Here is a 55403-nt window from a genome sequence, read left to right as displayed (position 1 = left end):
CTCTCACACATCCACGCAGCGCCGGGACGTACGCCAGGTCTCTGCGGACGTTGTGGCGTGAGCGCGGTGTACAGACGTTGCCCGAGGTCATCGCTCGTTGTTCCTTGATCCCCGCGCGGATCCTGGAGGACGCGGCGCCCGCCATGTGCCGCAAGGGACGGCTGAAGGCGGGCGGCGACGCGGACGTGCTCGTGTTCGACCCGAACCGGATCACCGACCAGGCCACCTATGTGGACGGTGTCCGGCCGTCGATCGGTGTGGTTCACTTGTTGGTTAACGGCTCCTTCGTGGTACGCGACTCGGCACTGGTGTTGGACTCGTTGCCGGGCAGGCCGGTGCGCGGCTCGATGTCGCGCAGCGCGCCGAACGCGTAGAGCGCGGCCAGCAGACATCCGCCGCCCATGATCACCAGCACCAGCCCGGCGCTGCTGCTCTCGAGCAGGGCACCGACCACCGCGACGCCGATCGGACCCGCGACGAGGGCGAGCGACGAGACGCTGCCGATCACCCTGCCACGCAGGCGTTCCGGCGTGCGTTCCTGGATGAGGACGGCCGTGATCGGGTTGATGGGCGCGGCGGCCACACCGACGAGGCCCGCGAGCACGGCCATGGGGATCCCGGACGGGAACAGCATGATCCCGACACCGGTGATCACCAGGCCCCACACCAGGACCGGCCTGCGACGCAGCTTCTGTGCGACGGCGCCGTACACGATCGCCCCGACGATGCCGCCGATCGCGAACGCGGACATGACCAGGCCGAGCAGCCCGGGGTTGCCGATGCTCTGCGCCTGCGCGGTGAGCACGATGGTGATCGGTGCGACGAACAGGACGAGCAGCATCGCGGTCAGTCCGGCGCCACGCAGCATCGGCTGGCGCCAGACGTAGGTCAAACCCTCGGCCACGGATCGGAGGTAGTGGTCCGGGGCTGCGGTACGGCGCACGTCACGTGGGATCGTCACCCAGGTCAGCACTACGGCGCCGAAGAACATGCCGACGGTGACCCACAGCGTGTTCGTTGCGCCCGTGGTGGCGATGAGCAACGCCGCCAGACCCGGCGCGACGAGGTTGCCGAGCCCTTCCAACGCCTCACCCCAGGCGTTCACCCGTTCCAGCGGCACCTTCGCGTGCTGTGCCACGTCGGGCCGCAGGGCCTCGCGGGCGGCCATGCCGGGCCCGTCGAACAACGCCCCCAAGGCCACCAGGACGGCGATCAGCGCCGTGTTGAGCCCGAGTGTGCTGTCCAGAACCGGCAGCGCGGCGACGGCGAGCGCGCTGAGGATGTCGGCGATGATGCTGAGCCTGCGGCGGCCCCACCGGTCGATCAGCGCACCACCGAACAAAGTGGACAGTGCGAGCGGGCCGAGCGCCGCGGCGGCCATCAACCCGGCGAGACCGGGGCTGCCGGTGCGTTCGAGCACCAGCCACGGGACGGCGATACCCGTGATGGCGTTGCCCGCGACGGACAGTCCGGTCGCCCCGAGCAACCCGATGACGGCGATCATGTCCCGATGCCTCGCATCACGGTCTTCATGACGAGCGCGGGCGCGTCGAGCGGGGCGAGTCGGCCGACGGAGATGGCCTCCCACGCGGAGTAGAAGGAAGCGTCCAAGGTGGACACGATCCACCAGTCCGGCATGTCCGACCGGATGATCCCGGCCTCCTGGCCCCGGCGGACGAGCCGCAGCAGCGGCTCGCCGGTCTGCTCGTAGCGGGCGACGAGGTCGGGCACGTCGTCCAGCCCGATCTGCCGGTACATGAACTCGATCCGCGGCCCGATCGGGATGAGCCCGGCGATGGCCCGTTCCAGGGCGGCCTCGACCTCCGAGCCGGGAACATCGAGCTGCGCGTCGGTCATCGCCTTCTCGACGCGGTCGTACGCGTCATGCGAGAGAGCGACGAGCAGGTCGTGCCGCGTGGCGTACCGTTTGTGCAGGGTAGTGCGGCTGACCCCGGCGGCCTTGGCCACGTCCCCCAGCGAGGCGCTCGGCTTGGCCAGGAGCACCTCGGTCGCGACATCCAAGATCGACTGAACACTCATGTTCAGAACTGTACACCATTGTTCACGGGTGTGCCGGGATTCCTGGTTTCGGGACCGCGACCTGCGATTGTGACGCGCTGTGACGGTATCGACACGCCTGCCGTTCCTGCGTCGGGAGACTCGGCGCCAAACCACGACGGATGCGCGAAGGATCGGGGCTGACCTTGGGAGAGGCGGCGGCCAAGAAGCCGTGGTACCGGACCTACGACGTGAAAGACATGCAGCTTCAGCGGTGGCGAGAACAACGACAACTGGGTTGAAGTGGCCCATCAGGAACCGGATTCGCGGTCCGTGACTCCAAGAATCCGGCATCAGGCATGCTTACCTCCCCCGGCACGACCTGGCAGAGCTTCTGTGGGCAACTGAGCGTTCCTGAACTTCGCACCGCTGTTCTGTCGGCGACCCCCGCCAGGCTGGGCATCGGGGCCCGGAGGCTACCCCCACGCAGGCGGCGTCGATCCCGCCGAGTTCCGCGACACGTTGATCCACCGTCGCTTTCCCGACATCTGGACTTGCCAGGCTGCGGCCGTGCACACCACCGCGGCGCAGGAGCGGGGCCGCAGATTCAACTCCGTCATGGCCACGATCGCGTCCAGGCTGCCGTTCGGGCTCAACCGCATCGTGCCGCCGAGCCTGCTCGGCTTCGCTGTCATCAACAGCTTCACCTTCGGCGTCGACCTCGCGCTGCTCAGCATCCTGCACGGTGTGCTCGACGTCGTGCTGTGGCTGAGCATCACGATCGCCTACGCGTGCGCGTTCGCCCTCAGCTTCGTGCTCAACCGGGCGTTCAACTTCCGCTCACACGCTCCCGTCGGCTCCCAGTTCGGCGTCTACGTCGTCGTGGTGATCGTCAACTACCTCGCCTGGATCCTCGGTGTGGGCAGCGGCCTCGCCGCGCTCGGTGTCGACTACCGGATCGCGCGGCTGGCCGCCGGGGCGTGCGAGGCGGTGTACATGTACGCGGCCATGCGGTGGGTCGTGTTCCGCAAGTAACCGTCCTCAGTGGAGGAACTTGAGGCCCGCGACTCCGGCCACGATCAGCACGAGACACGTGATTCGGCTCACCGACACGGGATCGCCCATCGCGAGCATGCCGTACACGGCCGTGCCGGTGGCGCCGATACCGACCCACACGGCATAGCCCGTACCAACTGGCACGGTCCGCAACGCGTAGCCCAGACCGGCCATGCTGACCACGAGCGCGATCACGAACACGATGCTGGGCAAGGGTTTCGACAGTCCGCGCGACGCGCTCAGCGCCGCGGCCCACACTGTCTCGAACAGTCCTGATATGACAAGCGCCAACCACGCCATGACTACCTCCGCAGTAATGCAACGTCTCCATCACTGCGCCGTCTTCGCGTAACCGGGTACGACGCGCTCGTCCGGGCCGTGCAACCACGGCGATTCCTAAGTTAGCACGGGTAGCGACACCAGGGACCGCAGAATCGGGTTCACCTCCCACTGCAACTCCTCGACCGGCACGGCCAGGCGCAGGCCGGCGAACCACGTCACCAGGCTGCCGATCGCGACCCGCGTTTCCATCCGGGCCAGCGCCGCGCCGACGCAGAAGTGCACGCCGTGCCCGAAACCCAAGTGCTGGTTGTCGGTGCGTGTGATGCCCAGCCGCTCCGGGTCCACGAACCTCGACGCGTCACGGTTGGCCGCCGCGACGACAACGTGCACCATGCTCCCGGCGGGAATGGTGGTGTTCGCCACCTCCACGTCCGCCACGGTGATCCGGGGCAACGAGACCTGCAGCGGGCCGTCGTGCCTGAGCAACTCCTCGACCGCCTTTCGCGGTGCGTCGCACCCTGACGAACGACCTCGCCGAGCACCTCCGGCCGCACTTGTCGCCCGAGGACGTCGACCTGGTCGCCGCGTTCGTGTTCCGCGAGGTGGCCTCGGTGGTGGGCTGGCGGCTGGGTACCAAGTCACCGTTGACCGCGGACCAGGCCTACGAGCGCTTCCGCAGCCGGGTCATACTTTCCTGGTGAACTGTGCCGGTCGTGTCAACAGTGCTTGGCCGCGATCCAGAGTTCCTGCATCGTCTCCAGGTAGACCTCGGGATCGAGGGCACGCAGCCGGGCGGCCATGGTGATCTCCACCGGATGGGTGTGGATCAGGAACCGCTCCTCGGCCATCCCGAGGAGCGCGATGTCCGCGACCTCGCTCGGGTCGAGCGCGTGATCGGCCAGGCCGATGCGGACCGCGCGGCCGACGGGACCGTCGTCCACCTGCCCCATCAGCGGCGTCTCGACCAGGCCTGGGCACAGGCACGAGAAACGCACCCCGGTGTGGCTGTACATCACTGCATACGACTCCGCGAGCGCCAAGGCGGCGTGTGTGGTCACGGTGTACGGCACCGCGCCCGGCGTCATGATCAGCCCGGACGCGGACGCGGTGTTGACCAGGTACCCCTCGCCGCGGTCGATCATGGCTGGCAGCAGTGCGCGCATCGCCCAGACGTGGGACATCACGTGCACGTGCCACTGCTGCTGCCAGCCGTCGTCGGCGACTTCGACACCGCCTGTGGGCAGCGGGATCCCCGCGTTGGAGAAGTACACGTCGACCGGTCCGAACTCGCGCTCCGCCTCGGCGATGAGCCGGTGGATCGCGGGCTCGCTGCTCACGTCGGCGTGCACCGCCAGACCGTCCACTCGCGACGCCGTCGCCCGCGCGCCGTCGAGGTCCCTGTCCGCGACGGTGATGCCGCGGGGGCCCTCCTTGGCGAACCGCTCCGCCAGCGCGGCGCCGATCCCGCTGGCGGCACCGGTGATCAGGACATGTCTGCCGCCGAACTCCATGAGGGTGATTTTAGTGACGTCAACTTGCCGTTGATGCGTCAACTTTCTGCCATTCAGCCGAAGGCCTCGGCCAGCCACCAGGATCCGCCGTCCGACGCGATCCGCGCGTCGACCACCAGCGGCCGGTCTCTCGGCCCGGCCAGCCAGTCCGCGACACCGTCGAGGTCCTCGCCGGTCCGCACGGTCACCGCCGAGCAGCCGAAACCCGTCGCGATCCGGGCGATTCCGGGGTCGGGGAAGGTCACAGTGGACAGATCGGCGTCCGGCCCGAAGTGGTGGATCTCGGCGCCGTACGCGCTGTCGTTGTAGACGACGACCACCAGCGGCAGCCGTAGCCGGACAGCCGTTTCCAGGTCGGCGATGCCCATCATGAAGCCACCGTCGCCGACCGCCGCGACTGGTAGCCTGCCCGGTTGGGCCAGTGCGGCGCCGATCGCGGTGAACAGTCCGAGCCCGATGGACTGGAACGCCTGGGTGAAGCAGAACCCGAACTCGTCCGGCACGGACAGGTACCCGCTGGGGTAGCCCATGAAGTTGCCGGAGTCCACCGCCACGACCCGGTCACGCGGCAGCAGGGCGTCCAGCCGGGTGGTCAGCTCCCGGGGGTCGATGTGCTCGTCGGTGGACAGGTCGGGCGTCGGCCAGCCCGGACCGGCGGCGATCCTGGCATCGACAGCTGGCGTCCGGTAGCCCTCGCGTTTGGTGACCAGTGCGGTGACGTCCGCTGCCGTCTGACCCGCGTCGCCGTGCACGGACAGGTCGACGGGCTGGTGTGGCGTGCCGCCGATGTCGACGTGGGCGACCTTGCCGGTGAGCAGCTTGCCGCGTTGGGTCGTCCACTTGGTGAACGCGCAACCCCAGCCCACCACGAGGTCCGCGTCCGCGATGAGGTCGACGGCCAGGGGAGAGGCGAACCCGCCGGAGATTCCCAACGCCCACGGATCGTCGTGGAACAGGCCGTTGGCCACCGCCGTCGTGGCCAGCAGCGCGCCTGTCCGCGCGGCCAGCTCCCGGATCCGCGGCGCGGCACCGCGGGCACCCCGTCCGGCGATGAAGACCGGCCGGGCCGCCTGGTCGATCATGGCGGCGAGCGACTCGGCCGACTCGTGGTTCGGCCGCACCGGCAGCGGTGGCCGGACGGCGGGGACCGGGGTCTGCGCGGCTTCGAGGTTCTGGACGTCCAACGGCAGGTTGAGCACGACAGTCCGGCGCTCGTGCACTGCGGTCCGGTACGCCCTGACGGTGTCGGCGACGGCCGTTTCGGCGCTGTGCACGCGTTCCGGGGTCGCGCCGAGCGCGGTGACGGCCGCGTCCTGGTCGATCCGGAAGTTGGCCAGCACCGCCGAGCCCGGCGTGTCCGCGGTGAGCACGATCATCGGCGTGCGGCTCTTGGCGGCTTCGGCGATCCCGGTCAGCGCGTTCGTCAGACCGCAGCCCTGGTGCACGGACACCAGCGCGACCCGGCCGCTCATCCTGCCGTACGCGTCCGCCATGGTCGCCGCGCCCGCTTCGTGCCGGGTCGCGACGAACGGCACCCCGTACGCCCGCAACGCGTTCGTCACCGTGAAGTTGCCACTGCCGATGACTCCGAACGCCTGCGCCACACCGAGTTCGGCCAGGGTCCGGCCGACGGCCTCGAAGACCTTCACCGCTCCACCAGCGCGAGGACCCGGGCCGGGCTGCCCGAACCGCCGACGATCGGCAACGGCGACACCACCAGGACCGTCCCGACCGGCGGCAGCGCCTCCAGGTTGCGCAACTGCGTCAACCCGTGCTTGCCCGCGCCGAGCATGTAGTTGTGACAAGGGAAGGGCGGATCGAAGCCGTGCGCCGCCCCGGCATCGGTGCCGACCGTCTCGACGCCGACGCCCGTCAGGACGGTTTCCTCCGCGAGCCACCGCGCGCACTCGGCGGACATACCGGGGCTGTGCGACTCGTTGAGGAAGCTCGCCGCGTCGTCGGAGCGTACCGACCACCCGGTGCGCACGAGCAGCCAGCCGCCGTCGGGGAGCTGTCCGTGCTCGGCCTCCCAGCTCCTGACGTCGTCGATCTGGAGCAGGAAGTCGGGATCGCCCGCGACCCGCGCCGACACGTCGATCACCGCGGCGGGAGCGACGAGTGTCCTCAGCGGAACCTGGGACACGTCATGGCCGTCCTTGCCCGACACCCAGTGCACGGGCACGTCCAGGTGGGTGCCGGTGTGCTCGCCGGTGTGGATGTTGTTCCAGTACCAGGCGGGCCCCCGGTCGTCGTACCGGCTGATCTCCTCCAGCCGGAACGGGATCGTGTTCGAGAACGGTTCGGGCAGCTGGAGGATGGGCGTGCCGGAGGTCAGCGGGGCGGTGAGGTCGATGATCTCGATGCCACCGGTCGTGATCGCGGCGCGTAGCTGGTCAAGCAGACCCATCGTCGTTCCCTTCGTCGGTGCGCAGCCTGGAGTGCACATGCGCGTCATGCAGGCCGTCCGTGTGCAGCATCGCGGCGCGCAACGTGCCTTCGGGCACGTACCCGGCGGTGGTCGCGACGCGGCACGAAGCCATGTTCTCGGTCGAGTGCTTCAAGAACAACCGGTGAAAACCGACGGTGTCGAAGCACCACCTCGTCATCGGCCGCACGGCACGGGCGGCCAACCCGGCTCCGCGCGCCTCAGGCAGCACCCAGTAGGACAGCTCCGCCACGGCCGACACCAGGCTGACGTCCCGCAGACCGATCTGCCCGACGGCCCGGTCGTTGTCGGCGATCGCCCAGCTCGTCCCGGTTTCGTCCCGCCATTCCCGGTCCCACCGGGAAATCCACTCCCCGGCCTCCTCGTCGGAGTCCATCCGGCGGGGATGCCAGCGCTGGATCCGCGGGCAGTCGAACGCCTCCCGTACGACGGGTGCGTCCTGCGCCCGCCACGGCCGCAGGGTGAAGCGGTCGTCGATCGCCAGCACCGGTTGGCGCAACGCGTTCAGCGTGCCTGCGGCCAGGACCGCCGTGAAGAGGACGGGCATTCTTCATGATCGCATGACAGCCGGGGCGGTGACCCTGAACGTGCGCAAGCGACCTGCCGTTGCCGTTGGTCACGGTGTGAGGCCCAGCTTTCGCGCTTGGGCCGCAGCGGCGGCGCGGGTGCGGACACCGAGTTTGCGCAGTATGCGGCTGACGTGGGTTTTCACGGTCTCCTCGCCGAGCACCAGCTGACCGGCGATCTCGCGGTTCGTCGCGCCGCTGGTGAGCAGGCGCAGCACTTCGACTTCGCGGGCAGTGAGCTTCTCCGTCGCTCCCGGCACTGCGACCGGCCTTGGTACGTCGATGTCCTGGAGCCGGCGCAGCAATGTGGCCGCGAAGGGGGAGCGTCGCGCGGCGAGGTGGAGCACGGGTATGGCGGCCTTGCCCTCGACGAGGATCCGGCCGGCGAGCCCACTGCGTTCGCAGTCGGCGAGGGCGGGCGCGGCGACGCGCAGCGCTTCGTCCTGGCGTCCGCGTTCGACATGCAGATACGCCAGACGGATGCGGGCACTCCCGTAGATGTTGACCAAGCGGAGCCTGTCCTCTGCTTCGACGGCCGCACGGAGCAGGTCTTCGGCATGGCGATGGTTGCCTTCGGCGGCCGCGATCAGGCCGTCGAGGGACAGCGTGTTGACCGTGATCACCGTCGCCGAACCTGGTGGTGCGTCGTCCTGTGTTCCCATCCGAGCCAGGGCCTGGCGTGCTTCAGCGAGTTGGCCGCGCAACCACCGCGCGCGACCGATCATGAACCACGCGTTGGGGTACATGAAGGACGCTCGCGTCAGCAGGCCGGCGTAGTGCAGCAGGTCGTCGACGGTGGGTTCCAGGCTGGTCATCGACGCTCCCGACCCGAGAAGGCGGATCGCGACCAGTGAGTATCCGAGAAGCGGCGGCGCGTCACCGAAGCGTTCGTAGCCGCGGAGCACTCGTTGCGCGCTGTTCGTTGCCTGGTCCAATCGGCCCCGGAGCAGGTCCACGGTGGCGGCTATCCCGTCGACCTGCAAACCCGGCAGGCCGGTCGGCAACACCGGGCGTGCCAGTTCTGCGAAGCGCTCGAGGTTGTCGATCCCGCCACGGATGAGGGCGAGAGTCGGCGACATGTGTGCGGCGGCGGTCATGATGGCCGACTTGTCGACGGCCGCGTCCACGGCGGCGCCCAGCGCTTGTTCGGCGACCTCGAACCGGCCTCGGATCTGCGCCAGCCGCGCCCGCATGAGCAACAGTCGCACGTGCAACGTCGTGTCCAGCGAGCCGGTCAACGCCTGCTCGATGAGGTCGTCGCTGGCCGCCACCTCACCCTGCAGGACCAGGCAGTCCGCCAGGCGGGCGGCCACCGCCCCGACGGGCCCGGCGCGTTCGAACGCGCACCGGGCGGCGCCGAGGTCACCGGCTGCGAAGGCGAGGTCACCGGAGAGCACGAGCAGTCCTGGCCGGTCGCGCTGTTGTTCGGGCAGCGAGTCGAGCAGTTCGCGGACGGAGGCGACGCGGCCGAGCCGCAGCAGTTCGGCACCGGCCGACTCCAGCAGTTCGGCGGCGGCTCGCGGATCGCCCGAAGCCAGCAGGTGGCGTGTGGCGGCCACGGGGTCCTCTTCGGCGAGCGCGGCCCGCCGGTGCAGCGCGAACCGTTCGGTGGACGGCCACCTGGCGAGTTGGCGGTGCAGGAACTCCACGAACAGGTCGTGGTAGCGGTAGACATCGGGCCCGCCCTGCTCAGTCAGGAACAGCCCGCGCTCGGCGAGTCCCGCAAGCACGTCGACTGCGTCGTCCCGGCCGGTCACCGTCGCACACGCCGCGGCGGACACGGTGGACAGCACGGACGTTTCGACGAGGAATCGCCGGATCTCGGGCGGTTGCCGGTCGAATACCTCCTCGGCGAGGAACGCGAAGACGTGGGCGTCACCGGCTCGGGGCGGTAGCGCGGCCCGGTCGGCTCCCCACGACGCGCCCAGCAGCCGCAGGCCCGCAGCCCAGCCGTCGGTTCGGTTGTGCACCTGTGCGACCGTTTCGGCCGGGAGACCGAGCCGGAAGGAGCCGTTGAGCAGGGCGTCCGCCTCGGATTCGGTGAAGCGCAGATCGTGCGGGCCGCGTTCGGCCAGCAATCCCCGTGCTCGCAGGCGAGCCAGCCCGAGCGGTGGATCCTGCCGTGTGGTGATCACGAAATGCAGGGGCTCCGGCGCCCATTCGACCAGGAACTCGAGCTGCGCCTGCACTGCGGGGTCGGTGATGACCTCCCATTCGTCGAGCACCACAACGATGCTCGTCGGTGATTCCGTGACGGCGTTCAGCAACGCGGTGGCCGCACGTCGCACAACGTCCTGGCCGCCGTTGTCGGCCAGGACAGCCGTGGACGTGGCGGCGAGGTCCGGGCCGAGAGCCGTGCCGAGTCCGGTGAGGAACCGCCGCGGATCGTTGTCATCCGCGTCCATCGCCAGCCACCGGCAGGTGACGATCCGCGGGCTCATGGCCACCATGGCCGCCAACGTCGTCTTGCCGTATCCGGCAGGTGCGCTCACCACTGTCAGGGGTACCGACAGGACGTCGTGGACCAACGCCGTGACCAGGCCCGCACGATCGACAGCACCGGCCCGCAGCCGCGGGACCACGAACTTCGTGGCGGGGAAGGCCATCTCCCGAGCCTAGATCCCCCGCCGATCCCCCGGATCGGGGACGCCACGCACGGCACCGGAGCCAGATGCTCGGATCATGACCACGGACAACCTCACCACTGTGGAACGAATCTACGACGCGTTCGCTCGCCGGGACATGGACACCATCATGGCGGCGATGGACCACTCGGTCGTCATCGTGCAGGACGCGCCACTGCCGTGGGCAGGCCGCTACACCGGGCACGCCGGTCTGGCGGAGTTCCTCGGCAGGCTGCTGTCGCATGTCGAACTGCGGCTGGACGTCGGAGAGCTCATCACCGCGGGCGATCACATCGTCCAGATCGGACACACCAACGGCCGGGTGCTGAGCAACGGCAAGGAGTTCCACGTGCGGGAGGTGCACGTCTGGAGATTCAGGGGCGGCCTCGTCACCTCGTACGAAGTCCACCTCGATGTCCCGCGCATGCTCAAGGCACTGTCATGATCCCGACCGGGTACTACAAACGCCTTGTGCTCGAACTGTGCCACGCGTGCAACGACAGGCGCGGCCCGGCGCTCGACAAGTTCCTGACACCGGACTTCGTCGACGCGGGAATCCCCGCGCTGCGGCAGGGTTTCATGGGAGCCATCGTGGAAATACTCGGACTTGTCGGCGAGGGGAACACCGTCGTGCTGCGGGCGCGCCTTGCCGGAATCGAGCAGGTGCAGTTCTTCGAAGGACGCGATCGACGCATCGCCACCCGGTATTGCGTCCCCCGCCACATCGATCTCGTCCGTTGACACACACCGGTCGGTGAACGTATGTTCATGAACAGGCGTTCACAGGGGGTGTGATGACAGTCGTCAACACCGCGCAGTCGGAAGCGTGGAACGGGTACGAAGGCAGGCACTGGGCAACGAACGACGGTCGCTACGACGCCATGAACGGCGGCTTCAACGAGTTCGTGCTGCGGCTGATCACGCCGGCGGATCGGGTGCTGGACATCGGGTGCGGCAATGGTCAGCTGACTCGGCTGGCAGCGCGGGCGGGCAGGTCGGCAACCGGGGTCGACCTGTCCGGGCCGATGCTGGCGACGGCCCGGCTGCGGGCGTCCGACGTTCCGGGTGCGGAGTTCGTCCAGGGTGACGCACAGGTGCATCCGTTCGACGCCGGTGCTTACGACATCGCGATCAGCCGGTTCGGAGTGATGTTCTTCGCCGATCCGGTCGCCGCGTTCGGCAACGTCCGCCGGGCCCTCGCACCTGGCGGGAGGTTGGCTTTCCTGTGCATGACGGCATTGCAGGGGACCGATCTCGGCACGGTGTTCGACGCGATGGCCGAGTACCTGCCGTGGCCGACGGGTGCGGACGGCACCGGGCCGACGGCCTTCGCCGATCCCGAGCGGACCGAGTCCGTGCTGACCGCCGCCGGGTTCACGGATTTCGCGTGCACCAGGGTGGCGGCCGACCAGGTGTGGGGCAGTGACGTCGCCGACGCGGCCGAGTTCATCGCTGACTGGGGGCCGGTGCGGTACCACATGGGTCTCGCCGGTCCGGACAACGCCGCGAAGGCCCGGCAGGCGCTGGTCGAAGTGCTGGCGCGGTTCGCGGCACCGGGTGCGGTGACACTCCGCGGCCAGGCGTGGCTGGTTCAGGCGAACGCCTGATGCCGCCGCGGAAAACCTTCGCGGACGGCCGAAACCTCCGTGAACACCTGATCGCCACCGCGGCCGCGCTGATCGCCGAACAGGGCACCGCCGGGCTGACCGTGCGGGCGATCGCCAAACAAGCCGGTGTCGCCGATGGCCTGCTGTACAACCACTTCGCCGACAAGGAGGAGTTGCTCGCGGAAGCGTTGCGTGCGCATGTGCGTACGGTCGAGAGCGGCCTGGGGCCGTTGCCCGAGCCGGGAACCGGCACGATCGAGCACAACCTGGCGGCGCAGTTGACCTACGGCCTCGCCCTGCACAAGGCGATCCTCCCGGCCTTCGCCGGGCTGATCGGCCAGCCCGCTGTCGTCGAACGGCTTTCGCGGACCGAAGACGACAGTTGGCGCGACCGGCTGACCAGGTACCTCGACGCCGAACGGGACCGCGGGCGGTTGCGGCCGGACGCGGACACCGACGCCGCGACCGCGTTGATAGTCGGCATCTGCCACGAGACTGTGCTGTCGAGCCTCCTGCCCTACACGCCCACGACGCTTCCCCCGTCAGTGGACGCGATCGTGGCAACGGTACTGAGCGGAATCGCGTGATCACAGTGTCCGCGAGGGGCCGTATGGCACGTCCATGGCGCCTCGCGCCGGATCAACCTGTACCGATGGGGATGCCCCTGGAGAATCCTCCAGTGAACGCGGCGATCGATGGAGGATCCTCCATAGGCTTCCAGTTCAATGCCTATCGGCCGCCCGTCACCGCGAGCCATTCGGCGTAGAACAAGCCGAGCCCGATCAGGCAGCTGACGCCGCCGAGGATCCAGAGCCGGATGCTCACGCTGGTCTCGGCCCACCCGCCGAGTTCGAAGTGGTGGTGGAACGGCGCCATGCGGAACAGACGGCGCCGCGAGGTGCGGAACACGGCGATCTGCAGCACGACCGACAGCATCTCCACCACGAACAGCCCACCGAGGACCACCATCAGCAGTTCGGTGTGCGTGGTGATGGACAGGCCCGCGACCAGCCCACCGAGCGCCAACGACCCGGTGTCACCCATGATGATCCTCGCCGGTGCCGCGTTCCACCAGAGGAAACCGACACACGCGCCCGTCGCGGCGGCGGCCACCACCGCGAGATCCAGCGGGTCACGCACGTCGTAGCACCCGGCAGTGGCTGTCGGGGACGCGCAGGTGTAGCGGAACTGCCAGAAGCAGATCAACACGTAACTGGCCAGCACCATGCCCGCGGTGCCGCCCGCGAGACCGTCGAGTCCATCGGTGAAGTTGACCGCGTTGGACCAGCACGCGACCACGATGTAGCAGACCACCACGAACCCGATGACACCGAACGACACCTCGGTGATGTCCCTGATGAAGGACAGGTTGACCGACGCCGGCGTCAGGCCGCGCCTGTCCGGGAAACCCAGTACCAGCACAGCGAACGAGATCGTGGCGGCGAACTGGCCGACCAGCTTGGCGGTCTTGGTCAGGCCGAGGTTGCGCCGCCTGCGGATCTTGATGAAGTCGTCGGCGAAACCAACGACACCGAGCGCACTGGTCAGCAGGAGCACGAGAACCGCGGAGGCCGAAGGGCCGTCGCTGCTGACCGCGAGGTGTACGGCACCGTAGCCTGTCCACGTGGCGGCCAGGATCGCCACGCCGCCCATGGTCGGCGTGCCCCGTTTCCGCTGGTGCCCCTGGGGGCCTTCCTCCCGGATCTCCTGGCCGAACCCCAGACTGCCGAACACCTTGACCAGGTAAGGCGTCAGCAGGATCGACACCAGCAACGCGGTGCTCGCCGCGACAAGGATGCTGATCACGCCGTGGTTCCCTCCCGACCGGACGCGTCTCCCCCTTTCTCTGGACGCCTGGGGTCATGATCGGTTCATCGCGGGTGTGCGCCGTCTTGCGCCGTGACCGTCGGTGGCCTGGGTTCCCGCTGACCACACGGAAAGAAGGTCCAAGCACACCCCCGTGGTGCTTGGACCTCCTCACCGCGACACTCAGCGGGAAACCCCGGACTCGACCTGCTCATCAGGCACGCGGGTGCGTGCACCCTGGCTCTGTGGCAACGCCGGTCGACATGCCTAGCGCCGGGACGACTTGATCCGCTTCTGGCCGCTCCAGCCGATCGACGCGATCACGAGGCCGAGCACACCGATCGCGATGCCCGCGACCGGCTGCCATTCCAGCGCCCACCGCATCAGCGCCCAGTTGCCGCCCCAGACCTGGGTGACCAGGGCGGAGCCGAAGCCCTGCACCATCCCGATGATGCCGACGACCTCGAAGGCGATGAACAGTCCCATGTGGATTCCTCCCCGGTTGGATCTTGCCGATGAGCCGACGCTAACACCGGCGAACGGCCGGAAAGCCGTTTGTCGTACCAAGGGATGACCCCGAATCGTCCCTCGGCGGAGTTCAGGGTCGACCGGGGGATCCGCCGGAGGTGCCAGGGCCGGTGATCATGGTCCGATGGTGCCGTTCACGACACTCTTGGGGGAACGGATGCGCCTTCGCGGCCAAGTGTCCACAGTGGTCTTTACCGTCGCGGTGGCCTGTGCGCTCGTCGTGCCGTCGAGCGCACAGGCGGCGACTCTGGAATGGGGCGAGTGCCGGCAACCGGCCACTGCGGGTGTGCAGTGCGCGCGGTTGCGGGTGCCGGTCGACTGGGCGACCGGCCGTGGCGGCTTCGAACTGGCTCTCGCCCGCCGCCAGGCACCGGCTGGCCAGCGGATCGGCACGGTCGTCTACCTGCCCGGCGGCCCGGGTGACTCCGGCGTCGACCAGTTGCGCGGCGGCACCAAGGTTTCCCCCGCAGTCGCTGCCCGGTTCGACGTGGTGACCTTGGATCCCCGGGGTACCACGGGCAGCAGTCCGGTGCGCTGCGACCCGGCGCTGGTGTCCGCGCCGCCGAACGTCAACCCGGACACCGGCGGGCGGTTGACGCAGGTCGTCGAGTACAGCCGGAAACTCGCGGCGAGCTGTCGTGCGGGCACCGGTGACGTGCTCGACCACATCGACAGCTCGGACGTGGCACGGGACGTCGAAGCGGTCCGGGCCGCGATAGGGGCGCGGCAAGTGTCGCTGTACAGCCGTTCCTACGGCACATTGGTGGCACAGACGTATGCCCGGATGTACCCGCACCGGGTCAGGGCGATGGTGCTGGACAGCGTGTTCGACCACAGCCTGTCCGGTGTGAAGTTCCTGGAGACGACCACACGCGGCGTGGAGGACTCGTTCAACGCGTTCGCCGCTTGGTGCGTGGGTGCCACGGAGTGCGCGCTGCACAGCCACGACGTCGGCGCCGTGTTCGACGGCCTCTACCTGCGGGCCGAGCGGGGTGACCTGACCGAGCCGAGCGACCCGGATCGGCGCATCAGCCCGACCGACCTGTCCTGGCAGACCATGCGGGGCTGGTTGTACCGCCCGGACTGGCCAGGGCTCGCGGACCGGCTGGCCAGGCTCGCCAGGTTCCTCCCGGCAGGCACCGCGCCACCCCAACTGCCTGCCACGGCGTCGTTCCCGATGGCGGCGTTCTGCGCGGACCACCGGTTCACCTTCCGCGACGAGCACGACTGGCAACGGCAGTGGGCGAAGCTCAAGACCGTGGCGCCCCACATGCGCACCCACCTGGTGTGGCAGGTCGCGTCGATCTGCTCGGGCTGGCCGCTTCCAGTGACCAACCCGCAGGCCGAGCCGCGTGTGTGGGTGCCCGCGTTGCTGCTCAACAACCGATACGACCCGGCGACGCCATGGGCCGGAGCGGCACACGTGAACAGGACGATCCCGCGCAGCGTCCTGCTCACGCGCGAAAGCGGCGGGCACGGCGTGTATGTCAGCGCCCGCAACGCGTGCGCCGACCAGGCCACGGACCGGTATTTCGTCGACCTGGAACTACCGGCGCCCGGCACGAGCTGTCACTAGGTCCGGCCCGGCCAGCAAAAGCTCGTGAGTGGTTAGCGGGGTTCCAGCCCTGGTAACCACTCACGAGGTTGCCTGTAGAGAGCCCCTTGGGGACGCCCGATGAGCGGCGGACATAGGGTGGCGCCATGTCGAAGAGCCACAAGGTGCGCGGTGGGCGCTGTGACGTGCGCTTCGGCATGGCCGAGCTGATCAGGGACCTCGACCGGCCGGACGGCTGGCTGCTGAGCGTCGACGGGGTCGCCCAGTCGTACGTCGACCTGGACGACCCGACCCACCTGGAGTTCGACTACGTCCGCCAGATCGGCGACGTGATCGACCTGCTACCCGCCGGGCCGCTGACGACAGTGCACATCGGCGGCGGCGCGTGCACGCTGCCCCGCTACATCGCGGCGACCAGGCCGGGGTCGCGGCAGCTCGTGTTCGACCCGGACGAGCAGCTGATCGAGTTCGTCAGGGACCGGCTGGACCTGCGAGCCGTTCCCGCGTTGCGCGTGCGGATCGCCGAGGGCCGGGAAGGCATCACCACCCGTGGCGACGACTCGGCCGATCTGATCGTGCTGGACGCGTTCGTGTCCGCGTCGATGCCGGGCGGGCTGGCGACTGTCGAGTTCGCGCGTGAGATCAGGCGAGTCCTGCGTTCCGGTGGGACGTACATCATGAACGTCTCGGACGGGCCGGGACTGCGGTTCGTGCGCCGGGTGGTCGCGGCCGTGACCGACGTGTTCGAGGATGTCCTGATGCTCGGCGAACCCGGGGTGTTGCGTGGCCGCCGGTTCGGCAATCTGGTTGTGGCCGCCGCCACGTCGGGCTTGCCGACGGAGGAACTGGCGTCCCGTGCCGCGTCCGCGGTGTTCCCGTCCCGGTTGACCGCAGGGGACAGTCTGCGCGAGTTCCACCGCGGTGCCAAGCCGCTCACCGACGCCGATCAGGTGGCCGGACCGACTCCGCCGGAGACGGCGTTCACATAGCCCGGCCAGCTGAGTCCGATGTGGACGGAGTAGTCGCGGTGGGCCGGGAGTTTCCGCCGGTTCCGCACACCTGGCTACGCGGCCACGTCCACTCAATCCGGGACTACGTCCGCTGTGGATTGACAAGTGACGAAAATGCGCGAGAAGAGACACCGGGATCGACGAAAACCGGTCACCGGATGTGTGCCAATGCGGACAGTGGGTACCTGAATGGTACTGGCTAACGCGACCTACTAGGGGTGATAACGATGCGAGCACGTCGGTTGGCGACGGCTGCCGCGAGTGTCCCACTTGGACTGGCGCTCATGGTCGGTGCGGCTGTCGTGATGCCACAGCAAGCTCACGCCGCGACCGCGCCGTGCGCGGCGACCGCGCGGGCATGTCTTGACCTGTCGGACAATCAGGCGTGGCTGATGGACAACGGGAACGTCATCTACGGCCCGGTGCCCGTCACGCACGGCAAACCGGGTTGGCTGACGCCGCCCGGAACGTTCAAGGTGCAGCGGAAGTATCGTCATTACCGCAGCAAGCAGTTCAACGCGCCGATGCCGTACTCGGTGTTCTTCAACGGTGGCATAGCCTTCCACCAAGGAAGCCTGACGCAGAAGTCGCATGGTTGCGTGCACCTGTCCAAGGAAGCCGCCTCGACGTTCTTCCACACCTTGAGGATCGGCGATCAGGTGCAGGTGGTTCCGTAACCGAGGAGCCTTGACCTCTCCTGTCGATCATCGTGATGGCCTCGTCCGTGGCCCGTTCGAGCACGGACGAGGCCTTCGTCTGTTCCGGGTTGTTCGCGTATGACCCCGGCACCGTTGGAGATCCGGCTGCCGTTGCCCGTCGCGGGATCACGCTCGCGGTCGGGGTCGTCGCTTGGCGTGGTGCCCGGTCGATCCGGTGGCGGGTCCGATGTGGATGGCGCACGTCGCACGCTTACACTCCCTCTGATTTAGGCTTGGCTTTCCTAATAGCGAGGTGGCGGTGGGCGGACGACGGCGTGTGCTGGTGCTCGTCGGCGCGGCTGTACTGGCGATCCTCGCGGTCGGGGCCAGTCTCGCGGTCGGCAATCTCGGCATCCCGATCGGTGATGTGTGGCGGGCCCTGATCAGTCCGGACGACACAGCCAACAGCCTCATAGTCCAGTCGCAGCGGATACCGCGGACGGTCCTCGGTGTCGCGGCCGGAGCGGCGCTCGCGGTCGCGGGTGTGCTGATGCAGTCACTGACCCGCAATCCACTCGCCGACCCACGGATCATGGGCGTGAGCTCGGGGGCCTCACTGGGTGTGGTCATCGCGATCACGCTGTTCGGCATCGACACACTGCCCGGCTATGTCTGGTTCGGCATCCTGGGTGCGTTCGCGACCGGCATGCTCGTGTACACACTGGCCGCGCGGACCCGCAGCGGCTCGAGCCCGGTGACACTGGCGCTGGTCGGCGCGGCACTGGACGCGTCGTTCGGGGCGATCGTGGTCGCGGTGCTGACGCTGGACGCCCAGACGTTCGAGCAGTACCGGTTCTGGGTGATCGGCTCCTTGGCCGGACGGCCCGCCGACGTCACGTTCACCGTGCTGCCGTTCATCCTCGCGGGAGTGGTGCTGGCCGTGATCTCGGCGCGCGGGTTGGACGCGTTGGCGCTCGGCGAGGACGTCGCGGTCGGACTCGGCAACCGGATCGCGGTGACGAGGTTCACCGCGGCCGCCGGATCCGTGCTGCTCACCGGTGCGGCGGTGGCCGCCGCCGGGCCGATCGGCTTCGTCGGCTTGGCCGTGCCGCACTTCGCGCGGGCACTGGTCGGCAGCGACCACCGGTGGCTGCTCGCGGTGAGCGTGCCGCTGGGGATCGCGTTCCTGCTCGGCGCCGACGTGGTCGGACGGGTGATCCTGCTGCCGGACGAGGTGCGGGCCGGGGTGATCACCGCCGTGTTCGGCGCACCGATCCTGCTGTTCCTGGTCCGCCGACCGAGGCTGGTGACGGCATGACCCGGCTGGTGGTGCGGCCCGCCGCGAAGGTGTCGTTCACGCTGCACAAGCGCGGTGTTGTCACGGGCGCCGGGTTGCTGGTCGCGTTGGTGCTCGCGGTGGTTGCCTCCTTGGGCATCGGGTCGACGTTCGTGGAGCCCGGTGATGTCCTTCGGGCCCTGTTCGACGTTCCGACCTGGGCTGACAGGCTCGTCGAGTCGAGGGTTCCCCGGATCGTGCTGGCCATGGTGGTCGGTGCCGCGTTGGGCCTTGCGGGCGCGTTGCTGCAAGGTGTCAGCCGCAATCCGCTGGCGAGCCCGGATGTCATCGGTGTTTCCCAAGGCGCTGGGCTCGCCGCCAGCATCGTGATCGTGTCCGGTGCGCCGATCGCCGTGCTGCCTCCGTTGGCGTTGCTCGGTGGGCTCGGTGCCGCCGCGGTGGTCCTGCTGTTCGGCTCGGTGCGGGGCAACCGGTTCGTGCTCGCCGGGATCGCGGTGGCGGTGGCGTTGCGGGCGTTGACCGAGATCGTGATCGTCGGCGCCGCGCCGATCGACGGGCAGCGGGCGCAGATCTGGATCGTGGGGACGCTCGCGGGCTGGGGTTACGACGAGGCGCTGGTCATCGCGGTTGTGATCGCGGTGCTGACGCCCGTGCTGTTCTGGGCTGGGCGCGCGTTGGACACCTCGGCCTTGTCCGACGACGTCGCCGTGGCGATCGGTGTGCGTGTCGGGCCGCGGCGGCTGGTGATGGCGTTGTCCGGGGTGGTCCTCGCGGCGTTCGCGACGTCTCAGGTGGGCGCGGTGGACTTCGTCGCGCTGGCCGCACCGCAGATCGCCCGGCGGCTGGCCAGGGCCGAGCGGCCACCGCTGTTCTGTGCCGCGCTGACCGGTGCGTTGTTGACCGTCGCCGCCGACACCGCCGCGCGAACCCTGTTCGCCCCCAATCAACTGCCCGTCGGCGTGATGACCGCCGCGTTCGGCGGCGTGTACCTGATCTGGTTGCTGGTGCGCCGAAAGCGCTGACGGAAAGGAACATCCATGCGGAGGATCGCGACGCTGCTCGCCGCCGCGCTCGTGCTGAGCGCGTGCGGGACGGGCACGACCCCACCTGGCGGCGACCAGGCGCCCGCGACCGGTGAGATCCGCGCGGTCGAACACGCGATGGGTGAGACCAAGGTGCCCGCGTCGCCGAAGCGGGTCGTCGTCCTGGACACAGACAAACTGGACACCATGTTCAGCCTCGGCATGACGCCCGTCGGCGCCGCGCAGGCCTCGCAGAACACCAAGATCCCGACCTACCTCGGCCAGGGATTCGCCTCGGTCAAGGCGGTCGGCACGACGCAGGAGCCGGATCTCGACGCGATCAGGGCGCTGCGGCCGGACCTGATCCTCGGCTCGAAGTTCCGCCAGGAGAAGTTCTACGACGAGCTGACCTCGATCGCGCCGACCGTGTACACCGACAAGGTCGGGATCACCTGGAAGGAGAACTTCCTGCTCGACGCGGACGCGTTGGGCAAGAAGACCGAGGCGCAGGGCCTGCTGGACGAGTACACGCAGCGGGCGTCGAGCTTGAAGAAGACCACGCAGAAGGTCTCGATCGTCCGGTTCATGCCCGACGAGATCCGCGTTTACGGCCCCGAGTCGTTCTCCGGGATCGTGCTGAAGGACGCGGGCGTGCCGCGCACCGCACGCCAGGAATTGGCGGACAAATCGGACAAGCGGTTCGACAAGGTGTCGCCGGAGCGCGTCCAGGAAGTCGACGGCGACGTCATCTTCGTGTCCGCGTACGGCGAGAAAGCCGCGCAGCGCCAGGCGGAGGTGACCGCGGGGCCGTTGTGGGGCAAGTTGTCCGCGGTGGCCGCGGGCCGCTCGTACGTGGTCGACGACGAGGTGTGGATGCTCGGCATCGGCGTCACCGCCGCCGGCAAGATCCTCGACGACCTGCAGAAACACCTGGCCTGACAGCAGACGAAGGGGCCGCACCCCGGTGGCGCGGCCCCTCTCGCTGTGCCGTCTTCAGGCCGTGCTGACCTAGAAGGCGGCGTCGATCAGGACCACGTCGCTGCTCTGCTGCTGGGCAGTGCCCGCGTAGTTCCGCTCAACCCTGGACTTCTCGCTGGCGTTCGGGTTGACGCTGGTGCAGTTCACACCGCCGGTCGAGCCGGACATCAGCGACGAGCACGGGCCGGGCTTGACGTCCGGCAGGCCGAGGCTGTGGCCCATCTCGTGCGCCGCGATCCGGACCGTGTGATAGCCCTGCTGGACGGCCTGGCGACCCATCCAGATGGTGACCTGGCCGCTCGGGCGGACCGGGCCGAGGGTGGCGCGCGGCCAACCGTTGTCCGCGACGATCCGGATGTTCGCGCGCTGGCCGGGCTGGGCCTTCACGATCCGGACGTTCTGCACATTGGTGTTCCACACGTTGGCGCCGTCCGCGACCGCCTGCTTGAACTCCGCGGCCTGGCTGTCGTCATAGGTGAGGGTGGTGGCCAGCACCGCCGGTGCCGCCGCCGGGGCGGCAGTGGCTGTGGTGGCCGTGAGCGGCAGGACCAGCGCGGTACCAGCCACAACACCGATGAGTGTGCGTCGAAGCACGATCTACTCCTCTGGTTGCATGTTTGCAGGGGTTGAGAGCAACCGTGGCGCCGGGGGTTCATGCCGACGCCATAGCTCGATGTTATGAGGCTGTTCGGTGTGTGCGTAACCCGCCGATAGTTGCGCGATAATCCGGTAGCACCAGGCAGGCACCATCGTGCCCCGTGGCTCGCGCGGTCCCCTGGGGTCAGTTCGTCGACGCGACGGGGCTGATGACGGTCATTCCGGAGTGGACCGCGCGGACGGCCGACGCCAGTTCCGAACCAGTCGAGTCCTTGAGCACGAACCCCGACGCGCCGAGGCCCAGCGCGGCGAGGATGTCCCTGTCCCGGCCGACACCGGTCATCACCAGCGCCCGGGTCGCCGAGTTGATCCCGCGCAACACCGCGAGACCGTCCGTCCCCGGCATGTACAGGTCGAGCAGCATGACGTCGATCGCGCTCAGATCCAGCCCGAACACCTCGTCGCCGGACGCGCACTTCGCGACAACGGAGATGTCCGACTGGGCATTCAGGACGAACGCCAGTCCATCCCGGACAACAGCTTTGTCGTCGACGATCGCCACCCGGATCATCGCAACACCTTAGCCCACGATCGGCGATGGGTGTGCGTTGCCGCGCGATTGGCATGGGGCGGTTGTGTTTGGGCCAATGGGCTGACCATTTTTCCAGTGACGGCCGGGTACCAAGTTTGTTGGATCCTACTTTCCTTGATACGTCAGCAGTTCCCGGACAGTGACGAACCGGTACCCGTCCGCCGTCAACCGGTCGACGATCGGTCCGACCGCGCGCCGGGTCTGCTCCCGGCCCGCGTACATGCCGTGCAACAGGATGATCGAGCCGGGGCGGGTGTCGGCCACGGTGCGGTCGACGATCCGCGCGGTGCTGGCGTCCACGTCCGGGTCGGTGTTCGGCTCGACGTCCCACATGATCGTCCTGCGGTGGTGCTCGGCCAGGTAATGCGGCAACGCCAACAGCTTCTTGCCGTTCGGCGGCCGGAAGGTGATCTCACCCCGGTAACCGGCGTTCCTGATCAGCTTGTCGGTCCGCTCGACCTCGTCGGCGACGAAACCCGGTGACACGAACACCATCCGCTCGTGCGAGTACGTGTGGTTGCCGATCTCGTGCCCCGCCGCCACGATCGCCTTCGCCAGGTCCGGGTGTGCCGCCATGTCCCGGCCGATCAGGTAGAACGTGGCGGGAACCCGGGCGCGGGCCAGGTCGTCGAGCAGCGGCCGCGTGCCTGCCGGGTCGGGCCCGTCGTCGAACGTCAACGCCACCACCTTGGCCGACGTGTCGACCCGGTCGGTGAGCTCGCCGAAGAACTGGAACGACCTCGCACTGGTCACCGCCTGCAACCCGACCACGCCACCGACCAGGACCAACACCGTGACCAGTCCGGCGATCACCCAACGGCGGGCGCGGCGGGACGAGGGAAGAACTCGCACGCGGACACTCTGGCAGGCCGGGTCCAACTGTGTGACACGGGTTGGGCACCGGTGGCCGGGCTATGTTCGAGCTTGCGCCCGGACACGGAAGGAACGCCTTCGATGGACAACACCCGGTACGAGTACTGGCCGTTGATCGACCGCCCGAGACTGGACCTGCCCCACGGTGCCCGGCTGGCGTTCTGGATCGGGTACAACGTCGAGCACTTCGAGATGGGCAAACCGTCGACCAGCATCTTCGACGGCACCGCGATGCTCCGGCCGGATCCGCTGAACCACGGGTGGCGCGAATACGGCGTGCGCGTCGGCGTGTGGCGCATGATGGAGTTGCTGAGCGAGTACGGCATCCGGGCCAGCGTGACCCTCAACTCCGACGTGTGCGCCCACTACCCGCGGATCGTCGAGGAAGGCACCAAGCTCGACTGGACCTGGATCGCGCACGGCAGGAACAACTCGATCTTCCAGACCGGCATGTCACCGGAGGACGAACGCGCCTACCTGACCGACGTGATCACGACCATCGAGGGCAGCACCGGACGGCGACCGAGGGGCTGGCTCGGGCCCGCGCTGACCGAAACCTTCGCGACACCGGACATCCTGGCCGAACTCGGCGTGGACTACGTGCTGGACTGGTGCAACGACGACCAGCCGTACCCGATGAAGGTCACCGGCGGCCGGATGATCAGCGTGCCGTACTCCATCGAGGTCAACGACATCCCGCTGTTCCTCGGCAGGGGATACACCGGCGAACAGTTCTACCAGGCCGTGATCGACCAGTTCGACCAGCTCTACGCGGAAGGGGAACGAACCGGCCGGGTGATGGGCCTCGCGCTGCACCCGTTCCTGGTCAACCAGCCCTTCCGGCACAAATACCTGGCCAAGGCGCTGCGGTACATCACCGGTCACGACGACGTCTGGCTCACCACCAGCGACGAGATCGCCGACTGGTACTACCGCGAGTACTACGACCAGGTGACCAGCTGAGCCAGCGGGACTTCACCGGACCTGCGCAGTGAGCGCAGCCGTGGATCTGGCCTGTTCAGCCGGAACGAGCTCGACCAGCGACGGTAGACCACCCGGCGGTGGCCGTGGTCGAGCAGGTGCCGGGTCAGCAGGTACGCGCTCTGCTCGTTCTCGGTGTTGATCACGTCCGTGCCTGCCACCTGCGGCCTGCCGAGCAGGACCACCGGGACAGGCTGTTCTGAATTGTCACTGCTGGTGATGGGCCAGTGACTCAGGAAACTGTTCGCTGGTCGTACGCCTAGCAGTTCAGCGCCGCGGTGAGGCGTTCGGTGGCGTTGGACGGCAGTTTCCCACCGGCGTTCAGCGTCTCGTTCACCACGGCGCGGAACGCCTCGGCGAACCGGACGTAACAGGGGGAGACCGGCCGGAGCTTCGCGCGGTTGATGGTGTCACGCAGGGCTTCCGCGTACGGGCGCCGATGACGCACCTCGGCGTCCTCGTAGACGACGTCACGCGTGGCGGCGAACCCGCCGCGTTCGAAGAGGATCTGTTGGCTGCGCGGGCCGGTCAGGAACTCGATCAACGCGCGAGCCGCCCGCGGCCGTTCGGACTTGCTGGACACGGCCAGGTTCTGCCCGCCGAGCACACTGGGCCCCGGCAGCGGCACGACTTTGAAGAACGCCGTCTGGTTGGCGTCGTCCGAGGTCAGGCTGTCCAGGTTGCGGTAGGCCACCGGCCAGTTGCGCATGAACGCGACTTTGCCTTCGGCGAAGGCGTTCATGCTGGCCGTCTCGTCCTGATCCCGTGCCTCCTGCATAATCACGCGCGGGTTGGCGTCGGACCGCAGCCCGTCGGCGAGCCTGAGCAATCCGGCCCGCGCCTGGGGCGAGTCGATCACGACCTTCCCGTTCTCGTCGACCACCTCGCCGCCCTCGTCCCAGATCGCCTCGAAGCCGTTGACGACCAGCCCCTCGTAGTCCGCCAGTTGCGCGGTGTACCCCGCCACCAACCGGCTGTCGTGCGGACCGCCCATCAGCCGCCGGGTCTCGTTGACGATGTCCTTCCACGTGGACGGCGCCTTCACGTCAGGGTGCCGGTGGTACAGCAGGCCCGCGTCGGTGTTGAACGGCAACGCCCACAGTTTGCCTTCGTGCCAACAGGTGCGCAGCGGGTTGGCCATGAAGCCCGATGTGTCGGCTGCGGGCTCGTCCAGTTCGGCGATGTAGTCGCGCTCGGCGAACTCCGCGGTCCACGCCGCGTCCAGGTTGTAGATGTCAGGTTTGCGGGCGGGGCCCTGCGCGCGTGCGACCATCTCGCTGTACTGGTCGTCGGCGCCGAGCGCGAGTTCCTCGATCCGGGCGGGGTGGTCCGGGTGCGTCTTGTTCCACTGGTTGACCAGTTCCTGGCGCTGCCCGCCGTTGCTCTGGTCCTTGCCGGAGATGATGACCAACGGGCCCTTCTCCAGCCCTGGCGCCCCGGACTCCCACGGCCGGACCACCCCGGCCGCGACCAGCGCGCCGACCACCAAGGTCGCCACCGCGCCCAACCCGAACGACGACCACTTCACCTTCATCGATGACCCTCCCCAGTCCCATCGCGCCCAGTCACATCCAGCCCAGTCACATCCAGCCCACTCACATCGCGCCCGGTCAGACCGAACGCAGCAGTTCGGCCAGGTCCGCCTGCAGCGTGGTCACGCCCACCTGGCGGCAGGAACCGCCGCTGTGCCCGGTCACGTCGATCAGCACCTGGGTGCCGCAACTGGCCTCGCCGAACGCCAGCACCAGCACCCGCGCACCGGCCAGGTCGGCCAACTGCTGCGGCGACACGTCGTCGACGTTGTTGCTGCCGTCGGTCAACAGGACCAGGACGCCGTCTTGCCCGGCCGCCCGCGCACCGTCCAGGATCGCCCGGTGCTGCGGGGTGTTGCCCACGGGCCGCACCCGGCCGATCGAGTCCTTGTCGACCGGCAGCACGCCCAGCGTCGCCGAGAAGACGTGCAACGACACCTGAGCCCGTTTGGCCAGGTTGTCCTGCTCGGCGAGGATCGCCTTCACCGCCAGGCTGTACCGGGTCTCACCGCCGACGCGTTGCCGCATGGACCCCGAGGCGTCCAAGGAGACGACCACCCGGCCGGTCCTGCGGACCGTGTCCTTGATCCCGGTCATCTCCTCGGCCACGCCGGGCCCGGGACTGGCCTGCCCGGAGACGTAGTTCGGCGGCCCGCCGGGGACCACGCCGTTGGCCATCGACACCGGCTCCTGCAACGGGGTGCCGGGCGGCGGGCGAAGCCGTTGCAGCACAGCCGCCTCGGCACCCGCCGCGCTGGTCAGCCAGGTCCGGAACGCGACGGCGGCGTCGCGTTGACTGGCGCTCCGCGGCGCTTCCGACCACGTCAGCAGCGCCAACGGCCGGTCGAAGCTGTACGTGTCCGACGGGTACAGCGCCCGCATGCACGCCGGCGGTCCATTCGGGACATCGCAGCCCCTGCCGCTTCGGTCCCGCACCGACTGGTTGTACCGGATCAGGTCCGGCTCCGCGAGCACGAGCGCCGCGCCCGCCGTGCCGAGCTCACGTTGCTTGCGCAGCAACGCGTCCACGTCCGCCCCGGACGGGTACTGGCCGGACTTGGTCGAACTGTCCACCCAGGCTTCGAATCCCTGTGCCCACGCCGGGTTCTGACGCAGCTGGACCCGGCCGTCCTCACTGCCGTAGATCGCCACCGTTGCCAGTTCGCCGACGGTGGACGTGACCGGTCGCGCCAGGCCGACTCCGGCCGCCCGCAGTTTGTCGACCAGGGTTCGCCACGTCTGGCCCTGCCACGCCTCGTCGGTCAGCTTGATCCCGGTGTGCGCGGGCACGGCGAGCACGATCGGCGACGACCCGAGCGACGGCGTCACGTCCATGACCGGACCGAACCCGGTCATCTCCTTGGAGTTCTTGACCGTTTCGACATGCATCCCGTTCTCGGGCAGCCAGATGTCCGGTCGTGGTCCGTCCTCCAGGTACTCCGCGCTCCACTCGGCGCCGAGGCCCGCCATCGCACGCTTCGCGGGCAACGCGAAGACGTGCACATCCGCCGGGCGGCACGAACCGTCGCGCTCGGCCTCGGCGTCCTCGAACCGACCCGCGAGTGCCCGGTACGGTGCCAGCAGTTCGGGCGTGGTCAGGACACGGACCTGGGCCGGCGGGTCACACCCCCCGAGCCTGATCCTCGGGATCCCGGGTACCAGAACGAACGCAGCGCCGCAGGCGAGCGTGACGACGATGGCGACCGCGATGATCCGCTCGTGGGGCAGGTCGAGCAGAAACGCCGTGATCACCTCGACCAGCCCGGCACCGACGACGGCGAGGAGCAGCGCCCCGACGACGAAGATGATCCAGCTGACGACGCCTTCCGGTGGATCGGTCACGACGGCGACGATGATCGTCCCGACGGCGATGAGCACGCCGTTGATCATCTTGGTGCGGCCTGGTTCCTTCTTCGGAACTTGACCGTTCATCGTGACAGAGTCACCTCCCCGGCCAGACACCCTATGGTCTCCGCCGGGGAGGTGTCCCGCGTTCTGCGGTATCCGGCCGACAATCACTCAGCAGGACTAACGAAACGTCCCTCCGGTGACATCGGGGCGGTGGCTCAGTGGTGGCGCCGGGGCTCGCCCTTCGGGTGGACGATCCGGTCGCTCGACACCCTGGGGCGCAGGTGCTGAGTGGCGGCGCACCGCTCCTGGCCGGGGCAGCCCGCGAGGAGTTTCACGGTCGGCGGCGCGACGATCTTCTGCGGCGCCTGTTTCGCGCCCTGGGGCCACTGGATCGACAACGCCATCGACGAGGAGTTGTTGGTGTAGTCGCTCTCCAGCAGGGTGCGAGTCGAGTTCACCGTGTTGACCAGGTCGTACGTGCCGGACGGCATGCTCGTGATGTCCAGCCACTGGAAGTCCACGTCGTAGCGGTAGTCGTCGCCCTGACCGACCGAGATGCCGACCTTCACGTCCGTCGCCCCCGGGGTGTCGAACGCGCACCTGTTGTCCCGCAAGTACTCCGACAGCCGGTACTCCGGGGTGTCGGCGACGCGCGGCGCGTTCGGCAACGTCTCGTTCGCGTCGTTGGCGTAGCGGTCGCCGAGGCAGAAGCCGTTCTTGCGGTCGCGCACCACGGTCCGGCCGTCCGGCGTGCGCAGTTGCATCTGCTCGAAGCCCATCAGGTGCCAGTGCCGGTGCATCGGCGCGGGTTCGTAGTACATCGAATTGTTCGTCTGCTGGCGGGCCTCGGTGTAGGACACCGGGATCTGGCCGTGCCTGCCCGCCTGGAAACCTTGCCGGACCTCCATGGTGGGGGAGTTGACCGCCCTGCGGCCGAACAACAACAGCGGGCCTTGCCCGACGTTCTCCTCCGCGGTGGTGAACCGCAGCCGGACGGCCTTGACCGGTTTGCGGAGAACGATCCCCGCCCCGATGCAGTCCCCGTTCGGCGCGTCCGCGTCGGCGACCATGCAGACGTCCCAGTCCTCGCACTCCGCGGGATCACCCGTGTAACCGCCGTGGCACCCCGGTGGGGCCTGCCGCAGATCCGGCATCAGGAGTTGTTCGCCCGCACTGGCCGGGGGGATGATCACGACCGCTGCCAGCAACGCCACCGCACCGGCGACCCAGGACCTCATGCGGCCACACCATAAGTGATCATCCACTCGGAACATCCCGTTCGGACGCAGATACACCCAGCCGTGTGACAACTACACGTGTTCGGCGTCACGCGCCGGCAACCAGAGCGCGGCGAGCACCGCCGTCACAAGCATCACGGCGGCGCTCACCCCTGCCGCGGTCGCCAGACCGTCGAAGAACGCGGACTTGCCCGCCTCGGCGATCGTCCGGCCGCCCAGCCGAGCGGCCATCACGCTGCCGAGGATCGCGACCCCCAGTCCCGCACCGAGTTCGAAGGACGTTTCCTGGATCGCGGCCGCACCACCGGCTCGCTGCGGCGCGACGCTTGTCATGATCGCTTGCGAGCCCGCGGTCGCCGCGATGCTGGCCCCCACCCCCATACCGATGAACCCGATGACGATGACCACCCGGTCGGCGCTCCCGCCGAGCAGGGTGAACAGGCTGAGGGACACCGCGATCAGGCCGAAGGCGCCGGACAACGCCATCCTCGTGCCCAACCGCCGCACGATCGAGCCGGTCAGCGGCGAGGCGACCAGGCTGGCCAGCGCCAACGGCAGCAGCCACAGCCCGGTGGCCAGCGGCCCGAAGCCCTCGAAGACCTGGAAGTACTGCGTCAGGAAGAACACCACGCCGAAGAAACCGAAGAACGACAACAACACCGACAACGTCGCCGCGGTGAACCGCTTCGCCTTGAACAACGACAGGTCCAGCAGCGGGCTGGCCAGCCCGCGCTGCCTGCGCACGAACACCACGCCCAGCGCCACCCCCGCGACGAGGACCGCCACCGCGCTCGCCGATCCGTGAGTGGCCAGTTCCTTGATGCCGTACACCACGCCGACGACGGCCGCCATCGACAGCAACACGCTCAACGGGTCGAACCTGCCCGGACTGGGGTCACGCGACTCCGGCACGTGCGTGATCGTCAGCGCCACGGCCACCACGATGATCGGCAGGCTGGTCAGGAACACCGATCCCCACCAGAAGTGTTCCAGCATCGCACCGGCGATGATCGGGCCGATCGCCGCGCCCGCCGCCGCGGTGGCCGTCCAGATGCCGATCGCGAACGAGCGTTCCCGTTCGTCGGTGAACACCGTCCGGATGATCGACAACGTGGCAGGCATGATCATCGCCCCGCCGACGCCACGCAGGACCCGGGACGCGAGCAGCACTTCCGTCGAACCCGCGAACGCCGCGACCACCGACGCGGCGCCGAACAGCACCATGCCGGCGACGAAGAACCGTTTGCGCCCCAGCCGGTCGCTCGCGGTACCCGCCGTGACCAGCAGTCCGGCCACGACCAGCGAGTAGAGGTCGACGATCCACAGCATGCCGGTCGCGGTCGGTCGCAGCGCCGCTGCGATCGCGGGTAAGGCCACGGTCAGGATCGTGTTGTCCATCGCCACGAGGAGCAGCCCGGTGCACATCAGTGCGAGAACGAGCCACCGATTCTCTCGTATGTTCATACCGTATGACCGTACAGTACGGCCGTGAGTACAGTAACCCCATGAGCCCACGACGAGCCGGCGGCGACAAGCGGGCGGAAGTCCTCAACCACGTGGTCGAGGTGCTGACGGAGCGCGGCTACGACCGGACGCGGTTCACCGATGTCGCCAAGGTCGCCGGTGTCGCGGTCAGCACACTGCAGTTCTACTTCGGCTCCCGCGACGACATGCTCGTCGAAGCGTTGCACTTCTCGTGCGCGCGGGAGGTGGAGCGGCTCGCCGCGATCGAACCGGACGCGCCGCCGTGGGAACGGCTGGTCGCGCTGGTCGAGCACTCGCTGGACCCGAGGGACGAGGGCTTCTGGCGGGTGCTGCACGAGTTCTGGTACGCCTCGATGCATGACGAGGAACTGCGGGCGCACAGCGAGAAGCTGCAACGCGACTGGAGCAGGCCGTTCGCCGACGCGATCACCAGGGGAGCCGAGACCGGTGACTTCAAGATCGGCGACGTCGGCAATATGGTGACGCTGGTGGTCGGCATCACCGACGGGTTGATGCTGCCACAGGTGCTCAAGCACAAGTACTACGACGTGGACGGCTTGCGGAAGCTGACGCTCGACGTACTCGCCAAAGCACTCGGGGTTCGATGACTGACTGTTCGACAACTGACTGGGGGTCAGATGACTGGGGTTCAGATCTACGACGAAGGCTACCGGCGGTGGCGGGCAAGCACGAAACACTGCGCGCTGTTCGGTGCCGACATGCCTGCCGAGATCCAGCCGTTCTCCTTCGTCCCCTTTGACGGCATGGAGTTCGTGTCCTCCCTGCTGGAGTTGCCCGCGGGCGGGACTCTGGTGGACTTCGGGTGCGGCCGGGGCGGACCGGGGATGTGGCTGGCGGCGCGAGCGGGCGCGTCGGTCATCGGTGTCGACAGCTCGCGAGTCGCGATCGACGACGCCAACGCGCGCCAGCACGACTTCCCTGGCCTGGTGTCCGGGAAGTTCGTAGTCGCCGACGTCGCCGACACCGGGCTGCCCGACCACTCGGCGGACGCGGTCGTGTCCATCGACGTACTGCAACTCGTGCCGGATCCCGCCGCGATGACCAGGGAGATCGCCAGGGTGCTCAAGCCGGGCGGCCGGGTCGTCGTGACCACATGGGAGGCGTCCGGAGCGATGGACAAGCGGTTCCCACGCGACGTCCGCGGCCTGTTCGACGGACTGTCCGATGTGGAGATGCACGACCGGCCGGGGTGGCTCTCGAGGCAGATCGCCATCTACGAGCAGGCGATCGAGGGTGACGACGGCAGCGACGCCGCGATCGCCGACCTGGCCGCCGAAGCACGCAAGCAGTTGCCGTACCGCGACGACATGCGGCGGGTGGCGGTCAGCGCGGTACGACTGTGACCTTGCCTGACCCCACGGGTGCCGACACGGGGTGAACAGGTAGACAGGACCCATGCGGATTCTGTCGGAAGAGCAGTTGACGACGGTCCTTGCCGGTGTCGGCGGAGTCCCCCGTGTCGTGGTCAGCGGGAACTTCGCCACACCGGGCCGGGCGCTCGGCGTGCTGGACAAGGCGCTGCCGGAGTACCGGTTGTTCGCGCTCAACGCCCAGCCCGGGGTGCCGGACCGGGACGGCGTGGCGCTGGAGACGCCGTTCGTCGGGCCGGGCATGCGCGGCCGGGCCGGGTTGCGCTACTTCCCGTCCCGCCTGTCCCTGGTGCCGCACCTGCTCAAGCAGACGTTGCCGCCGGACATCGCGCTCGTGCACACGTCCACCCCGGTCGACGGGACGGTGTCACTCGGGACGGAGGTCAACATCCTGCCCGCGGCGATCGAAGCGGTCCGCGCCCGGGGCGGTCTGGTGATCGCCCAGATCAACCCGAACATGCCGTACACCTACGGCGACGCGGTCCTGACGTTGGACGAAGTGGACTACGCCGTCGAGGCCGACGAGCCGCTCGCGTCACCCGCGCCCCGCACGATCAGTGACGTGTCACGGGAGATCGGCGCCCGGGTCGCCGCACTGGTCGACGATGCGGCCACCCTGCAACTGGGGATCGGCGCGGTGCCCGACGCCGTGCTCGCCGCGTTGACCGCCCGGCGCGGCCTGAAGGTGTGGTCCGAGATGTTCAGCGACGGTGTGCTCACACTGGAACAGGCGGGTGCACTCGACACCGACACCCCGCTGACCGCGTCCTTCGTGTTCGGGACCGCCGAGTTGTACGCCTTCGTCGACCGCAATCCGCGGGTTCGGTTGCTGCGCACAGAGAAGACCAACGACCCCGGCCTGATCGCACGGCAGCGGTCGCTGGTGTCCATCAACAGCGCACTGCAGGTCGACCTGTACGCGCAGGCCAACGCCAGCCGGGTGCGAGGCAGCATCCACTCCGGATTCGGCGGGCAGACCGACTTCGTGGTCGGAGCGCTGCACTCGCCCGGCGGACGAGCTGTCATCGCCCTGCCGTCGTGGCACCCCAAGGCGGACGTGTCCACAGTGGTGCCCAGTCTGGCCGGGCCGGTGACCTCGTTCCAGCACAGCTACATCGTCAGCGAACAGGGCACCGCCACCATCTGGGGCCACGACGCCACGGACCAGGCCCAGCAGATCATCGACCACGTCGCACACCCGGACGCCCGCGACGAACTGCGCGACGCAGGCCGCCTACTGGGATTCCCCCTGCGCTGAAAGGACGACCTTGCCGCGGAACTCGCCCGCCTCACCACGCCGGTGCACATCCGCCATAGCCGTAAGCGGATAAAGCCCGGTGACGTCCAGTGTGACCGCACCGGCGTCGACAAGTCCGACCAAAGCGGACAATTGATCGCGGTCATAGCGCATCACGACATGAGACGAAGGCACGTCGGCCCGCACCGGCGCCGCCGCGGAGATCACCCGTTCCCTGGCCGGAACCGGCCACGGCGGCGGCGTGCCGACCAGGTGGATCATCACGTCCACCGGCTTGTCCGGCACGGTCGTGGTGTAGTCGACAACCTCGTCGGCGCCGTACCGCAGGACAGCTTCGGTACTGCGCGGGCTCGCGGTGGCGATGACGTACGCGCCCCGGTGCTTGGCCAGTTGGACGGCGAACCCCCCGATACCGCCGCCTGCGCCGTTGATCAGCACTGTCTGACCGCGCCGGACGTGTGACACGGTCTGCCATGCGGTGAGCCCGGCGACCGGGATGGCGGCGGCGTGCTGGAGGGGAACGGTTTTCGGTGCGGGCACCAGACGGTCACGTGGCGCGATGGCGTACTCCGCCGCGGCGCCGCTGTCGACGAACCCGATCACCGGCTCACCGTCCACTTCGCCCGCCAGGTCCCAGCCGAGGGTGTGCGGCAGTGCGAGGTCGAAGACGCCTCGCCGGACCGCGACCTCCGTCGGGTTGAACGAGGTCGCGGCGACCTTGACCAGGGCTTCGCCGTCGCCGTCGTCGGTGGGGGCGGGGACGGGGACGTCGATCTCGTCGATCCGGATCACGGACGGCTCGCCGTACCGGTGGATTCGTGCGGCTTTCACAAAAGTGGACCCTAGGTCCGCGAAATGAGACGAACCATGGGTTGGTGTCTTCGTTTCATGTGAGATCGTCTCGGCCGTGGACATCCTGAGCGACGTGATCGCCGTGACGCGGACCGGGCAGCCGGTGTCCTACAAGCACACGTGGCGGGCGCCGTGGCGCCAACAGTTCGACGAGGTGCCCGGTGCCGCTGGTTTCCACGTCATCCTGCAAGGCACATGCTGGCTCGCCCGGCCCGGCCGACCAGCCCTTGAGCTGCGCCAAGGCGACGTTCTGCTGCTCTCACGCGCCCAGCGCCACACCCTGACCGACCACCCACCCGGCGGCGAGCCGCAGCCCACCGGCAGCCAGACCGTGTCGCTGTGCGGCGCGTACGAACTCGACCCGGCCCGCGCCCACCCGCTGTTGCTGACCCTGCCCGACACCATCCACCTGCCCGCCCGGCTGGGCATCGACCTGCGGCTGGCCGTGGACCTGCTCAGCGCCGAACTCACCGATCCGGGACTGGGATCGGCCGCGCTGGTCCCGGCTTTGCTGGAGTCGTTGTTCGTGTACATCCTGCGCACGTGGTTCGACACGGACGACTCCACGGCCGGGTGGACGGCTGCCTTGCGCGACCCCGTTGTCGCGGACGCCTTGCACGCCATGCACGAGCACCCCGCACACCCATGGACGGTGGCGAAGCTCGCCGCCGAGGCCGGGCTGTCCCGCGCGCCCTTCGCGCGGCGGTTCACCGCCGCCGTCGGTCAGCCGCCGTTGACGTACCTGACGTGGTGGCGGCTGACCGTCGCGTCCCGGCTGCTGCGGGAGACCTCACAACCGCTCGCCGTGATCGCGGGCGAAGTCGGATATCTCTCCGAATTCGCTCTGGGCGCGGCGTTCAAGCGGCAGTTCGGCATGCCGCCGGGCAAGTACCGCAGGGCCCTCGTCGGGAAGTTCCCCGGAGAGGCAGAACGCCTCGTGGAGACCACCTAAGACCGCACCTTCCGAGGGGTACTCAGCGGTCAATGAACAGTTCGCCCATCGGAATCACCGCGCTCGGGCACAATGAGGGAAAGAGCCAGTGAACGGAGTGAGTGGGATGACCGAGCCGGACCCCAGGATCGTCGACGCGGAGATCGTCGAGGAGCCGGTGCAGCCGGTGCCGCCGGTGACCCAGCCGCAGTTCGACTACACCGACGGTGGCGTGCCCACCTTCGACTACGTGCGCGACAAGATCGAGAACAAGTTCTCCACGTCGATCGGTGCCAACGAACTCGCCGAGGCCACGCCGGAGGGCAAGACGGTCGAGCAGCAGATGGCCGACCGCGACCAGGCGGGCCGCGACAAGCTCGAGGAGATCCGCAGGCAGATGCGCGGCGAGTAGCAGGGGTTTTACGTCGCGGGTAATCGACGGCATTCCCTGGCTCGATCAGGATGAGCACATCCGGTTCGAGCAAGGAGAAGATCATGACCGCCTACGGCATCGCCCACCTCCGCCAGGCCGGCCCGCTGCACGACGAGGTGTACGAGTACCTGGAGCGCATCCAGGCCACAATGGACCCGTTCGGTGGCCGGTTCCTGGTGCACGGCGGTGCGATGGAAGTGCTGGAAGGTGTCTGGCCCGGCGCGGTCGTGATGATCGAGTTCCCCAGCATGGACGTGGCCCGGCAGTGGTACCGGTCACCGGCCTACCAGGAGATCCTGCCGTTGCGGGCCGACCACCTGGTCGGCGACCTGGTCCTGACCGAGGGCTGCGGGCCCGATCACGACTCGGCGCAGTTCGCGGCCGACCTGCGCGCGCTGGCGACGTCCACCTGATCCAAAGCGCGCACGGGGCTGCGACGGACACCTGGCGCACTCTAGAACCGGTAGCCGAGGTCCAGCAGCTCGTTCACCGGCGGGTGGTCGACCAGCCGCTGGTGGAAGTCCCGCGCGGTGCGCCGGATCGCCAAGGCCCGTTTGACGATCGGCCACATCCCCGCCGCCAGCACCACGACGATGACCACCCACATCAGCACCACCGGGGCCAACGGATCGGACGGGGAGAACAGGAAACGCAGATAGCCGATCATGGTGAGCAGCCCGAGCAACGCCAGGACCACCAACGCGAAACCGATCTTGGACATCGCTCCGGCGGTCTGCAGCGCGGACACCAGCCGCCGGTCGCGCACGTTGACCCGTTGCGACCAGCACCAGTCGCAGTACGGCAGACCGATCTGCTGGTCGGGTTCGTCGAGCTTGGTCAGCACGACCACCATGGGTCTTCGTGCGGGCCGCGTCCCGCACGACCAGCAGATCATCCGCTTCCAGCGGTCCGGTCTGCGCCGGGTCGCCGTGGTCGTGGGGTGCGTCGCCGGTTTCGTCTCCGTGCGGGTCGCGCGGATTTTCCGGTACGCGTACTGGATCCGTTGGAAGGTGTCGGCGTTGCCGCCGTTGTCCGGGTGCGCGCGCCGCACCAGCTTCCGGTACGCCGACCTCAGTTCGACGTCCGAAACCGACTCGCGTACGCCGAGAATGGCGTAATAGTCGACATCCGGCACAGCTCAGTACAGTACCGCCGGGCGCGTCACCCGAATGTGTCACTTGGCACGCAGCAGCCACACCAAGTACGGGGTGCCGATCAACGCGGTGACCACGCCGACGGGAACCTCTGTCGGCGCGAGCAGCGACCGGCCCACGGTGTCCGCCGCGACGACGAGCACCGCGCCCAGCACCGCGGCCATCGGCACCAGCCGGGTGATGCTCGTGCCGACGATGCGCCTCGCCAGGTGCGGTGCGACGAGCCCGACGAACCCGACCGTGCCGACGGCCGCGGCCGTCCCCGCCGCGAGGACCGCACCGCCGCCCAGCACAAGCATCCGTGTCCGTCCGACGGCCAGGCCAAGGCTGCGCGGCAGGTCCTCACCGAGCGCGAGCATGTTTACCGCACGAGCGCCGATGACCAGGAGGACCGCGACCACTGCGGGCAGCAGCAACCAACCCAAGGCGCTGATGTCCCGTGCGTACGTGCTTCCGGCGAGCCAGGTGAGCGCGGCGGTGATGTTCATCTGGGAGCTCACGACCATGATGTTGACCAACGCCGTTGTCGTCGCCGCGACGCCGAGTCCGATGAGTACCACTCTGGTCGGGTCGAGCTGGCGGGCGATCAAGATGACCAACCCCAACGCGAGCACGCCTCCGACCGTGGCGGCGACCGGCAGAGCGGCGACCGGCGCGGTGGGGACGACCAGGATCATCAACATCGCACCGGCCGAGGCCCCGCCGGTGATACCCATGAGCCCGGGTTCGGCGAGCGGATTGCGTACCACCGACTGCACCGCGACACCCGCGACAGCCAAACACGCGCCCGCCGCGGCCGCGACGAGCAACCGAGGCAGCCGGAACGACACGATCGCGTTCGCCATCTCCTGCCCGGAGCCGGTGAGCGCGGACGCGAGCTGGCTCCAGCTGATGCCAACGTCGCCGACTCGCAGCCCGACGACCAACGCCACCACAAGCACCACGACGCCCACCGACAACGCCATGACGAAACGGTTCTTGCGCGGCTGTGCCACGGCGACAGCGGCACCGCGATCATCGTCGCCGGTTGTCACACGTCGAGCGAGGAAGATGAAGATCGGACCGCCGACGAGCGCGGTGACCACGCCGACGGGCAGTTCGCTGTAACCAGCCGACACGGGCGACACGATCTGCGCGGCGGCGTCCGCCACCAGGACGAGCGTGGCGGCTACCAAGCCGGACAACGGAACCAGCAGCGAGTGACCGTGAATTCCCAGCAGCCGCACGGCGACCGGCGCGATCAGGCCGACAAACCCGATGGGGCCGGCGACCGTCACGGCCGCGGCGGCGAGCAGCACCGCCAGCAACAAGGCGGCGGGACGGATCCGGCTCACGCGTACGCCCATCGCCTGCGCGGTCTCGTCACCGAGCGACAGCAGATCCAACGGACGGGACAACAAAGGGGTGACCAGTGCGCCGACAAGCACGATCGCGCCGGTGACCAGCGGCCGTTCGAGCCCGGTCTGCAGCAGCGATCCGTTGCCCCAGAAGAACAGTCCCTGCGTGGCGTGCTGATCCAGGATCTGCAGGAACTCCGCGGCGGCGTATCCAGCCAGCGACACGGTGGCCCCGGCCAGCAGCACGCGACCGGGCGTCAGCACGCCGGACGCGGTCAGCAGGTACACCAACGCGACGGCCAGGAGCCCACCGAGGAACGCGACAGCGCCGCCGCCGAGCACGCCCACGTTGAGACCCGCGAACGCGACCACGCCCACGGCGACGTACGCGCCCGCGTTCACCCCCAACGTGTCCGGTGCCGCCAGGGGGTTGCGGGTCGCGCCCTGGATCAACGCACCCGACACACCCAGCGCGATTCCGGCGACAAGCCCGGCGAGCGTGCGCGGGAGCCGGCTGCCCCACAGCACCGCCTTGGTGTTCTCGTCCGCGTGACCGAACACAGCGGACACCACGTCGGCGATGCCGACACCGGCGGCGCCCAGCCCCAGGTGCACGACGATCACCGCACCGAGGACGATCAGGGCACCGCCGGTCACGATTCGCGACATCAGGCACCCAGTGCCTTGCCCACGCCGTCGAGGACCTGCACCGCCGACAGGGGGCCGCCGAAGGTCCACGTGCCGGGGTCGATCGGGAACAGCTTCTTCTGCTTGACGAAGGCCAGGTTCTGCCACACCGGATTGCCCGCCAGCGCGCCGGTGAACGGGTTGTCGTCGTTCTGCGCCACGTAGATCAGCGACGCGTCGGCCGGGACCTGTGTCAGGCCTTCGACGCCGACGGTGGTCAGGCCCCACGCGTCCGGCTGGCCCTGCCAGGTGTTGCGCAGGCCGGTGAGTGCGAGTACCTGGACGACGAACGTGTCACCGGTGAACATCCGGATCGTCGGCGTGCCGTTGACGCTGTACGCCTGCGCGAACGCGTACGCCGTGTCCGGCTTGACCTTCGACTTGACCTCGGCGGCCTTGGCGTCGATCCGGCCGAGGACCTCCTTGCCCTTGTCGTCCTTGCCGACGGCCTTGGCCAGTTGGGCGAAGTTCTTCTTCATCGTCTCGAACTGCGGCTTGACCGGGTAGTCGAACGACACCACCGGCGCGATCGCCTTCAGTTGGTCGTAGTTGACCGCGATGGTCTTCTCCTCGCCGACGATCAGGTCCGGCGCCAGCGTCTTGATCCGTTCGAGGCTGGGCTCCTGGCGCTGGCCCAGGTCGGCCACACCGTCGGGCAGCGCCGAACCGGGCGCGGTGATCCACTTCTTGTAGCCCTCGTTGTCCGCGTTGCCGACAGGCGTCACGCCCAGCGCGACCAGTTCCTCGGTGTAGGCCCATTCCAGGACGACGACCTTGGTCGCGGGCTTGGGGAGGCTGACCTGCCCTCGTGCGGTCTCGACCGTGATCGGTCCACCGGCCTGGCCACCGGCGTTCTTGGCCCCGGAGTCGCCACCGCCAGTGTTGCCTGCGACCGTGCCGGTGCCGCAGCCCGCGAGTAGGGCCAAAGCACACGCGGCAGCCAGAGCACGCCCTTGCGCGCGAACCATCGTTTCTCCCTTTGATCTATGCGGCACGGCGTGGAAAGCACGCCAGATACCCGGTTTCCGGGTCACGAACCACCGACACCTCCAGGCCGAACGCCTGGTGGATGATGTCGGCGGTCAGCACCTGCCCGGCCGCCCCCGCGGCCACGATCTTCCCCTCGGCGACGACAACGACCTCGTCGCCGTACGCGGCGGCCTGCGTGAGGTCGTGCAGGACGACGCCGCACGCGATGCCGTGCTCGCGGGCGAGTCTGCGGACCACGTCGAGCACCTCGTACTGGTGGCGCAGGTCCAGGTACGTGGTCGGTTCGTCGAGCAGGACGATCCCGGTCTTCTGCGCCAGCACTGTCGCCAGCCACGCGCGTTGCCGCTCACCGCCGGACAACTCGTCCAACCTGCGGTCAGCCAATGAGGTCGCGTCGGTGACGTCCAGTGCCCACGCGACGGCTTCGGCGTCTTCGGTCGTGTGCCGCGCGAACGCGCCTCTATGGGCGTAACGGCCGTGGCGAGCCAATTCCTTGACCGTCACTCCCGCTGGGACGATCGGAGTCTGGGGCAGGAACGCCAGGTGTTGCGCCAGTGCGCGTCGCGACAGGCCTGCCAATGGCGTGTCGTTGACCTGAACGGTGCCGTCGATCGCGGGGAGCAGACCGGCGAGCGTGCGCAGCAGGGTCGACTTGCCGCATCCGTTGGGGCCGACGAGAACCGTCACGCTGTTCGGCTTCAGTGCGATGTCGACGTCTCGCAGGACCGGTGTGCTCGCGTGCCCCACCGTCAGCCCGGTTGCTCGTAGTTGTCCCCGCACCGGGCGACACTAACCCATACAGGTTAGGCTAACCTAATGGAGTAGGGTTCGTCACACCTCGGGCGACACTGCGTGACGACATTCGTCCGGTTGGCGCTCTGCTTGCGCCCATTGGTCGCGCCCATTTCATGCGATGCGCACCATTTGTCAGATCGTGCTACCGCCTTCTGTCCAGTTTGCGATGTCCGCCACGAACCCACGCCGTGTCGATTCGCTGAGGGACCGCCCATGACAAGACTTCTCACCGTACTGGCCGTTCTGGCCGGTGCACTGGTCGGCTTACCCGGCGGGCTGGTCGCTTCCGCGGCCGTGCCCGCCGGTTTCACTGACACCGTCGCCATTTCCGGGCTGACCGCGCCGACGCAGGCCGCGTTCGCGCCCGACGGGCGCGTGTTCATCGCGGAGAAGAGCGGGATCATCAAGGTCTACGACGGACTCGGTGACACCACGCCGACCGTCTTCGCCGACCTGCGCCCGCAGGTGCACGACTTCTGGGACCGGGGTCTGCTCGGTCTCGCGCTCGACCCGCAGTTCCCCGCCACGCCTCATGTGTACGTGCTGTACACCTACGACTACCTGGGGTGGGGCGACGTCTGCCCCGACCCGCCCGGTGCCACCAACCAGGGCTGTCTGGTCCAAGGGCGACTGTCGCGACTGGTCGCCAACGGCAACACCGCGACCGCCGAACAGGTTGTGCTGACTGACTGGTGCCAGCAGTTCCCGAGCCACTCGATCGGCTCGCTGGCGTTCGGCCCGGACGGCGCGCTGTACGTCAGCGGTGGTGATGGCGCGAGCTTCAACTACGCCGACTGGGGACAGACGGGCAACCCGTGCGGGGACCCGCCCGGCGCGGAGGGCACGAACCTCAGCCCGCCAACGGCTCTCGGTGGGGCGTTGCGGTCGCAGTCCGTGCGCCGCACGGCCGGTCAGCCGCGAACACTGGACGGCACGGTCATCCGGATCGACCCGGCCACCGGCGCGGGCCTGTCCGGCAACCCGTTCGCCGCCAGCGCCGACGCCAACGCCAAGCGCGTGATCGCTTACGGCCTGCGCAACCCGTTCCGCATGGCGGTCCGCCCGGGAACCAACGAACTGTGGGTCGGTGATGTCGGCTGGGGCACCTGGGAGGAGGTCAACCGGATCACCACCACCGGTGACGCCGTCGCCGAGAACTTCGGTTGGCCGTGCTACGAAGGCGGCGCACGGCAGTCCGGCTACGACAACGCCAACCTCACGACGTGCGAGAACCTTTACAGCACAGGGCAGAACGCCCCGCACTTCGCCTACAACCACAGCAACAACGTGGTCGCGGGGGACGGGTGCCCGACCGGCAGTTCGTCGATCGCCGGAATCGCGTTCGAGAACGACAGCAACTACCCGGCCGAGTACCGTGGCGCGCTGTTCTTCGCCGACGCCAACCGCGGCTGCATCTGGGCCATGCGCCGCAACGCGTCCGGCACACCGGACCCCGCGACGATCACACCATTCGTGACCGGAGCCAACGTGCCTGTGCACGTCCTGTCCGGCCCTGGCGGTGACATCTTCTACGTGGCGCTCAACGGCGGCCAGTTGCGCCGAGTCAGCTATCCCACGGGCAACCGGGCACCGACCTCCGTCGCCACCGCCACACCGTCCAGCGGTGCGCTGCCGTTGAACGTGCAGTTCTCCGGTTCCGGTTCGAGCGACCCCGACGCGCAAACCCTGGCGTACGCGTGGGACCTGGACGGTGACGGCGCGTTCGACGACTCCACCGCGGCGAACCCCACGTGGACCTACACAGCGGACGCGATCGTGTCGGTCAAACTCAGAGTCACCGACCCCGGCGGACTCAGCGACACCTCGACAGTGGTCGTGACCGCGGGCAACCCCGTCAACCCCGATCCGGTCCCGGTGATCACCACCCCCGATCCGGCGGTGAACTGGAAGGTGGGCGACCCGATCACGTTCTCCGGCCACGCGGTCGACGCCCAGGACGGCGCACTCCCGGCAACCGCGCTGTCGTGGCAACTGCTGCTGCAACACTGCCCCAGCAACTGCCACACGCACACGGTGCAGACCTTCCCGGGCACGGCGACCGGCAGTTTCTCCGCGCCGGACCACGAGTACCCGTCACATCTGGAACTGGTGCTGACCGCACAGGATTCCAGTGGCCGTACGGCGAGCACGTCCGTCCGCCTCGACCCGCGGACCGTGCAGTTGACGTTCGCCAGCAGCCCGTCGGGCCGAACGCTGACGCATTTCAACCAGGCAGGCACGGCACCGTTCACCCGTACGGTGATCGTGGGCTCGGCGAACACCATCAGCGCACCGAGTCCGCAGGGCACGGGCCTGTTCAGGTACTGCTACCGATCATGGTCGGACGGCGGCGCCCAGAGCCACACGATCACGGCCCCGGCGACGGCGACCACGTTCACCGCCACCTACCGGACAGCCCTGTTGTCCTGTTAACAGGCTTCTGGTTATTCCGTTGGTACGCAGCCTGATCCACGGGACAATGGCACACGGAAGGGGGCCTGCGTTGACGTTACGGCTTGCGTATCAGCGGACCTTATGGGAGCAGGTGCTGTGCTGGGCGCCTTGGGAGGAAGGAGCGGGCATCCGGATGCCCGCCACCGGCGGCCCGAACCTGGCACCCGTGGAGCGGTCGTGGCCTTCGACGGCGTCGATCACGTCGTGGCGGCACCAGCGGCGCCGCCACGGTCCGCGCACCCGGCCGCCACGGGTGGGCTTCCGGCGGCGGCGTCGTTGAGCTCCGTCAGCCCCGCAGCTGGTAGAAGCGCCACGTTTCGGACTCGATCGGCACGATCGTGACGTCGGTGAACCCCGCCTCCTCCGCGTAACGGCGGAGGGTGGCGGGGCGCATCACGGTCCCGGTCATCGCCGAGCCGGGGACGCCCATGGTCGCGGGCAGGCAGGCGACCAGGCTCCAGCCGTACTCGTACTGCTCGACCAACGGGCCGGGCGCGGTGAACTCCTCGCCCGGTTTGGTGTCGAACACCAGTACCGACCCGCCCGGGACCAGCAGGTCCCGTGCTGTGCGCAGCGCGTCGACCGGGTTGGTCATGTCGTGCAGGGCTTCGATGATGAACACCGCGTCGTAGGGTTGTGCGGAGGTGAGTTCGGCGGCGTTCTTCGCGGCGAACGTCACCCGGTCGGCGACGCCGGACTCCTCGGCGTTGCGGGTGGCCGCCTCGATCGCCTCCGCGTCCAGGTCCAGTCCGTCCACCGTGATGGCCGGGTACGCCTTCGCCAACGCGATGCTGGTCCAGCCGAGGCCGCAGGCGATGTCGGCGACACGCGCCCCACCGCTCGACAGCCGGGCGTGCACGTCCGGGATCGCGGGCACCCATTGCTTGCCCAACAGGTTGAGGTACTGCGCGCGGTTCGTGGCCGACCTGCCCTCCGGCTCCCACGGGATCGGCGGCGGCGCGTCGCCCGTGCGGTAGGCGTCCACCAGGTCCCCCAACCTGCGGCCGACGCGTACCAGGTTGACGGGCGACTGGGTGCCGTACAGCACGTGATCGGCGTCGGCCAGCACCGGCACGTGCTCCGGCGGCAAGGTGAACACGTGCTCCTCGTCCACTGTGAGCAGACCGCAGGACGCCTGGTGTTCCAGCCATTCGCGGGTGTAGCGCTCGTTCGTCCCGGTTGCGGCGGCGAGGCGTGCCGGTGTCATCGGGCCGCCGTCGGCGAGCGCCCGGTAGTAACCGAGACGCTCACCCAGGTAGACGGCGTACATCCGCAGTGCGCCGGTGACGTCACCGAAAAGCTGCTTGGCCAGCGCGTCCGAGTCCATGGTCGTCAAACTAACGCAGCGACTCCGGCAGCCGCAGCACAATGAACTCGTTGTCGTCGGGCTTGCCCGGTGTGCGACCGGACGAGAACGGGAAGTTGTTGTCGTTGAGCACGCCCAGTGTCCGGTCGTCCAGCAGCACCAGGTCCTCGATGGTCTGGAACGGGAACGTGAACGTCTTGCCGAAACCGCCGATCCCGCGCGGGTTGGCGATGTCCATCAGGTCGGCGACGAGCGTCTTGTCGAGCTTGCCGTCCCCGTCCCGGTCACGTTTGTCGGCGAGGTGGACGCGTTTGATCTTGGCGTTCGCGCCCTGGCCGCTGTCCCGCTCGATCACCAGCAGCCGGTCGCGGTCCACGGCGATCGCGTCGCCGATGGCCAGATTGGGTGAGCCGAGCTGGTAGATCCACCGCTTGCCGGTGAACCGCCCGGACGCGATGTCGAACTCGTTGAGCCGCAACGTTCCCGGCTCGTCCCCGGCGACCGTGCCCTCCAGCAGCGCGTTGAGCGTGCGGCCGTCCGGCGAGATCGACACCCCCTCGAAGCCCTTGCTGCCGGGGAGGTTCGCCGTGCCACCGGGGTTCTCCGGCGCGAACACGCCGGGCAGCGGGTACGGCGCCGCGAGCAGCCGCCCGGTGCGGTCGAAGTGCAGCAGGTACGGGCCGAACTCGTCGCCGACCCAGTACGTGCCGTCACCGGCGCGGACGATCGACTCCGGGTCGATGTCCGCGCCGGTGAGGACCCGGTCCGGCCTGGCAAGCGGGAACGGAACACGCCGGTCCGGGTCCGTCAGTGTGATTCCGCCGAGCACGTCCACCCGGCCCGTGGCGAAATCAGGGGCGACGCGGTTGATCCGCAGCGCGAAGTCCGCGCTGGTGGCCTTGACGCCGTAACCGTTGTCGCTGATCGTGTCGAACGTGCCGTCCTGGTTGCGCACGATGCCGCTGAAGCCCTGGATCGGCTGGTCGGCGAACGGCGGTGTGATGCCGTTGATCGGCGCGGTGCCCAGCGCGGCGCCGGACGGCTCGCTGGCGGGCAGGTACGTCTCGGCGGGTAACGAGGCGAACTGGACCAGCGTCGCCCGCCGTGGCTCGTGCGCGGGGGCGGCCGGAGCCACGGCGACTGCCGTGACCAAGACGGACAAACCGATGGCCAAGAGTTTTCGCATGGCGCGAGGCTAGGACCCCGGAGAACGCCGTGCGAACCGCTCTTCCGGTACTTGTCAGTAGGCGCCCCTCAGCAGTCGCCCCTCAGTAGTCGCGCTGCGGCATGACCATCCAGAGCACGAGGTAGGCGATGAACTGCGGCCCGGGGAGCAGGCACGAGAGCAGGAACGCCAGACGCATGGTCTTCGGTTTCCAGCCGACCCGCTCTGCCAGGCCGGCACACACCCCCGCGATCACCTTGTTGTGCCGTGACCTGGTTATCGTTGCGGTAGCCATGTCAGTTATGTTGCCAGTGTCCGATTGCGCGAAACATCGGTGAAGACCCCGGCCCGACCCTGAACTTCCAGGTCAGGGCTGTGTGGTGGGGATGACGATGAGTTGATGAGCATGGCTGCGCCACAGCCATCCTCAGCATGCCCGTTCCCCTCTGACCAGGAGTTTCACCCAGTGTCATCGCTGAAGACCGAGCGCCACGAGCTGCGCTCGTGGACATCCGAAGAGATCACCGCCGTCGTGGACGGCACCCGGCAGCCGGAGTGGGCTGACGACTTCCCCGCCGAAGGCGACGGCGTGATCGCCGGTCTGTTCGGCAAGAACCCGGCGTGGCTCGGCGAGTACGGCCACCGCCTGGTCGTCGAGCGGGACACCGGACTGGTGGTCGGCTCGCTCGGCCTGGAGTTCGGCTGACCGGTGGCCCACCGCGCGGGCTGTGGCGGGCAGTTCGCCACAGCCCGCGCGGCAGGCGCACGGGATCGGGCCGAGGTCCTCATGGCGGAGAAAAACCCCGGCCCGGTGCCCTCAGCGGCGGTAGATGGTCAGCTCGGCCATGTTGGCGTAGCTCCGCGTGGCGAAGTCCAGCGACTGTCCTGGTGCGTTCGGCCCGCCGGGTGCGCCGTCGTGCTCCCAGTTGGCGTGGTGGAAGTCCTGCTCGCCGATGGTCTGGAAGAACTGCTGGAAGTTGAGGTCACCTTCGCCGAACACCACCATGTCGTGCCCGTCGGGTACGGCCGTGTTGCGGTTGCCGTCCTTGGCGTGGAACAACGGGAACCGCGTCGTGCGGGGCGCGACTGTCAGAATCGGGTCGAACAGGTCGGTTTGCTGACGTCCCCAGCGGTCGGTGTACGTCTTGTGCTTGTACCGCGCCACGTACGCCCAGTAGATGTCCATCTCGAAGAAGACGTAGCGGGGGTCGGTCTTGTCGAAGAAGTACTCGAGTCGGCGCTGTCCGGACGAGCGCGTCGGCTTCCCGTTCGCGTCCGACGGCCCGGTGTCGAGCATGAAGCCGTAGGCGGCGTCGTGGTTGTGGGTGTACAGGCGCAGGCCGCGGGCCTTCGCCCGGCGGCCCAGCTCGTTCCAGGTGTCGGCGGCCGCGTCCCAGTCGGACTTGTACGCCGTGTTCGCCGGGTCGCCGCCCGTACCGATGTTGCGCATGCCCAGTTCCTGGGCGATGTCCATCTCCTTGTCGAACGTGGCCGGGTTGATCTGCGTGTGCGTGCCGTTGGCGACCAGCCCGTTGTCGTCCAGGATCTTGCGGATCTCCTTCGGCGTGATCTGACGGCCGAGGATCGAGGTGTGCTGCGTGTAGCCCGCGAACTCGATCTCCTTGTAGCCGACCTCGGCCAGTCGGGCCAGCACCCGTTCGAATCCATACGGGACGCCCGTGTTGTCCGGTGCCGCTGTGATGCGGTCGCGGACGCTGTAGAGGATGATGCCTCGGTTGCGGGACGGGATCAGCGGTTCGGCGCGCAGTCCACGGCCCCGGTTCCGCTCACTCTCGGTGTCGGCGAGGGCGGGAGTCGCGGTGGCGAGGATCGGTAAGCCCGCCGCGCCGAGCACGGCGGCGGCTGAGGCGGACGCGGTGAACACGTCTCGGCGGGTGAACCGCCTGTGCTGCTGTGCGTTGTCTTCCATGGCGGATAGCGCCTTTCGGCCTCCGTGAGCGGACAGCGGGATGCTAACCACTTATGACGAACAACTGAAGACTTTGGTATCGAACACGCAGAAGTTGTGGGCGGAACGGCGTAATCTCGCCCGTGGCGCGGCCGCTGGGAGGCAGTGCGATGGCACGTGGGGTGGCCCATCCCGCTCGGCGCGGCCGCGGCCGGAACCGTGCCGGACATCGCCGTCGCCGAACCGCCGGAACCGTCCAGGTTCGACTACGGGCGTGCCGGGTTCCGCGCGGCGGCGCAGGAGTACGGCGACCACCCGAGCGCGGTGTACGCGCGGTTCGCGCTGGGCGTGAACCAGGCCCGGCCGTTCACCACGGTCGAGCCGGACGGCGAGGCAGGGTCCACTGTGAAGGTACGGGTGCGTGGCCGCGCGCGGTCCCAGCGGGTCGGGGGGTGAGCAGCGACTGCGGGTGGACATGAACCCCGCGGGCGAGCTCACCTCGGGCAGGCGAGAACGGGCGACGTCTTCTGACGTTTGACCGTCACCCTGTCGGGGGAATCCCTTCAGAGTCCGACGACTGTGGAGGTTCCCGTGGCTCGCATCAAGCCGTCCAAGCCGATGGCCGTCTTCGGGGCGGTGGCCGGTGTCGCGATGCTGATCTTCGGCATAGTTCAGCTCGCGAACAAGCCGACCGGCGGTTTCCTGTGGTTATGGGTGGCGTTCGGGGTGGGAATCATCGGCTTCAACTTGTGGGCCGCGTTCTCCAAACGCGGTGCCACGTATGTTTCCGATGACGATTCCCGTTGACGTACAAGGACTAGGCATGGGCACGGCTGAGGGTGGCCGTGCCCATGTCGCTGTCCCGCTCAGCCGACGCGCAGGTCGTCGATCGCCCAGTACCAGTTGTTGTTCGCGTTGTGGTAGCGGAACTTCACGACCATCGAGGTCGCGCCCGCCGGAACGGTCACCGGCAGCGACTCGGCCTTGGCACGCGCGTCCGCCGAGTAGCGTTTGACCAACTGGTCGGCGCCGCCGTTGAAGGACACCGACACGTCACCGGTCTGCGAACCTTCTTGCAGGTAGTGCGTGACGTAGTTGAGCGTCACGCCGCCACCCGCCGTGACCGGGTACGCGGGGGAGACCAGCGTCGAGTCGAAGCTGGTACCGCCGGTCTTGTCGGCGAACTCGTCGGAGTCGGCGACCGCGAACACACCACGCGTGCGCATCGCGTTCTCCCGTTCCTGGCTCGCCTGGGCGCGTGTCCAGAATTCGTCGGTCGTGAACGACCAGCCCCGCCACTCCGTCACGCCGCCGGACGGCATCCGGCTGCGGTCGACGGACCAGCCCGCGGGCGCGGTGTGCGTCCAGCCCTTGACCGTCGCGGGAATCCCGGTCTCGTCGACCCGGGCGGACAGCGAACCGTACAGCGAGTCGAACGCGTCCCGGGAACGCACGGAAACCGGCTTGCTGTCGAGCTTCCACGCCGGATCGGCGGCCACGCCCAAGTGGTTGAACACCGTCGCGGACACATCGGCCAGCCGCGTGTCGACCGGCCGGGCGCCCGCCGCGATCCCGGAGCCCTTGGCGAGCACGAACGTGCGTCGCTCATCGCTCACGCCACAGCCACCGTGACCGCCGCCCGGGTTGTTGTGGCCGTGATCGGTGGCGACCACGACGAGCCAGTCCTCGTTGGCGTACGTCGGCCGTGCCTTGACCGCGCCGAGCAACTGCCCGAGTTGGGCGTCCTGCTTCTCGATCGCGGCGGCGTACGGCGCGCCCGTCCCACTGGCGTGCGCGACCACGTCGGTGTTGCCGAGATACACGAACGACGCGTCCGGGTTGCCATCACGCAGGTTGCGCACCGTGTCAGCGGTGATCTTCTCGTCCGACACCACGTACCCGTCACGGTCGCCGTCGTAGGTGACACGGGTGTCGATGGACGACGAGAACGTGCCCTGGGAGTGCAGCACGGCCCAGTCGACCGCCGAATAGGTGCGGTACGCCGGGTTCACGCGCTCCAGCCGGGTCAGGAAGTCCGGGTAGGTGGCGTACTGCTTGCCCGCGAACGAGTTGTCCTTGACGCCGTGCTTGTCCGGCCACACACCGGTCGCGATCGTCGACCACCCCGGCCCGCTGGACGACGCGGCCACCGACGGGCAGTACAGCAGGCTCTCGCCCAGCGAACCGCCCGCTGCCAGCGCGTCCAGGTTCGGCGCGTTCGCCGACACCACCTTGGCCCAGTTCAGCCCGTCCATCCCGACCACGAGCACTTTCTTCACCGGTGCCGCCGCGGCGGTGAACGGCGAGCTGAGGACGGCGGCGGCGACGACGCCGGACAACGCGAGCGAGAACGTTCTCGCCTGGAGACGCACACGCATGGTCTCTCCCTTGGGTGGACTTCACCGGTGAACTGCGGTCCAAGGGAAACCATTTACCTTTAACTGGCCGGTGCCGTCGAGTGGCCGCACTCTGCCGAACACCTGAACTCGCACCCCGTGTGGTCGGGCCCCGCCTCGGTGCGCAGGATCCGCCAGCAGACATAGGCACAAAGACCCAGTGCGGGCGTGTTCAGCAGTGTGCTGGCGATGCCGAGCGCGATCACCTGGCCGGACAGGTACAGCGGCAGTTGCACGGCCGTGGCGATGACGAACTTCGCCAGGAACACCGCCGTGCAGAGCTGGTAGCGCCGCCGACGCTCCGGGTCGCGCCGCCAGGCGAGGCGTTCACCGCGCACAGTCCCGACGGCCAAGCCGATCAGGGGGCAGCGCACCAGGATGGACAGCAGGGTGACCGTTCCCGCGCACGCGCCCATCACGATGCCGATCAGGTAGAAGTCCACTCCCTGTCCGGTGCTCCCGGCCAGCAACGCCGACAGGCCGACCAGTACGAGCCCGACGAACGCCTGCCAGAACTTCCCGTCCGTGCACACCCTGATCACCGCGACGACCAGGACACCGCCGACCGCGATCAGTGCCGAGGTCAACACCTGCTCGGTGATCAGGTAGGCGATGACGAACAGCGCCCGTGACGCGACGCCCTCGGCGACCGTGCGCCAACCGCCCAACGCGTCGAACAACGACAGTGTTCTGCTTGTCAGTGCGGCCAGTTTCATACGGCACCGACGGAGTGCAGGAAGTTGTCCTGGCGCATCGCTTTCTCGTACACGCCGATGGCCCCGGGACCGCCGTGCACCAACGCGTCGCACAGGCGGTGTGCGTCCTGCATCGCCAGGTTGCCGCCGAACCCCGGTGCCAGGTGGATCGCGTCGCCGATCAGCGTGACCGGGCCGGGAGGCCACGGTGGCATCGGCGGGATCAGCCCGATCCGCAGCTGGGCCGTGGCATCCGGCCACGCCTTCTCGACCACCCGCCGCAGAACGGGGTGCGTGGGTTCGGCACCGGGCAGCGCCCACATGACGTAGTCCTCGGCGTTGTCGACAACGGGGGAGCGCAGCGCAGGCAGCCACTGATCCCGCGCGGCGGTGGGATGTTGGCTGAAGCGCAGCACGCCCAACGCCATGGTCGTGCCACGCACGTTCACGCTGGTGGCGTTGTGGCCGATCAGCCCCGGCAGGCCAGTGTCGGCCACGGCATGCAGGGCGGTCGCGCCCATGAGCATGCGTTTGCCGGTGTCGACCACCTGGACGTGCGGCAGGTACTGGCTCCGCACCGCCGACCCGATCCCGTCGGCGCCGACCAGGACGTCCGCGGTGTCCGTGCTGCCGTCGGCGAACCAGGCCCGGACTGTGCCGTCGCCGCGTTGCTCGAACCGGGTGAATCCGGTGCCGAACCGGACCCGGTCGGTCAGGCCGGTCAGCAGCACCGCTCGCAACAACGGCCGGTGGACCTGTCTGCCCTTCCTCGCCCGGCTCTCCGGCTGGGCCTCCACAACCAGCTCACCATCCACTTCGGACAGGCACATCGTGTGCTCCCGCTGTCCACCGGCGGTGGCCTCGACCATCGCCGCGTGGCCAGGCGGCAGACACGCCCGCAGCGCCGTCACCGCCCGGTCGTCGAAGTGCAGGCTGACGCCCTGCGGCCGCCCTTCCGCCTGGTCGCGCTCGTACACCACGACGTCGACCCCCGCCTGGCGCAACCCGTGGGCCAGCGTCAACCCGCCGAGTCCCGCGCCGATCACCATCACCCGCATCCGGGCCCCCTCTTTTCTTCATCGCCTGGTGAAGTTCACGGTAGCGCGGGTCCGGCCGAAATCTCCACCAAGTGATGAAGAAATCTCCGTTAGACTCGTCCGCGATGACAGAACACGGTTCCCCGAGCGGCCGCCGCGGTCGCTGGCGGTCGGGCGAGCAGAGCAGGCAGCGGATCCTCGACACGGCCCGTTCGCTGTTCCGCCAACACGGCTACGGCGGCACGACAGTGCGCGCGGTGGCTGCCGCGGCGGGCGTCGACCCGGCCATGGTGTTCTACTTCTTCGGCACCAAACAGGGACTCTTCGCCGCCGTCGCCGACATGTCCGCCGACTTCCCGCCCGCGGTCGATGAGGTGTTCGCGGGCGGCCTGGACGGCGTCGGTGAACGGATCATCAGGACGCTGGTGGAACTCGTCGACAAGTCCGACCGGGCGCCGTTGGCGACGATCACCAGGTTCGCCCCCACGCACGACCAGTCCGAGGCGCTGCTGCGTGAGTTCATCGACCGCGAGATCAGCGGCAGGCTGCGGGCGCTGCTCGACACGCCGGACGCCGCGATGCGCGTCGCCATGGTGAACGTGCAGCTGCTCGGCATCACGGTGGCGCGCTACGTCCTGCGGATCGAGCCGATCGCCTCGGCCTCGGCCGACGAACTGGTGACGCGGTTCGGCGCGCTCGTGCAGCACTGCCTCACCGGCGAGCTGCCCTGAGTGTCGTCCACTGTGGATCGACGTGCGGGCCGCGGCCGACGGTTTCCGGAATCGACGCGAGAAGCGCTCGTTGATCTTGTTCGGTGCGATTTCGTGGACCGGAATTCGGCCTGAAAATGCCGCGCGTGCGTGCCGTCCGCTCATTTCGGTGGCCGGGCGTCCCCGGCGATATCGGTCGAAAGGATGCTGATTGGACCGCTTTGTCGGTGCCGGATCGGCGACCGACGGTAATCGGCCGGTTTCGGGCCGCTGTGATACGAACATGAGACGGGCTTCGCGGCGGGTCGCTGGCATGCGAAAACGCCGGAAATGCGCGCGAATTCCACCCCTAAGACGGTGGAAAAGACGCTGTTGGTGGATGGACCCGCCCTGAACACGCCGGTACGGTCCTTCCTCGTGGGGTACCGATCTCCGGTCATCGTGGGTCGGGACGACGAGCTTCGAACTGTGCAGGAGGCGCTCACCGCGGCGCGCGGTGGTCGTGGCGGCGCGGTTTTCCTCGTCGGCGAGAGCGGGATCGGCAAGTCGCGGCTGGCCGCGGCGGCGGCTGATCTCGGCCTCGCCGCGGACATGCGGCTGCTGCGCGGCCGGGGAAGCGCCATCAGCCCGATGGACCCGTACCGGTCGCTGACCGAGGCACTGCTGTCGTTGGCGCGCGACGCCGACCCGATCGACGTGGCCGCGCTCGGCTCGTACCGGCCGGTGCTGGCGCGGCTGATCCCCGACTGGGGTGACGCGGCCGCCGGGCAGGACACCGGGTCACTGGTGATCCTCGCCGAGGCCGTGCTGCGCCTGACCTCGCTCGCCGGGCAGGGCCGTGGCTGCCTGATGGTGCTCGACGACATGCAGGACACCGACGCCGAGACCCTCGCGGTCATCGAGTACATGATCGACAACATCGACCGGCAGCCGGTGCTGTTGCTCGGCATGATCCGTGACCAGCCGTGCCCGGCCATGCGGCTGGCGAAGTCCGCTGCCCAGCGCGGCAGCGGCGTGGTCGTCGAGCTCGACCGGCTCGACCCGCGGGACATGCGCAGGCTGGCGTCGTCCTGCCTCGGTGAGCGGGACATCCCGCAGCAGGCCGCGGACATGCTCTGGGCGGGCAGCGCGGGCAATCCGTTCCTGGTCAAGGAGATGCTCACCAGCATGGTCGACGGCCGGATGCTGGTGCGGGACGGCGACAGCTGGCAGGTGACCGAACGGCTCGGCCCGAACCTGCCCGCGACGGTCGTGCGCGGCATGGCCTGGCGCCTGGAGCAGCTGGAACCCGAGGCACGCCAGGTGCTGTCGGTGGCCGCCGTGCTCGGCCGCGGCTTTCCGCTGTCGGTGGTGCGGATGGTGACCGGCCTGAGCTACCCGGACCTGATGGGGCACCTGCACAGCGACCCGGCCGTGCAGCTGGTCGGGCCGGACGACGAGCGTCCCGACTGGTACTGCTTCCAGCACGCGCTGATCGTGGACGCGCTGCTGAAACTGATCTCACCGGCGCAGCGGGCGGCACTGGCGCAGCAGGTGGCGGACGCGCTGGACATCGCCTATCCCGGCCTGCCGGGCGAATGGTGTGAGGTGAGCGCGCAGCTGCGGCTGGACGCGGGCAGCCAGACCGTCGCCGGGCGGCTGTTCGCCGAGGCGGGGCGGCGGGCGCTGGCCCAAGGCGCCGCGAACTCGGCGGTCCTGCTGCTGGGCAAGGCGTGGGACTTGCTCGTGCACGACGTGCCCGCTCGCGCGGACGCCCTGGAGGCCCAGCTGTACGCGCTGGCCGAGGCCGGTCTGGTGGACCGGGCGCTGGCCGCGTCGACCGTGCTCGACGAGGTGGGCGCAGGTCTCGACCGGCGCCGACGGGCCCAGCTGCGCACCAGGCTGGCGTGGGTGGCCAACCTCGCCGGGCGCATCTCCGAGGGGCTCAGCCAGGTCGAGGCGGCCAGGGTGCTGCTCGGCCCGGACGCGGCCGCCGAGGACACCGCCCCGCTGGACGTGGTCGCCGCGCACCTGGAACTCGACGTGCCCGGACCGGGGCAACTGGAGAAGGTCGAGGCGATGGCCAGGCGCGCCGCGACCGTGGCCGAGGAGGTGCCGCTGCCGATCGTGGCGTGTCAGGCGTGGCAGTTGATCGGGGCGCTGGTCAGGGGCCGCGACCCGGACGAGGCGACCGCGTGCCTGGAACGCAGCCGGGGGATCGCGGTCGAGCACGACCTGCCGATCTGGGAGATCCACGCGCTGGTCCGGCTCGGCCTCGACGACGCGCTGCGCGACGGCGGGACCGACCGGCTCGACCAGGCCCGCGACCAGGCCACCCAGATCGGCGCGGTCACCGCTCGGTACCAGGCGGAGGTCAACATCGCGCTGCACATGATCCTGCGCGGCGAGTTCGACGCGGCGGCGGCACTGATCGACCAGGTGACCGCCGACACGACCAGGCTGAAACTGCTGGAGACCACGCAGTACATGCTGGTCCTGCGGGTCGTGCTGAACGGCCACCGCGGTCGCCGCAAGGACATGGAGGAGTCGATCGCCGAACTGCACCGCTGGAACGGTGACGTCGTGCAGTTCGTGCCCAGGGTGCACGGTCTGGGCCGCGCGTTCTGCGCACTGGTCGAGGAGGACCAGGAAACCGCCCGCAAGGAACTCGCGGTGGCACTGCACGCGGACGACATGAGCCCGACGACGTTCCACCTCGCCGGTCGTTACGGGCTGAACCTGCTGCTCGGCGCGCTCGCCGGGGAGGTGGACCACGCGGCGTACGACGAGATCACCGCCGCCCCGGCCGCCCGGTTGCGCTGGGACCGCCAGTTCGCCCACTTCGCCCGAGCCGTGATCGCGGGCAGGGCAGGCGACGCGGTCGAAGCCGAGGCCGCGGTCGAGGAGGCGCTCCGGGCCGGCTCGCTGTTCGAGATGAGCAGGTGCCTCGGGTTGCGCCTGGTCGGCGAGGTCGCACTGGCCGGGGGCTGGGGCAAGCCGGTGGAGTGGCTGCGGACCGCGGAGGACTACTTCCACAAGATGGGCATGACGGCCGTGGCGGGCGCGTGCCGTGCGTTGCTGCGCCGCACCGGCCACCGCGTCGCCCAACGCCGTACCGGGATCGACCGTGTCCCGATGCCGCTGCGGTCCGCCGGCGTGACCGTGCGGGAGTACGAGGTGCTGCGGCTGCTGGCCGAGCGGCTGGGCAACCGGGAGATCGCCGACCGGCTGCACCTGTCGCTGCGGACGGTGGAGAAACACGTCTCCAGTCTGATCTTCAAGACCGGCATGCCCAACCGGATCGCGCTGAGCAAGTTCGCCACCCGGAACTAGTAGATTGTCGCGGCTAACTCTTGGGGTAGAGGTGGCGGAGTTTGACGCGTGCGTTGTCGGTGGTGAACTGCCAGCGGATGTGGCGTTGTTCGGTGTTGAGGGCGTGTTGCCATGCGGCGAGTTCGGTGTTGAGGGTGTCGAGGTCGCTGATGCGGCGGTCGAGGCATTGCCGTGACAGTGCGGATAACTCGATTTCGGCGATGTTGAGCCACGACCCGTGTTTGGGGGTGTGGGTGGATCTCCAGGCGCTGGGCCAGGGCGAAGGCCTCGCCGGGTGGGAACGCTTCGTAGAGCGAGGCGATGCCGTGGGTGTTGAGGTTGTCCATGACCAGCACCACGGTCTCGGCGTCGGGATAGTCCACGGTCAGGAGCTCTTTCACTTGCCCGGCCCAGTCGAGCTTGGTTCGCTGGGCCAGGGCATGGACACGGCGCCACCCGCGCAGGGGCTCTGTCCACACGAAGATCGAGCACGTGCCGCACCGCACGTATTCGCTGTCCTGGCAGGCATCCTTGCCCGG

57 protein-coding genes, 2 pseudogenes and 1 riboswitch (1 of these 60 running past the window's edge) are annotated in these 55403 nt (G+C 68.7%); of the genes and pseudogenes, 27 read left to right on the top strand and 32 right to left on the bottom strand.

Annotated elements, in window-relative coordinates:
* Positions 1-374: the 3' end of an amidohydrolase family protein gene (locus ALI144C_RS08700; protein ID WP_083752857.1), read on the top strand. It extends 1123 nt beyond the left edge of the window; the window shows 374 of its 1497 coding nt (coding positions 1124-1497); the start codon falls outside the window, past its left edge; its stop codon occupies positions 372-374.
* On the opposite strand, the gene ALI144C_RS08695 is transcribed toward ALI144C_RS08700, so the two are convergent.
* Entirely contained in the window at positions 263-1504 is a 1242-nt protein-coding gene (locus tag ALI144C_RS08695; protein WP_076986508.1) for an MFS transporter, read from the bottom strand. The two genes, ALI144C_RS08700 and ALI144C_RS08695, sit on opposite strands and share 112 nt — an antisense overlap.
* The gene (locus ALI144C_RS08690; protein WP_076986507.1) at positions 1501-2040 is read right to left on the bottom strand and encodes a TetR/AcrR family transcriptional regulator; all 540 of its coding nucleotides are present in this window, start codon (positions 2038-2040) and stop codon (positions 1501-1503) included. Before ALI144C_RS08690 ends, ALI144C_RS08695 begins: the two co-directional genes overlap by 4 nt.
* A 528-nt stretch (positions 2041-2568) precedes the next feature.
* On the opposite strand from ALI144C_RS08690, the gene ALI144C_RS08685 reads away from it, so the two are divergent.
* Positions 2569-3033, top strand: a complete 465-nt coding sequence (locus ALI144C_RS08685; protein WP_237774049.1) for a GtrA family protein — start codon at positions 2569-2571, stop codon at positions 3031-3033.
* Between the two features lie 6 nt (positions 3034-3039).
* On the opposite strand, the gene ALI144C_RS08680 is transcribed toward ALI144C_RS08685, so the two are convergent.
* Both ALI144C_RS08680 and ALI144C_RS08675 read right to left on the bottom strand, forming a co-directional pair.
* Positions 3040-3354, bottom strand: a complete 315-nt coding sequence (locus tag ALI144C_RS08680; RefSeq protein ID WP_076986506.1) for a DMT family transporter — start codon at positions 3352-3354, stop codon at positions 3040-3042.
* A gap of 32 nt (positions 3355-3386) precedes the next feature.
* A riboswitch (guanidine-III (ykkC-III) riboswitch) is annotated at positions 3387-3450 on the bottom strand.
* Positions 3451-3825 (bottom strand): annotated as a pseudogene (locus ALI144C_RS08675) (cytochrome P450); the annotation flags it as partial.
* A gap of 17 nt (positions 3826-3842) precedes the next feature.
* Here ALI144C_RS08675 and ALI144C_RS55370 point away from each other — a divergent pair.
* Positions 3843-4037 (top strand): hypothetical protein, encoded by a 195-nt coding sequence (locus tag ALI144C_RS55370; protein ID WP_076986504.1) that lies wholly within the window; start codon positions 3843-3845, stop codon positions 4035-4037.
* 15 nt (positions 4038-4052) lie between these two features.
* Here ALI144C_RS55370 and ALI144C_RS08665 read toward each other — a convergent pair whose 3' ends face one another.
* From ALI144C_RS08665 to ALI144C_RS08645, 5 genes are all read right to left on the bottom strand, one after another.
* Positions 4053-4847: an SDR family oxidoreductase gene (locus ALI144C_RS08665; RefSeq protein WP_076986503.1), complete on the bottom strand. Its 795-nt coding sequence runs from the start codon at positions 4845-4847 to the stop codon at positions 4053-4055.
* A 53-nt stretch (positions 4848-4900) separates the two neighbouring features.
* A complete protein-coding gene (locus tag ALI144C_RS08660; protein WP_076986502.1) occupies positions 4901-6496 on the bottom strand; it encodes a thiamine pyrophosphate-binding protein in 1596 nt (531 codons plus the stop codon).
* Positions 6493-7254, bottom strand: coding sequence for a cyclase family protein (locus tag ALI144C_RS08655; RefSeq protein WP_076986501.1), 762 nt, complete (start codon positions 7252-7254; stop codon positions 6493-6495). Before ALI144C_RS08655 ends, ALI144C_RS08660 begins: the two co-directional genes overlap by 4 nt.
* Positions 7241-7840, bottom strand: a complete 600-nt coding sequence (locus ALI144C_RS08650) for a GNAT family N-acetyltransferase (RefSeq protein WP_076986500.1) — start codon at positions 7838-7840, stop codon at positions 7241-7243. The genes ALI144C_RS08655 and ALI144C_RS08650 overlap by 14 nt, the downstream gene beginning before the upstream one ends.
* A 69-nt stretch (positions 7841-7909) precedes the next feature.
* A complete protein-coding gene (locus ALI144C_RS08645) occupies positions 7910-10465 on the bottom strand; it encodes a LuxR C-terminal-related transcriptional regulator (RefSeq protein WP_076986499.1) in 2556 nt (851 codons plus the stop codon).
* Positions 10466-10541: 76 nt separating this feature from the next.
* Here ALI144C_RS08645 and ALI144C_RS08640 point away from each other — a divergent pair, with 76 nt between their 5' ends.
* Genes ALI144C_RS08640 through ALI144C_RS08625 form a run of 4 tightly spaced genes read left to right on the top strand, consistent with a single transcriptional unit; the run spans position 10542 to position 12677 of the window.
* Positions 10542-10928 (top strand): nuclear transport factor 2 family protein, encoded by a 387-nt coding sequence (locus tag ALI144C_RS08640; RefSeq protein ID WP_076986498.1) that lies wholly within the window; start codon positions 10542-10544, stop codon positions 10926-10928.
* On the top strand, positions 10925-11224 hold the full coding sequence (locus ALI144C_RS08635) for a nuclear transport factor 2 family protein (protein WP_076986497.1): 300 nt from the start codon (positions 10925-10927) through the stop codon (positions 11222-11224). Before ALI144C_RS08640 ends, ALI144C_RS08635 begins: the two co-directional genes overlap by 4 nt.
* A gap of 53 nt (positions 11225-11277) precedes the next feature.
* A complete protein-coding gene (locus ALI144C_RS08630) occupies positions 11278-12090 on the top strand; it encodes a class I SAM-dependent methyltransferase (RefSeq protein ID WP_076986496.1) in 813 nt (270 codons plus the stop codon).
* Positions 12090-12677, top strand: a complete 588-nt coding sequence (locus ALI144C_RS08625) for a TetR/AcrR family transcriptional regulator (RefSeq protein WP_076986495.1) — start codon at positions 12090-12092, stop codon at positions 12675-12677. The genes ALI144C_RS08630 and ALI144C_RS08625 overlap by 1 nt, the downstream gene beginning before the upstream one ends.
* A 142-nt stretch (positions 12678-12819) precedes the next feature.
* On the opposite strand, the gene mraY is transcribed toward ALI144C_RS08625, so the two are convergent.
* Complete coding sequence (mraY, locus tag ALI144C_RS08620) at positions 12820-13896, bottom strand: phospho-N-acetylmuramoyl-pentapeptide-transferase (protein ID WP_076986494.1); 1077 nt, start codon at positions 13894-13896, stop codon at positions 12820-12822.
* A gap of 267 nt (positions 13897-14163) precedes the next feature.
* Positions 14164-14382 carry a hypothetical protein gene (locus tag ALI144C_RS08615; RefSeq protein WP_076986493.1) on the bottom strand — a complete coding sequence of 73 codons (219 nt, stop codon included), beginning with the start codon at positions 14380-14382 and terminating at the stop codon, positions 14164-14166.
* 169 nt (positions 14383-14551) lie between these two features.
* Between ALI144C_RS08615 and ALI144C_RS08610 the strand changes: the two genes are divergently transcribed.
* From ALI144C_RS08610 to ALI144C_RS08585, 6 genes are all read left to right on the top strand, one after another.
* Positions 14552-16000 (top strand): alpha/beta hydrolase, encoded by a 1449-nt coding sequence (locus ALI144C_RS08610; protein ID WP_168211208.1) that lies wholly within the window; start codon positions 14552-14554, stop codon positions 15998-16000.
* 125 nt (positions 16001-16125) lie between these two features.
* Positions 16126-16968 carry a spermidine synthase gene (locus tag ALI144C_RS08605; RefSeq protein WP_076986492.1) on the top strand — a complete coding sequence of 281 codons (843 nt, stop codon included), beginning with the start codon at positions 16126-16128 and terminating at the stop codon, positions 16966-16968.
* Between the two features lie 248 nt (positions 16969-17216).
* The gene (locus tag ALI144C_RS08600) at positions 17217-17666 is read left to right on the top strand and encodes a L,D-transpeptidase (RefSeq protein ID WP_076986491.1); all 450 of its coding nucleotides are present in this window, start codon (positions 17217-17219) and stop codon (positions 17664-17666) included.
* A 280-nt stretch (positions 17667-17946) separates the two neighbouring features.
* On the top strand, positions 17947-18945 hold the full coding sequence (locus ALI144C_RS08595) for a FecCD family ABC transporter permease (RefSeq protein WP_083752854.1): 999 nt from the start codon (positions 17947-17949) through the stop codon (positions 18943-18945).
* On the top strand, positions 18942-19946 hold the full coding sequence (locus tag ALI144C_RS08590; protein ID WP_076986489.1) for a FecCD family ABC transporter permease: 1005 nt from the start codon (positions 18942-18944) through the stop codon (positions 19944-19946). The genes ALI144C_RS08595 and ALI144C_RS08590 overlap by 4 nt, the downstream gene beginning before the upstream one ends.
* Before the next feature lie 15 nt (positions 19947-19961).
* The gene (locus ALI144C_RS08585; RefSeq protein ID WP_076986488.1) at positions 19962-20885 is read left to right on the top strand and encodes an ABC transporter substrate-binding protein; all 924 of its coding nucleotides are present in this window, start codon (positions 19962-19964) and stop codon (positions 20883-20885) included.
* Between the two features lie 69 nt (positions 20886-20954).
* On the opposite strand, the gene ALI144C_RS08580 is transcribed toward ALI144C_RS08585, so the two are convergent.
* From ALI144C_RS08580 to ALI144C_RS08570, 3 genes are all read right to left on the bottom strand, one after another.
* Positions 20955-21518 (bottom strand): snapalysin family zinc-dependent metalloprotease, encoded by a 564-nt coding sequence (locus ALI144C_RS08580; RefSeq protein WP_076986487.1) that lies wholly within the window; start codon positions 21516-21518, stop codon positions 20955-20957.
* Positions 21519-21705: 187 nt separating this feature from the next.
* A complete protein-coding gene (locus ALI144C_RS08575; protein WP_076986486.1) occupies positions 21706-22092 on the bottom strand; it encodes a response regulator in 387 nt (128 codons plus the stop codon).
* A gap of 126 nt (positions 22093-22218) precedes the next feature.
* Entirely contained in the window at positions 22219-22965 is a 747-nt protein-coding gene (locus ALI144C_RS08570) for a polysaccharide deacetylase family protein (protein WP_083752853.1), read from the bottom strand.
* A 102-nt stretch (positions 22966-23067) separates the two neighbouring features.
* Here ALI144C_RS08570 and ALI144C_RS08565 point away from each other — a divergent pair, with 102 nt between their 5' ends.
* Positions 23068-23949 (top strand): polysaccharide deacetylase family protein, encoded by an 882-nt coding sequence (locus ALI144C_RS08565; protein ID WP_076986485.1) that lies wholly within the window; start codon positions 23068-23070, stop codon positions 23947-23949.
* Here ALI144C_RS08565 and ALI144C_RS08560 read toward each other — a convergent pair.
* The 5 genes from ALI144C_RS08560 to ALI144C_RS08540 form a co-directional block, all read right to left on the bottom strand.
* Positions 23928-24152 (bottom strand): LacI family transcriptional regulator, encoded by a 225-nt coding sequence (locus ALI144C_RS08560; RefSeq protein ID WP_076986484.1) that lies wholly within the window; start codon positions 24150-24152, stop codon positions 23928-23930. The genes ALI144C_RS08565 and ALI144C_RS08560 overlap by 22 nt on opposite strands.
* Before the next feature lie 74 nt (positions 24153-24226).
* Positions 24227-25501 carry an extracellular solute-binding protein gene (locus tag ALI144C_RS08555; protein ID WP_076986483.1) on the bottom strand — a complete coding sequence of 425 codons (1275 nt, stop codon included), beginning with the start codon at positions 25499-25501 and terminating at the stop codon, positions 24227-24229.
* Between the two features lie 76 nt (positions 25502-25577).
* Positions 25578-27431: a vWA domain-containing protein gene (locus ALI144C_RS08550; protein WP_076986482.1), complete on the bottom strand. Its 1854-nt coding sequence runs from the start codon at positions 27429-27431 to the stop codon at positions 25578-25580.
* Positions 27432-27565: 134 nt separating this feature from the next.
* Complete coding sequence (locus ALI144C_RS08545; RefSeq protein WP_076986481.1) at positions 27566-28588, bottom strand: lysyl oxidase family protein; 1023 nt, start codon at positions 28586-28588, stop codon at positions 27566-27568.
* A gap of 72 nt (positions 28589-28660) precedes the next feature.
* Positions 28661-30052, bottom strand: coding sequence for an MFS transporter (locus ALI144C_RS08540; protein ID WP_076986480.1), 1392 nt, complete (start codon positions 30050-30052; stop codon positions 28661-28663).
* A 41-nt stretch (positions 30053-30093) separates the two neighbouring features.
* Between ALI144C_RS08540 and ALI144C_RS08535 the strand changes: the two genes are divergently transcribed.
* The 3 genes from ALI144C_RS08535 to ALI144C_RS08525 are packed head-to-tail and all read left to right on the top strand — an operon-like array spanning position 30094 to position 32722.
* A complete protein-coding gene (locus tag ALI144C_RS08535) occupies positions 30094-30681 on the top strand; it encodes a TetR/AcrR family transcriptional regulator (RefSeq protein ID WP_168211207.1) in 588 nt (195 codons plus the stop codon).
* 30 nt (positions 30682-30711) lie between these two features.
* A complete protein-coding gene (locus ALI144C_RS08530) occupies positions 30712-31437 on the top strand; it encodes a class I SAM-dependent methyltransferase (RefSeq protein WP_076986478.1) in 726 nt (241 codons plus the stop codon).
* Positions 31438-31489: 52 nt separating this feature from the next.
* On the top strand, positions 31490-32722 hold the full coding sequence (locus tag ALI144C_RS08525) for an acetyl-CoA hydrolase/transferase family protein (protein WP_076986477.1): 1233 nt from the start codon (positions 31490-31492) through the stop codon (positions 32720-32722).
* Here ALI144C_RS08525 and ALI144C_RS08520 read toward each other — a convergent pair.
* Positions 32699-33553, bottom strand: a complete 855-nt coding sequence (locus ALI144C_RS08520) for an NADP-dependent oxidoreductase (RefSeq protein ID WP_076986476.1) — start codon at positions 33551-33553, stop codon at positions 32699-32701. The genes ALI144C_RS08525 and ALI144C_RS08520 overlap by 24 nt on opposite strands.
* Before the next feature lie 76 nt (positions 33554-33629).
* Between ALI144C_RS08520 and ALI144C_RS08515 the strand changes: the two genes are divergently transcribed.
* From ALI144C_RS08515 to ALI144C_RS08505, 3 genes are all read left to right on the top strand, one after another.
* Positions 33630-34526: an AraC family transcriptional regulator gene (locus ALI144C_RS08515; protein ID WP_076986475.1), complete on the top strand. Its 897-nt coding sequence runs from the start codon at positions 33630-33632 to the stop codon at positions 34524-34526.
* 106 nt (positions 34527-34632) lie between these two features.
* Entirely contained in the window at positions 34633-34917 is a 285-nt protein-coding gene (locus ALI144C_RS08510) for a hypothetical protein (RefSeq protein ID WP_076986474.1), read from the top strand.
* 83 nt (positions 34918-35000) lie between these two features.
* On the top strand, positions 35001-35351 hold the full coding sequence (locus ALI144C_RS08505; RefSeq protein WP_076986652.1) for a DUF1330 domain-containing protein: 351 nt from the start codon (positions 35001-35003) through the stop codon (positions 35349-35351).
* 41 nt (positions 35352-35392) lie between these two features.
* Here ALI144C_RS08505 and ALI144C_RS08500 read toward each other — a convergent pair whose 3' ends face one another.
* From ALI144C_RS08500 to ALI144C_RS08485, 4 genes are read right to left on the bottom strand one after another with little or no spacing between them, the layout of a single operon-like run.
* Positions 35393-36073, bottom strand: coding sequence for a J domain-containing protein (locus ALI144C_RS08500; protein ID WP_076986473.1), 681 nt, complete (start codon positions 36071-36073; stop codon positions 35393-35395).
* A gap of 39 nt (positions 36074-36112) precedes the next feature.
* Positions 36113-38098 carry an iron ABC transporter permease gene (locus ALI144C_RS08495; RefSeq protein ID WP_076986472.1) on the bottom strand — a complete coding sequence of 662 codons (1986 nt, stop codon included), beginning with the start codon at positions 38096-38098 and terminating at the stop codon, positions 36113-36115.
* Complete coding sequence (locus tag ALI144C_RS08490; protein WP_076986471.1) at positions 38098-39084, bottom strand: ABC transporter substrate-binding protein; 987 nt, start codon at positions 39082-39084, stop codon at positions 38098-38100. The genes ALI144C_RS08495 and ALI144C_RS08490 overlap by 1 nt, the downstream gene beginning before the upstream one ends.
* Positions 39085-39100: 16 nt before the next feature.
* Positions 39101-39886, bottom strand: a complete 786-nt coding sequence (locus ALI144C_RS08485; protein WP_076986470.1) for an ABC transporter ATP-binding protein — start codon at positions 39884-39886, stop codon at positions 39101-39103.
* A 228-nt stretch (positions 39887-40114) separates the two neighbouring features.
* Between ALI144C_RS08485 and ALI144C_RS08480 the strand changes: the two genes are divergently transcribed.
* Entirely contained in the window at positions 40115-42334 is a 2220-nt protein-coding gene (locus ALI144C_RS08480) for a PQQ-dependent sugar dehydrogenase (protein ID WP_083752852.1), read from the top strand.
* 70 nt (positions 42335-42404) lie between these two features.
* A complete protein-coding gene (locus tag ALI144C_RS54220) occupies positions 42405-42635 on the top strand; it encodes a hypothetical protein (protein WP_143230514.1) in 231 nt (76 codons plus the stop codon).
* 6 nt (positions 42636-42641) lie between these two features.
* Here ALI144C_RS54220 and ALI144C_RS08475 read toward each other — a convergent pair whose 3' ends face one another.
* The 3 genes from ALI144C_RS08475 to ALI144C_RS08465 all read right to left on the bottom strand — a co-directional run bounded on the left by ALI144C_RS08475 (position 42642) and on the right by ALI144C_RS08465 (position 45121).
* Positions 42642-43682 carry an SAM-dependent methyltransferase gene (locus ALI144C_RS08475; protein ID WP_076986469.1) on the bottom strand — a complete coding sequence of 347 codons (1041 nt, stop codon included), beginning with the start codon at positions 43680-43682 and terminating at the stop codon, positions 42642-42644.
* Positions 43683-43692: 10 nt separating this feature from the next.
* Positions 43693-44847, bottom strand: a complete 1155-nt coding sequence (locus ALI144C_RS08470) for an esterase-like activity of phytase family protein (protein WP_076986468.1) — start codon at positions 44845-44847, stop codon at positions 43693-43695.
* Positions 44848-44929: 82 nt separating this feature from the next.
* A complete protein-coding gene (locus tag ALI144C_RS08465; protein WP_076986467.1) occupies positions 44930-45121 on the bottom strand; it encodes a PspC domain-containing protein in 192 nt (63 codons plus the stop codon).
* A 171-nt stretch (positions 45122-45292) separates the two neighbouring features.
* On the opposite strand from ALI144C_RS08465, the gene ALI144C_RS08460 reads away from it, so the two are divergent.
* The gene (locus ALI144C_RS08460) at positions 45293-45532 is read left to right on the top strand and encodes a hypothetical protein (protein ID WP_076986466.1); all 240 of its coding nucleotides are present in this window, start codon (positions 45293-45295) and stop codon (positions 45530-45532) included.
* A 111-nt stretch (positions 45533-45643) separates the two neighbouring features.
* Here the strand turns inward: ALI144C_RS08460 and ALI144C_RS08455 are convergent, their stop codons facing one another.
* Complete coding sequence (locus ALI144C_RS08455) at positions 45644-46756, bottom strand: sugar phosphate isomerase/epimerase family protein (RefSeq protein ID WP_076986465.1); 1113 nt, start codon at positions 46754-46756, stop codon at positions 45644-45646.
* A 156-nt stretch (positions 46757-46912) separates the two neighbouring features.
* Here ALI144C_RS08455 and ALI144C_RS08450 point away from each other — a divergent pair, with 156 nt between their 5' ends.
* Complete coding sequence (locus ALI144C_RS08450) at positions 46913-47191, top strand: hypothetical protein (RefSeq protein ID WP_076986464.1); 279 nt, start codon at positions 46913-46915, stop codon at positions 47189-47191.
* A 135-nt stretch (positions 47192-47326) separates the two neighbouring features.
* Positions 47327-47542, top strand: a complete 216-nt coding sequence (locus ALI144C_RS08445; RefSeq protein WP_237774048.1) for a hypothetical protein — start codon at positions 47327-47329, stop codon at positions 47540-47542.
* A gap of 59 nt (positions 47543-47601) precedes the next feature.
* Here ALI144C_RS08445 and ALI144C_RS08440 read toward each other — a convergent pair whose 3' ends face one another.
* From ALI144C_RS08440 to ALI144C_RS08430, 3 genes are read right to left on the bottom strand one after another with little or no spacing between them, the layout of a single operon-like run.
* Positions 47602-49113 (bottom strand): alkaline phosphatase family protein, encoded by a 1512-nt coding sequence (locus ALI144C_RS08440; RefSeq protein WP_076986463.1) that lies wholly within the window; start codon positions 49111-49113, stop codon positions 47602-47604.
* Between the two features lie 59 nt (positions 49114-49172).
* On the bottom strand, positions 49173-49847 hold the full coding sequence (locus ALI144C_RS08435) for a DUF3159 domain-containing protein (protein WP_076986462.1): 675 nt from the start codon (positions 49845-49847) through the stop codon (positions 49173-49175).
* Positions 49844-50884 carry an FAD-dependent oxidoreductase gene (locus ALI144C_RS08430; RefSeq protein WP_076986461.1) on the bottom strand — a complete coding sequence of 347 codons (1041 nt, stop codon included), beginning with the start codon at positions 50882-50884 and terminating at the stop codon, positions 49844-49846. Before ALI144C_RS08430 ends, ALI144C_RS08435 begins: the two co-directional genes overlap by 4 nt.
* A 104-nt stretch (positions 50885-50988) precedes the next feature.
* Here ALI144C_RS08430 and ALI144C_RS08425 point away from each other — a divergent pair, with 104 nt between their 5' ends.
* Positions 50989-51594 (top strand): TetR/AcrR family transcriptional regulator, encoded by a 606-nt coding sequence (locus tag ALI144C_RS08425; protein WP_076986460.1) that lies wholly within the window; start codon positions 50989-50991, stop codon positions 51592-51594.
* 396 nt (positions 51595-51990) lie between these two features.
* Positions 51991-54885: an ATP-binding protein gene (locus ALI144C_RS08420; protein ID WP_076986649.1), complete on the top strand. Its 2895-nt coding sequence runs from the start codon at positions 51991-51993 to the stop codon at positions 54883-54885.
* On the opposite strand, the pseudogene ALI144C_RS08415 reads toward ALI144C_RS08420, so the two are convergent.
* A pseudogene (locus tag ALI144C_RS08415) lies at positions 54882-55403 on the bottom strand (hypothetical protein); the annotation flags it as partial. The gene ALI144C_RS08420 and the pseudogene ALI144C_RS08415 overlap by 4 nt on opposite strands.

Origin of the sequence: Actinosynnema sp. ALI-1.44 (assembly GCF_001984155.1) — a bacterium.
Taxonomy (GTDB): domain Bacteria; phylum Actinomycetota; class Actinomycetes; order Mycobacteriales; family Pseudonocardiaceae; genus Kibdelosporangium.
This window is presented reverse-complemented; position numbering and strand designations above follow the sequence as displayed.

What these genes read in the sequence shown, in the direction of transcription:
- ALI144C_RS08490 (WP_076986471.1), bottom strand. Translation starts at nt 39,084, where the DNA reads ATGGTTCGCGCGCAAGGGCGTGCTCTGGCTGCCGCGTGTGCTTTGGCC.
- ALI144C_RS08585 (WP_076986488.1), top strand. Translation starts at nt 19,962, where the DNA reads ATGCGGAGGATCGCGACGCTGCTCGCCGCCGCGCTCGTGCTGAGCGCG.
- ALI144C_RS08530 (WP_076986478.1), top strand. Translation starts at nt 30,712, where the DNA reads ATGACTGGGGTTCAGATCTACGACGAAGGCTACCGGCGGTGGCGGGCA.
- ALI144C_RS08565 (WP_076986485.1), top strand. Translation starts at nt 23,068, where the DNA reads ATGGACAACACCCGGTACGAGTACTGGCCGTTGATCGACCGCCCGAGA.
- ALI144C_RS08550 (WP_076986482.1), bottom strand. Translation starts at nt 27,431, where the DNA reads ATGAACGGTCAAGTTCCGAAGAAGGAACCAGGCCGCACCAAGATGATC.
- ALI144C_RS08645 (WP_076986499.1), bottom strand. Translation starts at nt 10,465, where the DNA reads ATGGCCTTCCCCGCCACGAAGTTCGTGGTCCCGCGGCTGCGGGCCGGT.
- ALI144C_RS08635 (WP_076986497.1), top strand. Translation starts at nt 10,925, where the DNA reads ATGATCCCGACCGGGTACTACAAACGCCTTGTGCTCGAACTGTGCCAC.
- ALI144C_RS08590 (WP_076986489.1), top strand. Translation starts at nt 18,942, where the DNA reads ATGACCCGGCTGGTGGTGCGGCCCGCCGCGAAGGTGTCGTTCACGCTG.
- ALI144C_RS08505 (WP_076986652.1), top strand. Translation starts at nt 35,001, where the DNA reads ATGACCGCCTACGGCATCGCCCACCTCCGCCAGGCCGGCCCGCTGCAC.
- ALI144C_RS08535 (WP_168211207.1), top strand. Translation starts at nt 30,094, where the DNA reads ATGAGCCCACGACGAGCCGGCGGCGACAAGCGGGCGGAAGTCCTCAAC.
- ALI144C_RS08655 (WP_076986501.1), bottom strand. Translation starts at nt 7,254, where the DNA reads ATGGGTCTGCTTGACCAGCTACGCGCCGCGATCACGACCGGTGGCATC.
- ALI144C_RS08690 (WP_076986507.1), bottom strand. Translation starts at nt 2,040, where the DNA reads ATGAGTGTTCAGTCGATCTTGGATGTCGCGACCGAGGTGCTCCTGGCC.
- ALI144C_RS08680 (WP_076986506.1), bottom strand. Translation starts at nt 3,354, where the DNA reads ATGGCGTGGTTGGCGCTTGTCATATCAGGACTGTTCGAGACAGTGTGG.
- ALI144C_RS08625 (WP_076986495.1), top strand. Translation starts at nt 12,090, where the DNA reads ATGCCGCCGCGGAAAACCTTCGCGGACGGCCGAAACCTCCGTGAACAC.
- ALI144C_RS08605 (WP_076986492.1), top strand. Translation starts at nt 16,126, where the DNA reads ATGTCGAAGAGCCACAAGGTGCGCGGTGGGCGCTGTGACGTGCGCTTC.
- ALI144C_RS08455 (WP_076986465.1), bottom strand. Translation starts at nt 46,756, where the DNA reads ATGGAAGACAACGCACAGCAGCACAGGCGGTTCACCCGCCGAGACGTG.
- ALI144C_RS08575 (WP_076986486.1), bottom strand. Translation starts at nt 22,092, where the DNA reads ATGATCCGGGTGGCGATCGTCGACGACAAAGCTGTTGTCCGGGATGGA.
- ALI144C_RS08665 (WP_076986503.1), bottom strand. Translation starts at nt 4,847, where the DNA reads ATGGAGTTCGGCGGCAGACATGTCCTGATCACCGGTGCCGCCAGCGGG.
- ALI144C_RS08695 (WP_076986508.1), bottom strand. Translation starts at nt 1,504, where the DNA reads ATGATCGCCGTCATCGGGTTGCTCGGGGCGACCGGACTGTCCGTCGCG.
- ALI144C_RS08525 (WP_076986477.1), top strand. Translation starts at nt 31,490, where the DNA reads ATGCGGATTCTGTCGGAAGAGCAGTTGACGACGGTCCTTGCCGGTGTC.
- ALI144C_RS08600 (WP_076986491.1), top strand. Translation starts at nt 17,217, where the DNA reads ATGCGAGCACGTCGGTTGGCGACGGCTGCCGCGAGTGTCCCACTTGGA.
- ALI144C_RS08615 (WP_076986493.1), bottom strand. Translation starts at nt 14,382, where the DNA reads ATGGGACTGTTCATCGCCTTCGAGGTCGTCGGCATCATCGGGATGGTG.
- ALI144C_RS08465 (WP_076986467.1), bottom strand. Translation starts at nt 45,121, where the DNA reads ATGGCTACCGCAACGATAACCAGGTCACGGCACAACAAGGTGATCGCG.
- ALI144C_RS08640 (WP_076986498.1), top strand. Translation starts at nt 10,542, where the DNA reads ATGACCACGGACAACCTCACCACTGTGGAACGAATCTACGACGCGTTC.
- ALI144C_RS08540 (WP_076986480.1), bottom strand. Translation starts at nt 30,052, where the DNA reads ATGAACATACGAGAGAATCGGTGGCTCGTTCTCGCACTGATGTGCACC.
- ALI144C_RS08440 (WP_076986463.1), bottom strand. Translation starts at nt 49,113, where the DNA reads ATGCGTGTGCGTCTCCAGGCGAGAACGTTCTCGCTCGCGTTGTCCGGC.
- ALI144C_RS08495 (WP_076986472.1), bottom strand. Translation starts at nt 38,098, where the DNA reads ATGTCGCGAATCGTGACCGGCGGTGCCCTGATCGTCCTCGGTGCGGTG.
- ALI144C_RS08480 (WP_083752852.1), top strand. Translation starts at nt 40,115, where the DNA reads ATGACAAGACTTCTCACCGTACTGGCCGTTCTGGCCGGTGCACTGGTC.
- ALI144C_RS08630 (WP_076986496.1), top strand. Translation starts at nt 11,278, where the DNA reads ATGACAGTCGTCAACACCGCGCAGTCGGAAGCGTGGAACGGGTACGAA.
- ALI144C_RS08425 (WP_076986460.1), top strand. Translation starts at nt 50,989, where the DNA reads ATGACAGAACACGGTTCCCCGAGCGGCCGCCGCGGTCGCTGGCGGTCG.
- ALI144C_RS08470 (WP_076986468.1), bottom strand. Translation starts at nt 44,847, where the DNA reads ATGCGAAAACTCTTGGCCATCGGTTTGTCCGTCTTGGTCACGGCAGTC.
- ALI144C_RS08555 (WP_076986483.1), bottom strand. Translation starts at nt 25,501, where the DNA reads ATGAAGGTGAAGTGGTCGTCGTTCGGGTTGGGCGCGGTGGCGACCTTG.
- ALI144C_RS08475 (WP_076986469.1), bottom strand. Translation starts at nt 43,682, where the DNA reads ATGGACTCGGACGCGCTGGCCAAGCAGCTTTTCGGTGACGTCACCGGC.
- ALI144C_RS08650 (WP_076986500.1), bottom strand. Translation starts at nt 7,840, where the DNA reads ATGCCCGTCCTCTTCACGGCGGTCCTGGCCGCAGGCACGCTGAACGCG.
- ALI144C_RS08430 (WP_076986461.1), bottom strand. Translation starts at nt 50,884, where the DNA reads ATGCGGGTGATGGTGATCGGCGCGGGACTCGGCGGGTTGACGCTGGCC.
- ALI144C_RS08510 (WP_076986474.1), top strand. Translation starts at nt 34,633, where the DNA reads ATGACCGAGCCGGACCCCAGGATCGTCGACGCGGAGATCGTCGAGGAG.
- ALI144C_RS08435 (WP_076986462.1), bottom strand. Translation starts at nt 49,847, where the DNA reads ATGAAACTGGCCGCACTGACAAGCAGAACACTGTCGTTGTTCGACGCG.
- ALI144C_RS08545 (WP_076986481.1), bottom strand. Translation starts at nt 28,588, where the DNA reads ATGAGGTCCTGGGTCGCCGGTGCGGTGGCGTTGCTGGCAGCGGTCGTG.